Source organism: Ferrovibrio sp., from assembly GCF_002796975.1.
Classification (GTDB): domain Bacteria; phylum Pseudomonadota; class Alphaproteobacteria; order Ferrovibrionales; family Ferrovibrionaceae; genus Ferrovibrio.
In genome coordinates this window covers 1-56,209 of sequence record NZ_PEKV01000002.1, presented here as the reverse complement: position 1 = coordinate 56,209, position 56,209 = coordinate 1, and the positions used below count along the sequence as shown (strand labels likewise).

Below are 56,209 nucleotides of genomic sequence, written 5' to 3'. Positions count from 1 at the left end.
CCGTGTCACCATGCACCACCTCGACGCTTTCGAGCGGCACGCCGAGGCGGTCCGACACGATCTGCGCGAACGTGGTTTCATGGCCCTGGCCATGGCTGTGCGAACCTGTATGAACGAACACGCTGCCCGTCGCGTTGAAGCGGATTTGTGCCGACTCCCACAGGCCAACACCTGCGCCCAGTGAGCCGACCACCGCCGACGGTGCGATGCCACAGGCTTCGATATAGGCGCAGAGCCCGATGCCACGCAGTTTGCCCTTCTTGGCAGCCTCCGCCTTGCGCTGCTTGAAGCCGTTGTAATCGGCCATCTTCAACGCTTCATCCAGTGCCTTGGCATACTGGCCGCTGTCATATACGCAGGCGACCGGCGTCTGGTACGGGAAGGCGTTGTCCGGCACGAAGTTGCGCCGGCGCAGTTCCGCCGGATCCATCTTCAGTTCGCGCGCCGCCGCTTCGACGATGCGCTCCACCACATAGGTCGCTTCCGGACGGCCGGCGCCGCGATAGGCATCGACAGGCGTGGTGTTGGTGAACACCGCCTTCACCTCGGCATAGATCGCCGGCGTGGTGTACTGGCCTGCGAGCAGCAGCGCATAGAGATAGGTCGGCACGGCAGATGCGAAGGTAGACAGATACGCGCCCATATTTGCCTTGGTGTCGACACGGAAGCCGAGGAACTTGCCATCCTTGTCCATGGCCAGTTCGGCATGGGTGACATGGTCGCGGCCATGCGCGTCGGTCAGGAAAGCCTCGGTGCGGTCGGATGTCCACTTGACCGGCTTTTTCAGCTTGCGTGCAGCCCAAACGCAGACTGTCTCTTCGGCATAGTTGAAAATCTTGGAGCCGAAACCGCCGCCCACGTCGGGCGCGATCACGCGCACCTTGTGTTCGGGCAGGCCGAACACGAAGGCGCAGAGGATCAGCCGGATGACATGCGGATTCTGCGAAGTGGTGTAGACCGTGGTGTTGTCGGTGCCGGGTTCGTATTCGCCGATGGCGCTGCGCGGCTCCATCGGATTCGGCGACAACCGGTTGTTCACCAGATCGATTTTGGTGACATGTGCGGCCTTGGCGAAGGCGGCCTCGGTGGCAGCCTTGTCGCCGAAGTCCCAGTCGTAGCAGAGATTGCCAGGAGCATCGGCATGCACTTCTGGTGCGCCGGGTTTCAGCGCGTTGACCACATCGACCACCGGCGTCAGCACGTCGTAATCGACCTCAATGGCCTCGGCGGCATCGCGGGCTTCGCCCAGGCTGCGCCCGATCACCACTGCCACCTGGTCGCCGACATGGCGCACATGGTCGATGGCGATGATGTCGTGGCGTGGTGCCTTGTGCGGCTCGCCCTTCTTGTCCTTGACGGTCCAGCCGCAGATCAGGCCGCCGACTTTATCAGCGGCAACATCCTTGCCGGTATAGATCGCGACCACGCCCGGCATCTTGCGGGCAGCGTCGGTACTGATCGATTTGATTTTCGCGAAAGCGTGCGGTGAGCGGAGGAAGTAGGCGTACAGCTGGCCGGGGCGGTTGATATCGTCGGTGTAATGGCCCTGACCCGTAATGAAGCGGAAATCTTCCTTGCGACGGACTGGTTGGCCGATGCCCTGGTTTGTCATGACGCTTACCCCCGCATTGCCTGCGCCCCGGCCATCACGGCCTTGACGATGTTATGGTAGCCCGTGCAGCGGCAGAGGTTGCCCTCCAGCTCGTGACGAACGGTTTCCTCGTTCGGGTTTGGATGGCGCTGCGCGAGGTCGACGGCGCTCATGATCATGCCGGGCGTGCAGAAGCCGCATTGCAGGGCATGATGCTCACGGAAGGCTTCCTGCATCGGATGCAGCTTGCCGTCCTGGGCCAGGCCTTCGATCGTGGTGACTTTCGCACCCTGCGCCTGCGCGGCGAGGATGGTACAGGCTTTCACACTCTTGCCGTCGACATGGACGACGCAGGCGCCGCACTGGCTGGTATCGCAGCCGACATGCGTGCCGGTCAGCTGCAGATGTTCGCGCAGGAACTGCACCAGCAGGGTGCGGGGTTCGACGTCGCGCGTTTCCGGCTGGCCGTTGACGTTGATCGTCACGGAAATGGTCATGCTGATCCTCCCATGGGGCGCGGAGAAGTGTTGGGGCATTCGCGCGCCGCACCCGGTAACTTTGGGCGCAACGCGCAAGGGGCGTCAAGTTGCAAAACGGCGGAAGATCAACTGCGCAGGATCAGAACTGTCGCTGCGCATACGATCACGATCAGTCCGGTGATCCAGAGCCAGCTCGGTATCCCGCCGGTTACCGGCGTCTGTGGTTGCGCTGCAACAGATGTGTCTGCCTTCGACAGGGCATCGAGTGTCGCCGACGCAGCGATCGGTTCGGATGCGGCGAGATCTTTCGCCGCGTCGGCGGTTGCCGCGGCGTCAGCCGTACCGGCGCGGGGCCCACCGACGATCTGGTTGAACTTGACGAAGAAGTCCTCGGCCATTTTGGCGGCGACGCCGTCGATCAGCCGTGCGCCGATCTGGGCCAGCTTGCCGCCGACCTGGGCGTTGACCGCATAGGTGAGGCGGGTCGCACCTCCGTCGGCGTCAGCCATTTGCACCTTGGCGCTGCCCTTGCCGAAACCAGCCGCCACCCCGCCCTGGGCTTCGCCTGAGATGATGCAACTCCTGGGTGGATCGAGGTCGCTGAGGGTGACCTTGCCCTTGAAACGAGCTTTGACTGGTCCGACCTTGACCTGCACCGAGGCCTCGAAATCGGTATCCGAGGTCTTGGTGACGCTCTCGCAGCCGGTGATGCACTGGCGCAGGATCTCGGGGTCATTGATGGCATCCCAGACCGCCTGACGCGGGGCGGGAATGAGCTGTTCGCCGGTCAGTTCCATGACAAACCTCCAAAAATCATAAAGTAATCCCCAGAAGAGTCGCTTTGGGAAACGATTCACGGGCTGTTAAGATTACCTGCCTAGGTTCGGCAGAACTAGGTTCAGGTCCAGTGTAAGGATAGGGGTGTTATGGTCCCCGCGACGCGATCAGGCATAGATGTAAGTTTCTGGCTGCTCGAACAGGCAGCGACAGAGCGTATTGCCATGTCGCTGCCGAAACTGCGCTGGCTGCTCTATCTGGCCCAGGCGCATTATGCGATTGCGCGCGATGGCGCCAAGTTGATGCCTGCGACCTTCCTGGTCGGCGACGATGGCCCCATCGAGCCGACACTGGATCTGGTGTTCCAGGCCGGCATTGAAAACCCTTGGTCACCGTCATTGAGCGAAACCGCCGAGGCCTTCCTGGAAGGCTTTTGGAAACGCTTCGGCGCCCTGCCGGCGATTGCGCTGCACAAACTCGTGGTCGGGGACCCCGCATGGCGCAGGGCGCTGGAAAACGGTCCAGGTAGCGAGATCGCCGTCGACCACCATCGCGCTGCGGCCCCGAAGCCCGCCGCCATCGGCCTCGCTCCTGTTCACCCGGCTGCCAGCGGCGCCCGCCGTCGGCCTCCAGCTCCTCCCGCCGTGCTGCCACCTTTCGAGGAAGCCGTGCGACAGAAGATTGCTGAGCATGCCATTGATGCGGCGCATCCGCTGACACGCGCGGTACGCACGGCGCAGCCCGCACGTCCCAGCCAGCAACCCGGTCAACAGCAACAGCCGAAGACCGCATCGGTCCAGGAAGCCGCCGGCCACCTGCGGGCTGCTCCCCCTGACAGCCAGGAAGTCCGGTTCACTGCGGACGGTCGTTCCGTTACCCGGTGGCGTCCGAAGCGGCGCGTGGAAGGCCCTACCATTTAGTCGAAAGCCCCTCGTAACCCTCCGCAGCCCTTGTTAGAATCGTTTTGGCACCGCCCGTAAAAGGTGTTACGGTTAGACGTTTAGTGGGGCAATCGAAGGACTAAAAGAGTGGATCAAGGGGGCTTCGGCGACGCCGAGATCGTCAAGATTTCCGGCAAGGTCAAGTGGTTCAACGCAGTCAAAGGCTTTGGTTTCGTCAGTCCTGACGACAATTCCGGAGACATCTTTCTTCATCTCTCCTGCTTGCGACAGGCTGGTTACGAAAGCATCGAAGAAGGCTCGACCCTGATGCTGGAAGTGGCCAAGCGGCCCAAGGGCATGCAGGCCGTCCGCGTTCTGTCAGTCGATACCAGCACCGCGCAGCCTTCGAGTGGTGGCCCCGGTGGCGGAGGTTTCGGTGACCGTGGCCCACGTCCGCCGCGTCAACCGCGCTTCGGCGACCGCGGCGGTTTCGGTGATCGTGGCGGCTTCGGGGATCGCGGCGGTTATGGTGACCGCGGCAGTGATCGTGGCGGCTTCGGCGGCGGCGGTTTTGGCGGTGATCGCGGCGAAGCCCGCTTCCCCTCGGTGGTCGCCCAGGGCGATTTCTTCGAGGCCAAGGTCAAGTGGTTCAATGCCGTGAAAGGCTATGGCTTCGTGTCGCGTGGCGACGGCCAGCAGGACATCTTCGTCCATATGGAAGTGTTGCGTCGCGAAGGCATCAACGAACTGCAGCCGGGCCAGTCGGTTCGTGTGCGCATCGGTCAGGGCCCGAAGGGCCCCCAGGTGGCCGAAATCCGCAACGAATGATCGGTACCACACCAGATTTTTAGCTAAACGCCGACGGTTTGATCCGTCGGCGTTTTTATTTCCGGACCGGTTATTTCGGTGCGGGGTGCCGTGCCGCAGGCAGTTTCTCTTCGCGACGGCCCTGTTTTACTTCGTCCGCCGGGGGTGCTGTGGTTTTCTCCTCATCGGGGTAAGCATTGAGGATAAGCAGCATATCGACGTTTTCGCCGTCACGGGCCAGAGGGAAATAGACGCGCTCGGTGTCGATGAAATCGCGGCCAGGATGCGGCATGCCGAAGCGGTCATAGATTGCTTCGCGACTTTCCATCGCCATGATCATGTTGCCGCGGATACGCTCCAGATATTCGGGCAGTACGGCATCCTCAAGATATTTGCCGCTGATCTCGCGGCCCGCCGCAGTGCTTTGCAATGTGCCGATGAGGCGAAAGCGGAAACGGATTTTGCCGTCCGCGCGCTCGATATCCACAAGGTTGGTAAAAGAAAGCAAGGCGCGGATGGCCAGCGGATCGATATGCTGACGCCCGGGCAGTTTTCCGGGCGGGGCAACGCCAGCCAGATAGTCGCGCATATGCGCAAATTGCGCGCCCAGTTTGGCGTAATCTGGTCGTCGCATTTCTGCCTCCCCCATGACGCCACCAAGGTCAGCCTAGCATGCTTCGACAGCCTGCGCTGCCTCGTTGTTAACTCAATGTAACTCAACGGCATAGTCGGCCACCGGCAGAGCTTTGGGGATCAGACCCTGCTTAACAAGGTAGTCAGCGAAACGGCTGTAGCGCCGGCTATCGAGCGCTCGCGGCGATTGCGCAAAGCGCGGCACGGTAGCGCCCCAGGCACGGCGGTTCAGTTCGTCATCCAGGCTCTTGTTTTCCTTGATGAAAGCCTGCCAGCTTTTCTGCGGTTCGTTGTGCATGTAGGCCACAGCTTCTTCGAGGGCGTCGAGCAGGCGCTTGAGACGGTCGTCGTTCAGTTTATTCTTGTGCGCCACCAGCACCAGTTCATCGTACAGCGGGACGCCGTAATCCTCGGGATAGAAGGCGCGACCCGGCTTGCCGGCGATGTCCATCTGGTTCAGTTCGAAATTGCGGAAAGCACCGATGGTGGCATCGACCTGGCCCGAGAAGATCGAGGGTGAGAGCGAGAAATTGACGTTGATCAGCGTCACGTCAGCCAGCTTCAGCCCGTACTGCTCGAGCATGCTCTTGAGCAGGGCATCCTCGAAGCCACCGACGGAATAACCGATTTTCCTGCCCTTCAGATCGGCAACCGATTTGATGGGACCATCGCGCAGCACCACCAGCGAATTGAGCGGCGTGGCGACCAGCGTGCCGAAGCGGCGCAGCGGCAGACCCTGTGCCACCTGCACATGCAACTGCGGCTGATACGAGATCGCCACGTCCGCTTTGCCGGCGGCAACCAGCTTGGGCGGATCGTTCGGATCGGCGGGCGCAATCAGGTCGACCAGTAATTCGTGGCGGTCGAAGATGCCGGCATGCTTGGCGACGACCAGCGGCGCATGATCCGGATTGACGAACCAGTCGAGCAGCACGGTCAGCTTGTCGTGCGCCGAGGCAATCCCGGGCAGCAGGGCGACGACAAAAGCGGCAGCGGCGATGATGCGTTTCATGGCGGTCACTCCTTTACGGGACTCAACAAAGAGGGGTGGCTGTCCGCCTGCCAGCGCAGCCACCGGCGCGTCATGGCATCGACGCCGACATAGAGCGTGACGGCGCAGACGGCGAGCAGGATCAGGGCGGCAAACATCAGATCAGTCTGCACGCGTGCATTGGCCTGGAGCATGCGGAATCCGAGCCCGGCGCTGGCACCGACCCATTCGCCGATCACCGCGCCGATGGGGGCCACGGCCGCGGCGATCTTCAGGCCGCTGGCGAATGCCGGCAGCGCGGCCATCAGGCGGATATGCTGCAGGATACGCAGGCGATGCTGTGGCGCATCGGCGGTCATCACGCGTGCCAGATCAAGCCAGCCAGTCTCAGTGCGGCGCAGACCGTCATAAAGCGCGACGGCGACCGGGAAGAAGATCACCAGCACCGCCATCATCACCTTTGAGGCGATGCCGAAGCCGAGCCACAGCACCAGCAGCGGCGCCAGCGCGAAGACCGGCACCGCCTGGCTGGCAACCAGCAATGGCAGCAGCCAGCGGCGGGCGGTGGGCGAGAGCAGCAGGCAGATTGCAGCAGCCGCACCCAGGAGGCAGCCGAACAGCAGGCCGAGTAGCATTTCGATCACCGTCACGGTCGCTTCGCGCAGCAGCAGCCCGGCATTGTCGACGAAAGCGAGAGCTACGCGATACGGCGCAGGCAGGATGTAGGAGGGCAGGTCAAAGCCCCAGACAATACCCTGCCACAGCAGCAGCAGGCCGCAGGCGGTGAGGACGGGGCGCAGCAGGTTGGTCATGCATTCACCGCCTTCTGCAAAGCCGCCTGCACATTGCGCAGCACTGGTAGCACCGGCGGCGACAAAGGATCGCGTGGTGCGGCAGGCGGCAATACGGCTACCTGCTGCAGGACGGCAGGCGCACCGCTCAGGACGAAGATACGGTCGGCGAGGCGACAGGCTTCAGCCGGATCATGCGTCACCAGCAGCACCGCGCGATGGCTGAGCACCTCGCTGGCGAGCTCCTGCATTGCCGCGCGCGTGATCGCATCCAGCGCCGAGAAAGGCTCATCCATCAGCACCAGCGGACGGTCTTCCATCAGTGTGCGGGCGAGCGCTGCGCGTTGCCGCATGCCGCCCGAGAGAGACGCAGGCATAGCATTGGCGCGATCGGCAAGACCAAGCCGTGCCAGCAGGGCCTGCGTGCGGGCGATGTCTGGCACTTCGCCGCGCAGGCGCGCGCCGAGCAGGACGTTGTCGAACAGGGTAAGCCAGGGCAGCAGCAGATCCTGTTGCGCCATCCAGGCGACTTGTCCCGCGAGAGACGATGGTTGGCCAAGGAGCAACCCGGCGATCAGGCGCAACAGCGTGCTCTTGCCGCAGCCGCTGGCGCCGAGGATCGCCACGGTCTCGCCGGCCGTCAGATCGAGCGAAAAGGGTGCCAGTACGACACGGTCGCCATAGGCGAAACCGCTGCCTGCCAGCCGGAAGGCCGGCGCAGATGCGGATGGGGAAAAGGAGGTGGAGTCTGCTGACAAACCGCTGATCCCTACGCCGGTATCAACCGGATCAGGTTCGAGGGGTCGTCCGGCTCACCCGGACCTCTCAGCCGCCAATCGGCTCCCCCTCAGCTGGAAGCATTATAGGCGACTGGAACCGCTTGTTAAGCCCCGCAGGGCCGCTAGATTTCGCTTATGCACCGGCCTGCAGTGTTTATCGGCAACGAAATTTATCGGCATTCCAGCCTGGGCGGAAAACATCCGCTGTCGATCCCGCGCGTGTCCACGGTGATGGACATGGTGCAGGCGCTGGGCTGGTTGGAGCCCGGCCAGTATTGCGAAAGCCGGCCGGCGACACCGGCAACTCGCGCGTTTTCATCGCAAGGATTACATCGCTGCGGTGCAGGCGGCCGAGCGAACCCTGACGGTGACCCCTGAAGACTCTGAACGCTACAACCTCGGCCGCGGCGGCAACCCGGTTTACGGTACGATGTTCCGTCGTCCGGCGACCGGCGTCGGCGGCAGCCTGATCGCGGCACAACACCTGCTGCAGAACGGTGCCGGCATCGTCTACAGCCCTGGTGGCGGCACGCATCACGGCCGACCGGCGCAGGCCTCTGGCTTTTGCTATTTCAACGATCCTGTGCTGGCAATCCTCACCATGCTGGATGCCGGCCTGTCGCGCGTGGCCTATGTCGATCTCGATGTGCATCACGGCGATGGCGTGGCCGATGCCTTTGCCGCCGATCCACGCGTGCTGGTGGTCTCGGTACATGAAGCCGGGCGCTGGCCGCATTCCGGGCAACTCGATGAGGAGGGCGCCGGCAACCTGTTTAATCTCCCGGTCCCGCCCGGCATGACGGATGACGAAATGACCGCGCTGGTCGAAGAGGCAATCGGACCATTGGTTGAGAACTTCAAACCCGAAGCGCTGGTGATCCAGTGCGGCGCCGATGCGCTGGCTGACGATCCGCTGGGTAAGCAGGGGCTGTCGAACGGGGCCTTGTGGCATGCGGTCGCAGGCTTGAAACCGCTGTCGCCGCGGCTGTTGGTGCTTGGCGGGGGCGGCTATAATCCTTGGTCGGTGGCGCGCTGCTGGACCGGCATCTGGGCTGAACTGAACGGCTTGGAAAAGCCGGACCGGCTGCCACCGGTGGCGGAGAGCCTGCTGCGGGCCCTGAGCTGGAACCGCAGCGCGGGCCGCCAGCCGCCGGAGGACTGGTTCACCACCCTCGCCGATATGCCGCGCAATGGCACGGTGCGTGAGGAGGTGCGGGGGCTGGTGCGTCGGGTGAAAGAGAGGATGAGGGCGTGAAACTCAGTCGGGTATGGGCCGTTCTATGCGGCATGGTTCTACTAGCCGGTATTGTCGTTTCGCAGCCTGTCACGGCCCAGCCGCAGCCGACCCTGCCACAGAGCGATCTGGTGATCCAGACCGCCAAGGGGCCGCAGCGGTTCCGCGTCGAACTGGCGGATAATGACCAGTCGCGGGCGCGCGGTATGATGTTCCGCACCAGCATGGCGCCAGATACCGGCATGCTGTTCGATTTCAAGCAGGAGCAGATGGCATCCTTCTGGATGCGCAATACCTTGCTGCCGCTCGACATGCTGTTCATCAGGGCCGATGGCACCATCCTGAACATCCACCAGCGCGCCATCCCGCGTGACGAGACCGGCATCAATTCGGCCGGCCCGGTGCGGGCCGTGCTGGAGGTCAATGGCGGCACGGCTTCCCGATTGGGCATCAAGCCCGGCGACAAGGTCGAACACGCCATTTTCGGGAAGTCGTCCAGGAAGTAATTCTGGCGATAATGCTGATTTCCGGGCCCTCTGAGGGTCTGGCAAAGGCTGGCCGGGGCGGGGGGCTTCATGCTAAAAGGCGGCCACTTTCCGCTATTTAGGGCGGGGTGTAGCTCAGTCTGGTAGAGCGCTTGCTTTGGGAGCAAGAAGTCGCTGGTTCGAATCCAGTCACCCCGACCATAATGGCCCCAGAGAGACCGATCAGCAGACCCAGGATCAGGACGATGACCAAGGCCCGTATCTATCAGCCGACCAAGACCGCCATGCAGTCCGGCAGGGCACGGACCCAGCAATGGGTGCTGGAATACGACACCGCCGACAGCCGCTTCGTCGAGCCGCTGATGGGCTGGACCGGTGCCGCCGGCACTCTCGGCCAGCTGACGTTGAAGTTCGACAGCAAGGAAGAGGCGGTCGCCTATGCCGACAAGAAGGGCATCACCTACGAAATCGAGGAACCGCAGGCGCGCAAGCTGAATCGCCGTGCCTATGCCGATAACTTCTCTTACACCAGAATTCGCTAAACCGTTCCCGGCGAGGCGCCCGATGCGGCCGGCCTCGCCGGCCGTTTTTTTTGTTTGTGCAGGCTGTATTTCCAGGTCTGATTCCTTGGGTGCCCTTAGCTCAGTTGGATAGAGCAGCCGCCTTCTAAGCGGCAGGTCGCTGGTTCGAATCCAGCAGGGCACGCCACCTTCCAAAGATAATCCATGCCGAACGGTAAACTTGTACCTCGTTGATACAAGCTGATTAGCCTTGCGTCTTCGATAAACTTGCATACAAGATATGGAACAATGGAAGTGCCGCCATGAACGACGCTTCGAGGGAGGATCAGTGGCCAAGCCGCAATCATCGCGCAAAGCAGCCACCAAACAGGTGCGCGACACCAAGCAGGTACGCAGCCGCGCCGGCGTCAGGATGACGTCTTCCGCCGCTCGTGCGCGGTCGCCACTGCTCTCGCGCGTGACCTCCGCCGCTCTGGTTTACGAGCGTCTGCACGAAGACATTATCGCCCTTCGTATTCGACCCGGCGCCAGCCTGTCTGAGAATGAACTGGCCAGCAGCTTCGGTGTCAGTCGTACGCCGGTGCGCGAGGCGCTGTTGCGGCTGGCCGATGAAAGCCTGGTCGAGATCGTGCCGAAATCCGGCACCACGGTCAGTCGCATTCCCTACGCCCAGATCGGTGAGGCCATTGTCATTCGCAAGGCGCTGGAGGAAGTGACCGTGCGCGAGGCCAGCCGGCGCGCAACCAAAAGCCAGTTCACCGGCCTGTGGGCCCTGGTCGAACGTCAGCGCGAAGCGGCGAAGGCGGATGATCGCATCGGCTTCCATGCCGCCGACGAAGCTTTTCACGCCGCTATTGCCGAGGCTGCCGGTTATCCGGGCATCTGGCGTCTGGTCAACCAGGTGAAGGTACAGGTCGATCGCATGCGACATTTGACGCTGCCGGAGGGTGGCCGCATGATGCGCGTGACCAAGGAGCATGCTGCAGTGCTGGCTGCGATGGAAAAACGCGATGGCGACAAGGCTGTTGCTGCCATGCGCAATCACCTCGACGGACTGGAGCATAGCCTGCCGGAAATCCGCCGGCGCAACGCAGATTTATTTGTCGATGAAGCAGGAGTGTTCGTACTGTCCGGCACTGCCGGACGAAAACCAGAAGTGCGTAAGAACCCAAAAAACTAGGGAGAGAAAACATGAAAAAGTTGATGACGGGTCTGGCAGTGGTGGCGGCTTTTGCCGTTGCGGCTCCGGCAATGGCGCAGACCAAGCTGAAATGGGCGCATGTCTACGAGACGCCCGAACCCTATCACACCGAAGCTGTCTGGGCGGCCGGTGAGATCGCGAAGCGTACCAATAACAAGTATCAGATCGACGTCTTCCCGGCGTCGCAGCTCGGCAACGAGAATCAGATCAATGAAGGCCTGACGCTCGGCACCGTTGACATGATCTATACCGGCGTGGCTTTTGCCGGTTCGATCCACAAGCCGATTGCCATTACCAATGCGCCGTTCATCCTGCGTGATTACGACCATTGGAAGGCCTATCGCGACTCCAAGCTGTTCCGCGACATCGCCGCGGGCTACGAGCAGAAGACGAAGCACAAGGTGACGGCGCTGACCTATTACGGGCAGCGACATGTTACCGCCAACAAGGCGATCAACAAGCCTGAAGACATGAAGGGCATGAAGCTGCGTGTGCCGCCGGCACCGCTGTTCCTCATGTTCACCAAGTCGGTCGGCGCCAATGCCACGCCGATTGCCTTCGCTGAAGTGTATCTGGCACTGCAGCAGGGCACGGTGGATGGGCAGGAAAATCCGCTGCCGACCATCATGGCCAAGAAGTTCTATGAAGTGCAGAGCCACATCATGCTGACTGGCCATATCACCGAGTCTCTGCTCAGCATCGTCGGCAGCCATGTCTGGGCCAAGCTGAACGATTCCGAGAAGAAGATCTTCGAGGAAACGCTTCGTGCCGCAGCGGCACGAGCCAGCGACAAGATACGCACTTCGGAAATGAGCCTGGCCGACGAGTTCAAGAAACTCGGCAAGACCGTGGTGACGCCGGATCGCGAGGCCTTCCGCAAGGCTGCGATTCCGCTGCACAACGACGCTTCGGCCGGTGCCGGCTGGAGCAAGGCGGAGTACGATGCGCTGCAGGCGCTGAAGTAAGTCGGATTGCCGGCGGGCCATGCAGGTGGCCCGCCGGCACCTGACTAGCTGATGACGATTGGGGTGAAAGCCTGCCGCTTGGTGACGGCTTCCCAGTTCCAGTCGATGCCAAGTCCCGGCGTCATCGGCGCCACGGCCTTGCCGTCGGCGATTTCGAGCCGGTTATGCGTGATATCGTCGAGTTGCGGAATCCATTCGACCCAGGCAGCATTCGGTACTGCGGCACAGAGTGAAACGTGAAGTTCCATCAGGAAATGCGGACAGATCGGCGTATTGAAGGTCTCGGCCAGATGCGCGACCTTCAGCCAGGGCGTGATGCCGCCGATGCGCGCCACGTCGGCCTGCACGATACTGCAGGCGCGCTGCTGCAGATATTCCCGGAAAAGACTGGGATGGTAGATCGATTCTCCGACCGCAATGGGCAGCGTCGTGACGTTGCAAAGACGCACATGGCCGTCGATATCCTCGGCAGGCAACGGTTCCTCGAACCATGCAAGGTCGAGTGCCTCGAACTGGCGCGCACGACGGATCGCCTCGGCAGCCGTGAAAGCCTGGTTGGCATCCGTCATGATTTCGAAGGCGGGACCGACAGCCTCGCGCACGGCGCTCAGTCGCGCCATGTCCTCGGCCACATGCGGTCGCCCGACCTTGATCTTGGCGCCGCGGAAGCCGGCCTCGCGGGCTTTCAGCGTATCGTCGACCAGCGCGGCGGGCTCGATGTGCAGCCAGCCGCCCTCGGTGGTGTAGACCGGCACGGCGGCCTGCGCGCCGCCGGCTTCCTGCCAGAGCGGGCGTTTGGCGGCGAGGCAGTGGAGATCCCACAACGCCGTGTCGATGGCAGCGAGCGCCAGGCTGGTGATCGCGCCCACGGCCGTTGCATGCGTGGCGAAGAACAGATCCTTCCAGATCATCTCGATCAGCGCCGGATCGCGGCCGATCAGGCGCGGTGCCAGATGGTCGCGCAGCAACGCCACCACGGACGATCCACCCGTGCCTATGGTATAGGTATAGCCGGTACCGGTCAGGCCGTCGCTGGTGGTAATGCGCACCATCGGAGTTTCCTGGGTGACGAAGGACTGGATCGCGTCCGTTCGCTTCACCTTCGGCGGCAGATCAACCTGCGCCACTTCCACATGCGTTATCTTCGCCATTGAGGTTCCCTCCCGAGTCCGCACCTGGCCACAGAATGCCAAGGCTATCGATACAAGGAAATGAGGAAATGACAGAACAAACAACTGACGAAACACTGCACCTGATCGTCGCGGAAGATCCCGATGTGAAGATCGAGCATCATCCGGAGGACTGGATTTCCTTCGCCATTTTCTGGGTGTTGGCTGGCGTGGTGTTTCTGCAGTTCTTCACCCGCTACATCCTGAACGACTCATTGGCCTGGACCGAAGAGATTGCGCGCTACCTGCTGATCTGGGTTGCCTTCATCGGCGCTGCGATTTCCTTTCGACGCGGCACTCATATCAGCGTCGAGGCGCTGCATCACTTCATGCCGGAGAAAATCGTCCGGCCATTGCGTTTCGCCATCGATGTGATGACCGTGGGTTTCGTCGCGCTGCTGTTCTGGTTCTCGATCGCCATCACCGAGCGCATGCACATCCAGGTGATGACGGTAATCGATTGGCCGATGAGTATCGTCTACGCCGGCGTCGGATTGGGCTGCCTGCTCATGCTTTTTCGCGCCGTGCAGGCGTTTATCGCCAATGCCAGGCGTCGCTGGGCCGAAGATCCGGCCAAGCAGACCCTGATTATGGATTGAGGGCTTTTCGATGACTCTTCTTCTCACGGTTTTCTTCGCCTTGCTGCTTGGCGGGCTGCCGATCTTCATTGCACTGGCCGGCTCTTCTCTTGCCTATACCCATTTCTCAACCATGATTCCGGATTTTGTGGTGTTGCACCGCATTGCGGGAGGTGTCGATTCCTTCCCCCTGATCGCCGTACCGTTCTTCATCCTCGCCGGTAACCTGATGAACACGGCCGGCATCACCAACCGCATCTACGATTTCGCCACCGCCGCTGTGGGTTGGATGCATGGCGGTCTGGGGCATGTGAATGTGGTCGGCTCGGTGATCTTCGCCGGCATGTCAGGCACAGCCGTGGCGGACGCCGGTGGTCTTGGCACCATCGAGATCAAGGCAATGCGCGATCATGGCTATAACGATCAGTTCGCCGTTGGCATCACGGCCGCATCTTCCACGATCGGGCCGATCATTCCGCCCTCGCTGCCCATGGTGATCTTCGGCGTGATGGCGAATGTTTCGATCGGGCAGTTGTTCGCCGCCGGTTTCCTGCCCGGCCTGCTGATGGCCGCCTGCATGATGGTCTATGTCGCCTGGTATGCCTGGAAGCACAAAATCGGTGCCGATCAACGCTTCTACTGGGCCGTGCTGGGGCGCACCTTCATCGGCGCGATTCCCGCGCTGCTGACGCCAGCCATCATCATCGGTGGCATGGCTACCGGCGCCTTCACCCCGACGGAAGCGGCCATTGCCGCCTGCGCCTGGGCCCTGATTCTGGGGACGCTGCTGTACAAGTCCCTGAACTGGAAGCAGTTCTATCGGATTTCGATGGAAACCATCGAGACGACATCCAGCGTGCTGATCGTGGTTGGCGCCGCATCGCTCTTCGGTTGGGTCCTCACCACTACGCGCATCACCGATGAGTTGACCGAGGCGCTGCTCTCGCTCACCTCCGATCCGCTCATGCTGCTGCTGCTGATCAATGTCCTGCTGCTGATCGTTGGCTGTTTCATGGAGACCATCGCAGCGATTTCCATCCTTGTGCCGGTGCTGATGCCAGCCGTGCTGAAGGTCGGGATCGATCCCGTGCAGTTCGGCATCATCATGGTGCTCAACTTGATGATCGGCCTGCTGACGCCGCCCGTTGGTATGGTGTTGTTCGTGCTGTCGCGGGTGGCGAAGATGTCCTTCGACCGCACGGTGATGGCTGTGCTGCCATTCTTGATCCCGTTGCTCACGGTGCTCGTGCTGATCTCGATCTTCCCGCAGATCACGCTCTACCTGCCAACGCTCTGGTATCGATGAATGCGTACCTGTGGAATGTTTCTGTAATGTTCCGCAGCAGTGACCGCCAGCCGAACTCCTCCTCCTTGTCCGGCTGGCGGCATTGAAATCAATCAATTAGACGTTTTTACAAGTCTTTCGCCGCGCCCGGGCGCTTCCCCGCGGCAGGCGGTTGGCTATTGTAGGTATACATAAATTTGGAGGAACCCCAGCAATGACAACGGCAAAGGTCGCCCTGGTTACTGGCGCAGGCACGGGCATCGGCAAGGCATCGGCGATTGCGCTGGCCAAGGCCGGGTACAACGTGGTGCTGGCCGGCCGGCGCCTCGAAGCGCTCGATGCCACTGCGCGCGAGGCCGAGAAACACGGCGTGAAGGCGGTCGCTGTCGCCACCGATGTTGGCGATCACGCCCAGGTCAAGGCGCTGTTCGCCAAGACCAAGCAGGCTTTCGGGCGCCTCGACGTGCTGTTCAATAATGCGGGCATGGGTACCCCGGCGATGCCGCTGGAAGACCTCTCCTTCGAGCAGTGGAAGGCCGTGGTCGACGTGAACTTGACCGGTCCGTTCCTGTGCACGCAGGAGGCCTTCAGGATCATGAAGGACCAGGCGCCGCGCGGCGGCCGCATCATCAACAACGGCTCGATCTCGGCCTATGCGCCGCGGCCATTTTCATCGCCTTATACCTCGACCAAACATGCGATCAGCGGCCTGACCAAGGCCAGCTCACTGGACGGACGGGCCTATGACATCGCCGTCGGCCAGATCGATATCGGCAATGCCGCCACTGACATGACCGAGCGCATGAAGAACGGTGTGCCGCAGCCCGACGGCTCGATCCGGGTCGAACCGCGCATGGATGTCGAGCATGTCGCCAATGCGGTCGTCCATATGGCCAGCCTGCCGCTCGATGCCAATGTGCTGTTCATGACGGTGATGGCGACCAAGATGCCTTTCGTCGGTCGCGGCTGACGTCTGGATACCCGACTACGCCTTTTGAATAGCTAGGCGGCTTCCGGCCGAGCCTCTATGACAGGCGGCTCGGCGGCGGCGCGCCGCCTCGAGTCAGTGAAGGAGGGCAGGGTGAGCGATGCCATAACCCAGATGCGGGACCAGATTCGCAAACACCAGGAAGACAAGGCGCGGCTGGAAGGCGATCTGGCCACCCTGGCGAAAAAGCGGCCGGAACTCGACAAGCAGATCATGGCCGCCCAGGCCAAGCTTCGGGATGCCAAAGGGCCTGCGGTTCAGCAGATTCAAAACGAACTCCGGAATGCGAAGGAAGCTGTTCAGGGTGCTGCTGGTGGAATGCAGAGTTTGCGGGGAAAAATAGCGGAACTGACCGGAAAGATTGCAGAACTGGAGAAAAACATTAAAATCGTGGAAGATTTTATGCGGCCGAAGAAATAGGCTGCCGAAGGCATGAAAACAGGGGGCAGAGGGGCAGTATGAACCCCATGGAAGTAGAACGGATGCTGGCTCGCCACCGGGAGTGGCTGGCCAAGCGTCCCCGTGGTGCCCGCCTGAATCTCTCGCTGGCAGATTTGCAGGGTTATGATTTCAGCGGTGCCGATCTGCGTGCCGCCAAGATGTCCGGCGCCAATATGTCGCGTGCCGTGCTGGTTGAGACCAATCTGTCGGAAGCCGACCTGTTTGCCGCCAACCTGGAACGCGCCGACCTTTCCAAGGCCGACCTGACCAAGGCCGACCTGCGCGGCGCTTCGATGCGCGGTGCGACCCTGGCCGGCGCACGCCTGATGGGGGTCGATTTCCGCGGCGGCGCGCTGATGCAGGCCTCCGACAACGGCGTCGGTTTCGGCGGGCCGGACGGGCAGGGCAACAAGCCGAAGGCCAACACCTCGGGCGCCGATCTGGCCGAAGCCAATCTGCGCGGTTCGAACCTGACCGGTTCGAACATGAATGGGGTGAACCTGGCTGGTGCCAATCTTTCCCGCGCCAATCTGACGAAGGTTTCCCTGCGCAAGGCCAATCTGGCCGGGGCCGATTTCAAGGGTGCCTGCCTGCGCGGCGTCGATATGTCGCTGGCGCTGATCGACGGCGCTGATTTCCAGGGCGCTGACCTGAAGGGCGCGATTCTGGAAGACGTCGACATGGACTCCGCCAACTTCACGGGCGCCGAGTTGTTCGTCGACGTCGCCAGCTTCGGCGATACGGTCGCCAGTATCCTTCAGGAACATGAGAAGTGGATCAAGACGGACGGGCGCGAAGGCACACGTGCCGATCTCGCCGGTCTGAATATGGAACGCATTGATCTTTCCAATAAGGATCTCAGCGGCGCCAATCTGAAAGGCGCGAAGCTGGCCGGGGCCAAACTGCAGAATGCCACGCTGGTGATGACCGATCTTTCCGAAGCCGACCTGACCGGCGCGAATCTGATCGGTGCATTGGCCAACGGCGTCAATCTCGCTCGTGCGACCCTGCAGAAGGCGCTGCTGACGCGCGCTCAGCTTGGTCAGGTGCCATTACGCGGTCCGGACGGCAAGCCGATCGGTCGTTTCTGGTCGGCCAGTCTCGCTGCCGCCGATGCGAGCGATGCTGATTTCTCGGATGCGCTGCTGAAAGGTGCGAACCTGATCGACGCCAAACTCAATCGGGCCCGGCTGGTGAATGCCAACCTCACCGATGCGAAGATGGTGAATGCCGATTTGACTGGTGCCGATATGACCGGCGCCCAGGTTCCGTCGCAGGGCTGATGTTGCAGCAGGGCTGATCCGGCTTTGTCGGCCGGGCCAGCGTTTTCGCTCAGCTTTCCATATTGCGCGCGCGCTCAAGGCGCATGCGGCCGGCGTGGTCGATGGCCTCCTTGTAGGACTCAGGCGCCAGCGATGACAGCTTGTGGCTGAGATTGCGCGACATCTGCCATTCCTTGCGCGGGTCGTTCTTGCTGAGCAGCGCCTTCGAACTCAGGTTTGAAAGGATGCGCTCCCACAGCGTATCGGCACAAAGCGGCAGCCTGTTCTCGCCCAGCAGGCGATTGACCTTTTCCAGCAGCGGATCTGGTTTGGCCGGCATTTCCAGTTTGCCGGCGGACAGATCGGCCAGCGCAATCAGCGCTTCCGATAGGCCGGCACGCGGGCCCAGCAGATCCTGGATCAGGGTCGCGGAATCGATACAAGATGCCGCAATCTCATCAAGCAGGACAGCGGTGCCATGCATGGGGCGCTCGATCATGTCATTCAACGCGATATCCAGCCGTGCCGCAGTGCTTGACAGCGACTGCGTCACCTTCGTCGCCTGGAAGAAGAACATGAAACGCAGTTCGTCATCCTTCATGCGCTGTGATAGGCGCTCGTACAGACGCGCAAAATCATTGTTCTCGAAGGCCGGCAGATTCTTTTCAGCCAGCGCGTTGCGCGTATGCGACATCAGCTTGTCGAACAGCGCTTCCAGCTTCTTGCTGCGTTCAGCCTGGCCGGGCAGGCCCGGCTGGGTTTGCGCGCCAGCGATCGCATAAATGCCGGCGCGCATGAAGCTGCTCATGTCGTTCAGCTTGCGCTGATGCTGCGGCGAATGCAGCAATTCGATCGCAGTGGTATTCTGCTTGTCGAGGAATTCACGGAAGACGGTGCCCAGGCCTTTTGCGGACGGACGCTTGGCCAGGTCATAGATCGTCTCGCACACGGGGAACACGCCCTTGTAGGGACGCGTGGTCATTGTCTTGGGGCGAGCTGTGGCGACCTTGTTGAAGATTTCAGACTGGGTACCGAATCCGTCCGAACGCTCGCGCGACCGGAGTACCTTCACAGCCTGGAAATCCCCCATGTTCAGCAGGGCATTGGCCTGGGCAATGGCGTTCTTTTCCAGTTGCTCGTTGGCATGCTGGGTATTGCTGGATTGGCCCTCGAGCCGCTTGTCGAGCCGCCAGCGGCCATCAACCTGCACATAGATCTCGTAGGAATAAGCACGGGAGCCCGCGCCGAATATCGAACCGAAAACCATGACTTCCCACCCAACTCGCTTTGTATGTTTTGGTATGAATCGATCCTTGCCGTCAGAGACGGTTATTGCAAGGCGATTGTCACTCAGTCCTGCTTGTCGCGGCGCTGCTTCTCGGCGATAGCGCGCTGCTCAATAGTCTGTAATTGCTTGGCAAACCGCTCAAAAGCCTGGGACACCGAGAGTACGAACTGACGCTGCTGCGGTTCGGGCATTTCCAGCGCGGCCTCGGCGAATTTACGTGCCTGCTGGCGCGCAAGCCCGGCGGCATCGCGGAAGGCATCTACACGCACCTGTTCGAAGGTGGACAGGATGCAGTGCCGGGTGATGCTTTCTTCGACGGTCTTGAAAGAGGCTTCCTTGACCATGCCGTCCTTCAGCAGGTCGAAAACCAGCAGGGTCTCTTCGGAAATCCGGTTGATGATGCCATCGACCCGTTCGCGGTCGCGCGGGGTCGGGGCCAGGTCGGGGTCCGACGGCCGCTTATTGGAACGCTTGACGACGCTGGACCACATGACCCGGTGACGGCCCTTTCTGGCATCCGTCGGAATTACCTGCCCGCCGCCATAGTGCGACACAACCCCGAGGTGCGCCACGATTATTGCCGATAAATGGTTGCCCAAGGCTTAAGTCTTGGTAACTCCATTCCGGTTAGCGGAATGTTCCTCCGGAGCACATCTACGTGGACAAGAAAAAAGGCCCCGCAAGCGGGGCCTTTCTCCAGCCAGTGGCTAAGCCTGATCAGCCCTTCTTCGCCGGGGCTTTGGCGCGGCGCTGCTGTGTGCCTGCGATCATGAAGTTGTCGAAGGTATTCTCAGCAACACGGAACCAGGCAACCTGGTCGTTACGGAACGGCAGCCAGCTGTCATAGATCTTCTTGAACTTCGGATTCTTGGCAGCGGTTTCCGCATACAGTTCGTTGGCTTCCTTGAGGCAGGCTTCCATTACCGGGCGCGGGAAGGCGCGGAGCTGGGTGCCACCGGCGATCAGCTTCTTCAGAGCCGCCGGGTTGAGCGCGTCATACTTCGCGACCATCCAGACATTGGCTTCTGCGCAGGCCGCCTCGAGGACGTTCTGATACTCCTTCGGCAGCTTGTTCCACTGCTCGATGTTGACCATGACCGACAACTGCGGGCCGCCTTCCCACCAACCCGGATAGTAGTAGTACTTGGCGACCTTATTGAAGCCGAGCTTCTCGTCGTCATACGGACCGACCCACTCGGCCGCGTCGATGGTGCCCTTTTCCAGCGACGGATAGATGTCGCCACCGGCGATCTGCTGCGGCACCAGGCCCAGACGGGTCAGCACCTGGCCAGCGAAGCCACCGATACGCATCTTCAGACCCTTGATGTCCTCAACGGTCTTGATTTCCTTGCGGAACCAGCCGCCCATCTGCGCACCGGTATTGCCGGCCGGGATCGCATGGCAGTTATAGTCCTTGAAGAAGTCGTTCATCAGGGCGCGGCCGCCGCCATGATACATCCAGGCATTCTGCTGGCGGGCATTCAAGCCGAACGGGATCGAGGTGTCGAAGGCGAAAGTCGGATCCTTGCCGACATAGTAGTAGTTCGCGGTGTGGCCGCATTCGACCGTACCGGCCTGAACGGCATCCAGTACCTGCAGGCCGGGGACGATTTCACCGGAGGCGAAAACGCGGATCGAGAACTTGCCGCCCGTCGCGGCAGTCACGCGATTGGCGACGACTTCACCAGCACCGTAGATGGTGTCTAGGCTCTTGGGAAAGCTCGAAGCCATGCGCCATTTGATTTCGGGCATGCTCTGGGCCAGGGCAGGTGCCGGGAAACTGGCGGCAACACCGATGCTGCCGGCGCCGGCAAGGGCGGCGCCTTTGAGGAACTTACGTCTTTGCATTGTTTATCTTCTCCCTGTTTGACGGGCCGGACTCTACGGCCCGATTACCGACCGTCCTTACAGACTCGCGCTGCGTCAGACGATGGGGGGAGATTACGGGATCGGTTTAGTCAGAACAATGATTGATAGAAGAAAGCCCCGCAGAGCGGGGCTTTCTCTAATTCGTATACTGAAAGTCTTTAGGCTGTTGTATTAGCCCTTCTTGGCCTTCGCCTTGCTTTTGCGCTGGCTGGCGGCGGCCATGAAGTTGTCGAAGGTGCCTTCGGCAACGCGGAACCACAGCAGCTGGTCGTCGCGATACTTCACCCAGCTGTCGTAGATTTTCTTGAACTTCGGATTGTTCGCCGCGACTTCTGCGTAGACTTCATTCGCAGCATCGAAGCAGGCTTCCATCACCGCGCGCGGGAACGGACGCAGCTGCGTGCCGCTTGCCACCAGCTTCTTCAGGGCAACCGGATTCTGCGAGTCATACTTGCCGAGCATCCAGCTATTGCATTCAGCGCTGGCCGCTTCGATCGCAGCCTGGTACGGCTTCGGCAGGCTGGCCCACTGCTGATTGTTCACATACAGCGAAACCTGCGGACCGCCTTCCCACCAACCCGGATAGTAGTAGTACTTGGCGACCTTATTGAAGCCGAGCTTTTCATCGTCATACGGACCGACCCACTCGGCGGCGTCGATGGTGCCCTTTTCCAGCGCCGGATAGATGTCGCCACCAGCGAGCTGCTGCGGCACGACGCCCAGCTTGGTCAGGATCTGACCGGCGATGCCCGCGATGCGGAACTTCAGGCCCTTCAGATCTTCAACGGTCTTGATTTCCTTGCGGAACCAGCCACCCATCTGCGTGCCGGTGTTGCCGGCCGGGAAGTGGACGATGTTGTAGTCCTTCATGAACTCGCGCATCAGCTCGAGACCACCGCCATTGCGCATCCAGGAATTCTGCTGGCGCACGTTCAGGCCGAAGGGCAGGCAGGCGTCGAAGGCAAAGGTCGGATCCTTGCCGACATAGTAGTAGCTGACGCTGTAACCGCATTCGACGGTGCCGGCTTGCACGGCATCCAGCACCTGCAGACCCGGGACGATTTCGCCGGCGGCGAAAACACGGATCTGGAACTTGTTGTCGGTCAGTTCGGCAACGCGCTTGGCCAATTGCTCGCCACCGCCATGGATGGTGTCGAGGCTTTTCGGGAAGCTGGTGGGCATACGCCACTTGATTTCAGGCAGACTCTGCGCGATGGCGGGAGCCGCAAAGGTAGCAGCACCGACGCTGCCGGCACCGGCAAGCGCCGCGCCCTTCAGGAATTTACGACGAAGCATGGTTGGTCCTTCTCCCTAGCGTGTCTGTTGGCCGGTATTCCGGTCTGGGAATGAGGCAACAGGGACTGCATGTACACGGAGAATCCGTATACGGCTGGGGAAAATACCCCCCTAGGGAGGGCTAGGCAAGAAACCCGGGTCAGACAAAGGTGGGGACGGCGGGGGCCGGCTGGGGCACCGGGTCGGCCTCCTGGTCGAGGCGTCTCCAGCCCTCCTGGGTGAGCGCTTCGAGCGGCCGGAAGCGGCTTTTGTAGGCCATTTTCCGGCTCTCGGCGATCCAGTAGCCGAGATAGACATAAGGCATGCCCAGCTCGTAGGCATTCTGGATATGCCAGAGGATGATGAAGCTGCCGGGACTGCGGCTTTCGAAATCCGGGTCAAAATAGCTGTAAACCAGCGAGATTCCGTCATTCATCTCGTCGATCAGGCAGACCCCGAACAGGCGGCCGTCGGCATTGCGGAATTCGGTCAGGCCGCTGCGGACGGGACTGTCCTCAACCATGGCCCGATAGTCGGCGAATTCCATATCGGCCATGCCACCGCCGTCATGGCGGGCGGTCACATAGCGGCGGAAGACCTGATAGTGCTCGCGGGTCGCATAGGCAGGTAAGCGACGTGCCATGACGCCGCTGTTCCGGCGCAGCACGCGGCGCTGAGTTTGGTCGGGCTGGAAGTCGGCGGCCGGCACGCGCACCGGCACGCAGGCATTGCAGTTCTCGCAGGCGGGGCGATAGGCCAGATCCTGGCTGCGGCGAAAGCCGGCCTGGCTGAGTGCGTTATGCAGACCATCGGGATCGTCGCCGGCGAGCAGCGTGACAACCTTGCGCTCCAGCCGGCCTTGCAGATAGGGGCAGGGTGTAGGCGGCGTCGCAAAGAAGTGCCGCAAGGGTATCTGCAGGCGATGTTTCACGTCGCAGTCCGTCCGCGTGAGTGTCGTACTGAGATTAGCGTAATTGATCGACTTGGGGAGGGGGTAATCTGCGCTTTTCTCACGCGCGGCCAAGCCGGCGCACCACCATCGTGCCGCAGAGCTGATCGTGCAGACAGCGCCGGCGATTGCTGAACAGCGGCCAGAGCAGGATCAGGCCGCCGGTGAAGCTGGTTGTAACGTAAAACACCGCAGTATGCAGCAAAGCCTGGATATAGCCCGGTTTGCCGCCATTCCAGATTCGCACCTGCAACCCGAAGAGACGCATGCCCAGGGTTGCAGAGCCGGGTCCGCCGATGGTGAGGGTGTGATAGGCAACAGGAATGGCTGCCGCGAGCAGCACCAGCAACGGTGTCGCGAGGCCGAAAGTGATCACGGTGAAGAAGACCAACGCAACCTTGTACAACAGCAGCAGGCAGAGCAGGACGCAGAGGTCGACGACATAGGCAAGGCTGCGTCGCCACAACAACCCCTCGAACTGCGCCGGATCGGAAAACGGATCGACGACAGGAATGGCCGGGGGGGCAAGTTCGGATGACGGCTGCTGATCTGACACGATCAACGGCTCGGCATAACGCGAATCTGGCTGTTGCCATTCGGCCCGTTCAGACCCGGCGGCGGCGGCGGCGGCGGCGGCGGATTGCGCAGTGCACCGGGGGTGACCCGGCCAGGCGTGAAGCCGCCACGGCTGCCTGCGCCACCACGATTGCCACCACCGGCGTTGCTGTCAGGAGCAACCTTCGGCACATCGCTCAGCAACAGGATCGCGATGCGACGATTACGCGCATCGAGCGGATTGTCCTTGATCAGGGGATCCTGATCGGCGTTGCCGGTGACCTGCCGGATGCGCTCGGCCGGCACTCCGGCCTCGATCATGGCACGCCGTGCGGCATTCGCGCGATCAGCCGACAGTTCCCAGTTCGAATAGGCGCCCTGACCGCGGAACGGCTGGGCATCGGTATTGCCACTGATCGCCAGCTTGTTCGGTAGTTTGGACACCGCCTGCGCCACCTGCTGCATCAGTCGGCGCGTCTTGTCGCTCATTGCGGCGCTGCCCGAGGGGAACATGGACGATTGCTCCTCGTCGACCAGCTGGATGCGGAAGCCTTCCGGCGTATTGTCGAAGACGATCTGCTTGGACAACTCGGCCAGCTGGGGATTGTCCTGGATTGCCTGGCGGATCTGCGCTTCCAGTTCATGGAAGCTCTCCGCCTCAGCCTGCGCCACGCGTTCGCGCGCCGCCTGGGCGTCGATCTGCTGCAGATCGGTGATTTGTTCCGGACCGCCGCCGGTGCCGTCTTGATTCTGCTGACCGGCGCCGCGTTGCGCAGCTTCGGCCGGATCGGGGAAGCGGTCGCCCTGCGTGCCGGCAGCTGGAGGCGGCTGGCGAGCATCGGGATAGCGCTGGTCGTATTGCGGCTGGTCCGGCTGGTCACTTTTTTCCGACGACGGGCCGATCACGACGGTTGGCAGGCCGAAGCTGGAAATCTTGCCGCCGTCCTCCAGGATGGTGCGACCGCCCATCACGCCACCGGCACCCGACAGGCTGCGGCTGACCGAGGCAGGCGAGAAGTAGTCGGCGACACCTTTTTTCTGCTCGTCGGTGGTCACGTTCAGCAGCCACAGCAGCAGGAAGAAAGCCATCATCGCCGTCACGAAGTCGGCATAGGCCACCTTCCAGGCGCCACCATGTGCTGCATGGACGCCCTTCTTGATCTTCTTGACGATAATCGGGCGTTCGCCCTCGACACCGGCCATGTTTCAGAGCCCCGCGGTGATCACACCGACTGTACTTTGCTGGTGGCTTCTTCGACTTCGTAGAAGGTCGGACGCACATTCGACATCAGCGACTTGCGCGCAAACTCGACCGAGACGGCCGGCGCATAGCCTTGCAAGTGGGCCAGCAGACCGGCTTTCATGCACATCAGGTATTTGCTGTCGTGCTCCATGGTGGCCTTACAGGCAGCAGCGATCGGCGAGACGATACCATAGGACAGCAGAATGCCAAGGAAGGTGCCGACGAGGGCGCCGCCGATCAGTTTGCCCAGCACTTCTGGCGGTTCGCTGATCGCGCCCATGGTTTTGATAACGCCGAGCACCGCGGCCACGATGCCGAGTGCCGGGAAGCTTTCGCCGAAGGCGCTGAGCGCGGATTGCGCGAGGTGATCTTCCTGGTGATGGACCTCCAGTTCCATGTCCATCAGTGATTCCATCTCATGCGGGTTTTCGCTGCCAAGAGTCATCAGGCGCAGATAGTCGCAGAGGAAGTCCATAGTATGGTGATCGGCCATGAACTTGGGAAACTGAGTGAAGAGCTTGCTCTCTTCCGGTTTCTCAATGTGCTGTTCCAGTGCCAGCATGCCCTTGCTTTTGGCCAGCTTGAACGTGCTGTACAGCATCGACAGCAGTTCGAGGTAATCGTCCTTGCTGTATTTCGGGCCCTTGAAGGCGACCTTGAAGCCATTCAGCCCGGCCTTCAGCACCGGTTTCGGATTGCCGACGATGAAGGCGCCCACACCGGCGCCGCCGATGATGACCAGCTCGAACGGCTGAAACAGCACGGCGAGCTTGCCGCCCATGGCGACATAGCCGCCCAGCACGCAGCCCAGACCGACGATAGAGCCGATAATGATCAGCATTCAAAATCTCCATGCCCACGCCACAACAGCTCGCAGACGCGAATCCGGCCGGGCGCGCAACCAACCTTTTTTATCGTATGCGGGGGGTAAATAGAACCTTGAAAAGGGGTAATGGTTTACGCTGGAAAGGGTTGAATTGATCACTTTTCCGGCCCGCGACGGGCTATCGCGCCGTCAGACGCAGGCGCCCCAGCGCGCCGGTCTCGAAATCGGCCGGCCGCATCGACATCGGGATATACTCGACTGCTGCCCAGGGTATGGCGTAATCCCGGTAATGCGGCGAGAGAACATGGCCCGACTGGCCGGTGGAATGCATGAATTGCGACCGGTTCAGATCGGCGAGATCGTAGATCGCCCGCAGCGATGCGGCGTGCCGGTTGGCGAACGGATCCTTGTCGTTGGCGATATCGTTGCGGCCAACATTCACCGTAAAGGCGTCGCCGCCGGTAGGAACGCTGACTTCGAAGAAGCGCCGCAACACGGCGATGTTACTGAAAGGCCGGTGTGTGCCCCGTGCTGCATGGGCTTCGCCCCAGCGCCAGCGCGCCATATCTGATCCGTAGCGTGTCTTGAGATCGTCAAGGGCGCGATCCAGGGCCTCGGCCACCAGTTCTGCGCAGGATGTGGTCGCGCCGGTCGCCTGGTTGGCACACCAGCGGCTTTGGCCATTCTGGTTTGTCAGGATGTTCCTGATCAGGATTGGCCGGAAGCGCCACAGCGGCTGGAAGGCATCGCCCAGCTCGTCGGCGAGGATCAACCGGGTGAGTTCGCGATACCAGGCCTGGAAAATCAGGGGCTCGGCGCGATTGATCGACATGTTGCCGTCCCATGAGGCCAGCAGGGCGTGGCTGCCTGCCAGTTCGCTGTTACGCGGCAGGTTTTTCGGCGGCACCGCCAGCAGGAGCGGCAGAATCTCGCTCACCATCGGCGACATCGTGTCGCCCTGCAGCTGCTTGAAGCTCTCCACCGAGTGGACGTTGCGTTCCTTCAGCAGCTGCTCGATGCGGCGGGCGCGATAGGGCTCGGCCCAGTCAGCGGTGATGAAATAGGGATAATTGTCGGGCACGATCTTGTTGTTGGCCGTCACGATGATGCCGCGCGGCGGGTTGTAACTGCGCGGCAGTTGCTCGAACGGGATGAAGCCGTTCCAGTCATAGCGCGCATCCCAGCCCGGTGCGGGTGCAAGACCCTTTAGGTCGTTGTCGGCCCGGCGGATCGGGATCAGGCCGGGCGCGACGAAGCCGATATTGCCCTCGCGATCGGCGTAGACGATGTTCTGCTGCGGCGTCACGAAACGCTTCAGATTGTCGTTGAAACCGTTCCAGTCGGTGATGCTGTCGAGGCCGAGCAGGGCGTCGGCGGTGGTGTCTTCATCCAGAAGCGCCGTCCACGCAAAGGAGAGGACATAGCCGGCCTCCAGTTGCTGGCGCGCGCCATCATGCACATCGGAGATCACCGGGCCATGGCGTGTTTCGCGCACGGTGATGACGACATCTTCGCCGCTGCGCTGTTTGATGGTTTCCTGCCGCGTGACGAAAGCGGCCGAGCCATTCGGCGTGACGTATTGCGTCGGATCGGCCGGATCGATCTTCTCGATATAAAGATCCTGGGTATCCGGACCGGTGTTGGTGAATCCCCAGGCAACGCGGCCGTTATGGCCCAGTACCACGCCCGGCACGCCGGGCAGAGTGGCGCCGATAGCGGAGCCAGCCGGTGACGCCATATGTGCGAAATACCACAGCGCCGGCGTCGCGAGGCCAAGATGCGGATCGTTGGCCAGCAGCGGCTGGCCGGTGACCGTGTGTTTGCCGTTGATGACCCAGTTGTTGGAACCGACACCTTCCGGACGCTCGGGCGGCAGGATTTCGAGCAGGCGCTCGACATCGACGGCAGTTGCGACCTTGCGATAGAGTTCCGACATCTCTGCCAGTGCCACCGGACCGTCGCCGGGATAGGGCGGATAGAATTCTTCGATCTGTTGCTTGGTCAGGCGTTTCGACAGACCGAGCGTGGCAAGTTCGCGGCCCCAGTTGCCGCCCAGATCCCAGGCCATCATCTTCAGCCAGCCGAGCGAGTCTGCCGGTGTCCAAGGTTCGGGTGTGACGTCGAAGATCAGGAATTCCGGCGGCAGCGGACCGTTCCGGCTTGCAAGGAATGCATTCACGCCATCGGCATAAGCCTGCAGTGTTGTCTGTGTTTCCGGCTTGAGATGCGCGAAAGCGGTGACGGCCTTGCGCCGGATGCCGAGCGTGCGGATGAACTTGTCGGTGTTGAGCGTGGCAGTGCCAAAAAGCTCCGACAGTCGGCCGGCGGCGACGCGCCGCTGTACCTCCATCTGCCACAGGCGGTCCTGCACATGGGCATAGCCGAGGCCGAAAGCAGCATCGTTGCGGCTGGCGGCGCGGATATGTGCCACGGCATTGCGGTCGCGCAGGATTTCGACCGGGCCGGACAGCGTCTGCCCGACTTTCACTTCACCATTGAAGACCGGCAGCGAAAGATGGGCAACGACATAACTGCCGCCGGCGGCAAGGCCTAAAAGCACAAACAGAAGAACGATTAATCTGACAATCCAGCGCATGCGATCCCGACCAACCAGTACCGGCGATCAGGCTTAACAGATTTGACAGCGATTTGCAGGTTCGAATCACCCCACGACCGTAAGGACACGGCCATGAAATGCACTCAGACTACCAACAGGTCAGGCTTCGGCGACCGGCTTGCCGCCAGTGGGTACGCCCTGCAGGCTGCTGAATGCAGTTGCCGAAGCTGCGGCCACCTGCGGAGCGGGGGGCGCGGTATTCGGCGCAGGCACGCCGTTGGCGCGATCCTCGGCGCTGCCGATGATCCGAGGCTGCGGTGCAGCTGTGTCCTGCTGCCGGCTGGGGGGCTCGGGCAGGTTCTGCTGATACTCGCGCACAGCACGCGGGCTCGGATACTGCTGCTGCACTTCACCGGTTTCGCTGTTGCGAATTTCGACAATGGCGAGGCGCGCCGTGATGTCGAAGCGGATAAAGGGGCTGACGAAGACAGCGACGTTTGCAGATGGGGCGGAGACCTGAACCTCTTCCCTTGGCGCGTTTTCAGAACGCGCAACGACAGCCGCATCCTTGGTGGTTGCAGCTGCAGAAGCCAAATCATTTAATCGGGCAGTATTGCGGCCATTCGCGCCGCCACTGCCCGACGCGGCAACAGTGCCGAGGATGTCGAGCGGCATGATGGGTTTCTCCCACGCCAAATACAGCAACGTCATTCTTTATTTACCTTGTTTTTCCGATGCTTGCAAGCAGTAATTGTACCCGATAGGCCGCCAATCGCTATAAGAGCGTTAACGAGGCGATTGCCCGGGCGAGAAGCTTGGTGCAAACTGCCGCCGCTGCGGCAGTTAACCTTAACTGCTTATGATTCTTGGACTTTAGGGGGAAACGATGGCGAAAGTGGCGTTTATTGGCCTGGGCGTGATGGGCTATCCGATGGCCGGACACCTGGTGAAGGCCGGCCATGCGGTGACGGTCTGGAACCGTTCGGCCGAGAAGGCCGACAAGTGGGTCGCCCAGCACAAGGGCCAGAAAGGCGCCACCCCTAAGGCCGCCGCCGCCGGCGCCGAACTGGTCATGGCCTGCGTCGGCAATGACGATGACCTTCGTTCGGTGACTTACGGTGATACCGGTATCCTTGCCGGCCTGGCCAAGGGCGCGATCTTTGTCGATCACACCACGGCGTCGGCCGATGTGGCCCGCGAGATTGGCGAGAAGGCGAAGGCCAGTGGACAGGGCTTCATCGACGCGCCGGTCTCGGGCGGTCAGGCCGGTGCCGAGAACGGCCAGCTCACCATCATGTGCGGCGGTGACGCGGCGACCTACGAGAAGGTCAAGCCGGTGATTCAGGCCTATGCAAAGATGCAGAACCTGATGGGTCCGACCGGCAGCGGCCAACTCACCAAGATGATGAACCAGATCTGCATCGCCGGTCTGGTGCAGGGCCTGGCTGAAGCGCTGGCTTTCGGCCGCGCCTCGGGTTTGGACCTGACAAAGGCGGTGGAAGTGATCTCCAAGGGCGCCGCCGGCTCGTGGCAGATGGACAACCGCCACAAGACGATGATCGAGGGCAAGTTCGATTACGGCTTCGCCGTCGACTGGATGCGCAAGGATCTCGGCATCTGTCTGGCCGAAGCACGGCGCAACGGCGCCAGTCTGCCGGTGGCTGCGCTGGTTGACCAGTTCTACGCCGAAGTGCAGCAGATGGGCGGTAACCGCTGGGATACATCCAGCCTGATCGCCCGCCTCGAAGCGACCAAGACGGCGAAGAAATTCTGATTGTGACGAGAGCCGGGCAGCAGCTAGTGAAGGCTGCTCGCCCGGCTACTTCTTTTCTTCGGCGATCATACGCGCAATGTCGCGTGCAAAATACGTCAGCACGCCATCGCAGCCGGCGCGCTTGAACGACAGCAGGCTTTCCCAGGCCACTTTCGCGCGATCCAGCCAGCCGCGCTCCGCAGCGCCAGCCAGCATCGAATACTCGCCCGAGACCTGGTAGGCGTAGGTCGGCCGGCCGAAGGTGGATTTCACCCGCCAGCAGATGTCAAGATAAGGCATACCCGGCTTGACCATCACCATGTCGGCGCCTTCGGCGATATCGAGCGCCACTTCGCGCAGCGCTTCATCGCCATTGGCCGGATTCATCTGGTAGGTACGCTTGTCGCCGACGCCCAGATTGACCGACGAGCCGACGGCATCGCGGAACGGGCCGTAGAAGGCGGAGGCGTATTTCGCTGCATAAGCCATGATCTGTGCGTGTTTGAAGCCTTCACGCTCGAAGGCCTGGCGGATCGCGCCGATGCGGCCGTCCATCATGTCGGAGGGCGCGGTGATGTCGCAGCCGGCCTTCACCTGCACGACAGCCTGCTGTACCAGCATCGCAACTGTTTCGTCGTTCAGGATTTCGCCGTCCTTCAGCAGGCCGTCATGGCCATGGCTGGTATAGGGATCGAGCGCAACGTCGCATAGTATGCCGAGATTCTTCGTTGCGGCCTTCACGGCGCGAACAGTGCGACAGACCACGTTGTCGGGATTGAGCGCCTCGCGACCATCCTCGGTCTTCAGCTTCGGATCTGTGGCGGGGAACAGGGCAATGGCTGGAATGCCAAGCGCTTCGGCTTCCTTCGCGGCTCCCACCGCATTGTCGATGCTCAGACGCTCGACGCCCGGCATGGACGGGATCGGTGCGTTGCCGGCTGCATCATGCACGAAGATCGGCCAGATCAGGTCGTTGACGCTGAGGCTGTTCTCGGCGACGAGGCGGCGAGTCCAGTCGGTGCGGCGCAGGCGGCGAGGCCGCGCCAGGGGAAATTGCGGCAGGGGCGGTACAGCGGTGTCGGTCATTCAGAAAGCTTTATCAAACCGCTCCTGAAACGCAATCCAGACCCAGGGAGAAGTGCCCAGAATTCTGCCCAGCCGCATGGCCAGGCCGGAGGAAATCGGCCGCTCGCCGGCCAGAACCTGCCGCAGCAGCTTGTGTGGAATATGGGCTTCGCGGGTGAAATGCTCGGGATCGCTGCCGCGGGCGACGATGGCCCGTTCGAGCAGAATGCCAGGATGGATCGGCAGCATCGCATCACCTCGCGCATCGAACCGTGTTTTTCGATTCTCGCGCGACAGTGGTTAATGCCCCGTAACACCGTCGGAATACTTCTCCGCCTTACTTCTCGTGGGGCTTGCGGCCCGCGAGGCGGTCGAACTGCTTCACTAGATCGGCGATGTCGGCTTCGATCGGGCGCGGCGGCAGCATGGTGACAGCGTCATTGGCAGGCGGCGGGGCCGCTGGTTGCGCCGGCTCCTGCAGCGCCAGCTTTGCAGTGAGTTCGACATCCTCGCGGCAACGGACGGTGAACCAGAAGGTCGAGCCTTCGCCCGGCGCACTGATCACGCCGATCTCGCCGCCCATCAGATGCACCAGATGCTTGCAGATCGTCAGGCCGAGGCCGGTGCCGCCATAACGGCGCGTCATCGAGATGTCTGCCTGCGTGAAAGGCTCGAAGAGGGTGAGCTGCTGCTCGGCGGCGATTCCGATGCCGGTATCGCGGATGGCACAATGCAGCATGAAGTCGCCGTTCTGCAGCCCTGTGGCAGTGATTGTGACCGTCACGGTGCCTTTCTCGGTAAACTTGACGGCGTTACCGATCAGGTTGGTGAGAATCTGGCGCAGACGCAGTGGATCGCCGATCACATGTTCGGGCACGGTTTCCGCTACATCCAGGATCAGCTGGTTGCCGCTTTCGCGGGCACGCGGGGTGAGCAGGGCGACGATGCTGTCGATGGTCGGGCGCAGGTCGAAGTCGATCGCCTCGATCTGCAGCTTGCCGGCTTCCAGCTTGGAGACATCGAGAATATCGTCGATCAGGCCGAGAAGGTCGCGCGCCGACTGGTGCGCCACCTCGGAATAGCGTTTCAGCGCCGGCTCGATGTCGCTGCGGTTCAGCAGGCTGAGCATGCCCAGCACGCCATTCATGGGTGTGCGGATTTCATGGCTCATCATCGCCAGGAAGTTGGACTTGGTCTTGTTGGCGGTTTCGGCCGCATCCCTGGCCGTGGCCAGCGCCTGCGCGGTTTCCGCCAATTTAACCGACTGCTCTTCCAGCATCTGGCGCTGCAGTTCCAGTTCGTTCATCTGGCGCCGAATCTGGTCGACGTCCTCCAGGCTGCCGATCAACCGGGAGGCGCGGCCATTCGCCGTATAGCTCGGTTCGGCACGGGCCAGCACCCAGATATAAACGCCATCGCTGCGCCGGATACGGAATTCCGCCTCGTAGGTGCGCCGCTGCTTCAGCGCCGAGTTTACCCGATGACGAACCATGTCTCGGTCGTCGGGATGCATCAGCTCGGTGAAGGCATCGATGGTGGTGCGTGAGGATAACAGGGTGCTGTCGTTGCTGTCCTGCAGATAGTTCGCGACGATCAGAAGCTCGCCGGACAGCAGATCCCAGTCCCAGATGCCGAGCCGGCTGCTGCGGGCTGCCGCTTCGAACAGGTCGTTGCTGGCCTGCAGGGCGGCGCGTGCCGCCGCCATGGCGCGCTGCTGCACCATCACGCGCACCGCCAGAGCAATCAGCCCGGCAATCATGTAGGTGGCAACCAGGCAGGCCATGAAGGACAGCGTGGCAACCAGCGGCAACGTCGTGCTTGCACTGTTGGCCTGCCACAGCACAAATGATGCCAGAATGCCGCCGAGCAGCACAACGACCTGCCCGATCAGCAGGGGCAGCGGCGCGATCTGCGAAGAAGGGTGGAAGGTGCGCGCGGCACAGGCGGCGCCCAGCAGCAGCAGTACGATGGCCCCATCGGGCAGGGCGGCGGAATGGGTGGTCCAGGCGCCGGTTTGCGGCAACAGGTCGAGCGCGCCGATCGAGAGCGTGATCGACAGCGCCACCAGTGTCATGGCGATCGACCAGCCGAGCGGCACATTGCCGACCGTGGCGCGGCGCGAGGCCGGCACATACAGCCGCGCTGCCGTCAGCAGCGCACCGATGCAGAGCACCGGCCCCATGCTGCCGCTCCACAGCGTGGCGAATGTCGGTGCCGATGTGGTCTCGGCAGCCTGGGTCAGACTGCCATGCAGGATATAGTTGCCCAGCCCGGCGACGCTGAGGCAGGCCAGCGCCAGTGCCAGCAGGCGCGAGACCGGCGCTGCCGTGTCGCGCAGCAGCAGGGACAATCCGGCCAAGGCTGCCACAGCGGCCACATCGGCATGGAAAGGCGGTGCGCCGGGAAGCCAGGCGATGGTCATGATGCCGGTGAACAGCGGCGCGCCGGCCAGCAGCACGGTCAGGCCGATCAGAAGGCCGGCAAGTCCATAGGACAAGTTGCGCAAAGGCCAGCCGATGCCGGTTTCGGCATTTGGTTGTCGCTTGGAACTAAGGGACAGCATGGGCGGCGGCAATGGACCTGATCAAAGACGTAAGGCTAGCATGTCGGGAGCAGCGCGTGCGACTCTGTTCATGCCTAGTTCGTCTGGACTAGACCGGCCGTTGACGACTGGCCGGCAGGGAATTAAGACCCGGAATAAGGGAGAAAACATCATGCTGTTCGAGTTGTCCGATGATCAGCGGGCCATCCAGGAAACGGCCCGGCGTTTCGCGCTGGATCGGATGCAGCCCAATGCAGCAGCCTGGGACGAGAAGAAGCATTTTCCGGTCGACGAACTGCGCGAAGCAGCGGCGCTTGGCTTCGGCGGTATCTATGTCGCCGACGATGTCGGCGGTTCGGCGCTCAGCCGCCTCGATGCCGCCATCATCTTCGAAGAGCTGGCGGCCGGCTGCACATCGACGGCCGCCTATATCTCGATCCACAACATGGCGGCCTGGATGATCGACCGCTTCGGCGGCGACGAACAGCGCCAGCGCTTCCTGCCCGATCTCTGCAGCATGCAGAAATTTGCCTCCTACTGCCTGACAGAACCGAATGCCGGCTCAGATGCCGCCTCGTTGCAGACGCGCGCCGCTGACGCTGGCGACCATTACGTGCTGAATGGCAGCAAGGCCTTCATCTCGGGCGGTGGACGCTCGGATATCTATGTCTGCATGGTGCGCACCGGCGAGGCCGGGGCACGCGGCGTCACCTGTCTCGTCGTTGAAAACGGCACGCCGGGACTGAGTTTCGGGGCGCAGGAACGCAAACTCGGCTGGAACAGCCAGCCGACAGCGATGGTGAATTTCGACGACTGCAAGGTGCCGAAGGCTAACCGCATCGGGGAAGAGGGCGAGGGTTTCCGCATCGCCATGGCCGGACTGGATGGCGGGCGCATCAATATCGGCGCCTGCTCGCTGGGTGCTGCCAAGGCCTGCCTGACGGCAGCACGCGAATATGTCGCCGGCCGCAAGCAGTTCGGCAATGCGATCGGCAATTTCCAGGCGACCCAGTTCAAGCTGGCCGACATGGCGACCGACCTGGCCGCCGCCCGGCTGCTGATCCGGCAGGCAGCCTCCATGCTGGACGCCAAAAGTCCGGAAGCCACCATGTACTGCGCCATGGCCAAGCGTTTCGCCACCGATGCCGGCTTTGCCATCTGCAACGAGGCATTGCAGTTGCATGGCGGTTACGGCTATCTGAAAGACTATCCGGTCGAACGCTACCTGCGCGATGCGCGGGTGCATCAGATCCTGGAAGGCACCAATGAGATCATGCGTGTGATCATTGCACGCGCCCTGACGTCCGGTTCGTTTCACGACTGAGTTTTCGGAGTTTTATCTTGAGCAACGACATCCTGTTTTCGGTTCAGAACGGCATCGGCATTATCCAGCTCAATCGGCCGCAGGCATTGAATGCGCTGACGCACGACATGTGCATTCCGCTGGAGCAGACTCTGCGCAAGTGGGCGACGGATGCAGCCGTCAAAGCCGTGATCATCAAGGGCTCGGGCGAAAAAGCCTTTTGCGCCGGCGGCGATATCCGCAAACTTGCCGACCGTGGCCCTGAAGGCGTGCAGTACCGCAAATCATTCTGGTATGACGAATATCGCTGCAACACCCTGATCGGCGAATATCCGAAGCCCTTTATCGCCCTGATCGACGGCATCTTCATGGGTGGCGGTGTCGGCCTGTCGGTGCATGGCAGTCATCGCATCATCAGCGAGTTTGCGCATTTCGCCATGCCGGAAACCGGCATCGGCCTGTTCCCCGATGTGGGCGGCACATACTTCCTGCCTCGCTGCCCGGGCGAGCTTGGCGTCTATCTCGGCCTGACCGGCGCGCGTCTGAAAGGCGCCGACATTCTGACCGCCGGTGTCGCCACGCATTTCGTGCCGCGCACCAGCATGGCAACGCTGGAGCAGGCGCTGATCGATACGGCTCCCGGCGACAAGGCGAGCATTGATGCCGTGGTGGCAAAGTTCACGGCCGATCCCGGCCCGTCGCAACTGGCCGAGCGCAAGGCCGAGATCGACAGGCGTTTTGGCGGCGACAGCGTGGCGGCCGTGATGACGGCGCTGGAAACCGATCCGTCGCCGTTCTCCATCGAACAGGCCGGCATCATCCGCGCCAAGTCACCCACCTCGGTGAAGCTGACCTTCGCGCAGTTGCGGCGCGGCCGCAGCCTGTCCTTGCGCGATTGTATGAAACTGGAGTGGCGCATCTGTAATCATGTTGCGCTTGGTCATGATTTCTATGAAGGCGTGCGCGCTGTGATCATCGACAAGGATCACAAACCGAAATGGCAGCCGGCACGTCTTGAAGACGTGACCGACGCCGAGATCGAAAAATACTTCACGCCGGTCGCGGACGGCGAATTGCAGTTCGACTGAGCAGACACAGCACAAGCGGGAGAAACGACCATGGCGAATATCGGCTTTATCGGCGTCGGCAATATGGGCGGCCCGATGGCGCGCAATCTGCTCAAGGCCGGGCATACGGTGAAAGCCTTCGACCTGGCTCCTGAGGCGGTGCAGAAGGTGGTCGATGCGGGCGGTGTGAAGGCTGCCGCCGCTGCCGATGCCGCACGCGATGTGGATGTCGTAGTCACCATGCTGCCGGCCGGCAAACATGTCTCCAGCGTCTATATCGGCGACAGGGGCATTCTCTCCGTTGCTCGTCCGGGCACGGTCTTCATCGACAGTTCGACCATCGACGTGAAGACGGCACGCGACGTGATCGCCGCGGCCGAAGCCAAGGGTATGCTGATGCTGGATGCGCCGGTCTCGGGCGGTATTGCCGGTGCGGAGAATGCGGCGCTGACCTTCATGGTCGGCGGCAGCGAAGCGGCCTTTGCCAAGGCCAGGCCGATCCTGGAAGCGATGGGCAAGAAGATCGTGCATGCCGGCGGACCTGGAAACGGCCAGACCGCCAAGGTCTGCAACAACATGATCCTGGGTATCACCATGATCAGCATCTCTGAAGCCTTCATCATGGCCGAGAAACTGGGCCTGTCGGCCCAGGCGATGTTCGATATCGTCGGCAGTTCGTCCGGCTCCTGCTGGGCGTTGCTCAACCATTGCCCGGTGCCGGGGCCGGTGCCGACCTCGGCAGCCAACCGTGACTACAAGCCGGGCTTTGCAGCCGAACTGATGCTGAAGGATCTGAAGCTGTCGCAGGAGGCGGCGAGGGCGGCAAAGGTGCAGACCCCGCTGGGTGCGGAAGCCACCGCGCTTTACGCCGAGTATGTCCAAAGCGGTAACGGTCCGCTGGATTACTCCGGTATCATCCGCATGATCCGCGATCTGGGATGAGGCTTCCGTTTATTTGCGCTCGCTGGTCGCGCTGACGGTCATCGCCTTCGGTATGTTCGGGATGCTGTAGTTCGTGCCGGTCTGCCGAAGATCGTCGCTCCACATCGTTGTGCGCGACACCGTGACATGCGAATGGCGCGGCGTCGTCTGCAGATATCCGCTGAAGGCGACAAAAGGCAGGCTCGCGATGCAGGCAGCTCCGAGGATCAACAGCAATTCGCGCATGGCCCACCTCCGTCTGACAAATGCCGTACGCGGCATTCGTAAATCAAACGTAAATGGGTTGGTCCGGTTCCGGCCGCGAGGGGCCCGGAATCAGTGACTTCCCTGTGACAAAACCGGAAAACTCAGGGCGCGGAGGGAATAACCGCGGTCGCTTCGATTTCGATCTTGGCGCGGTCTTCCAGCAGGGAGGCGACCTGCACCAGCGTCATCGCCGGGTAATGCCGGCCCAGGATCTCGCGATAGACTTTGCCGAGATCCGCGTTGCGCGCCATATAGTCGCGTTTGTCGACGACATACCATGTCAATCGTACGATATGCTCGGGGCGGGCGCCGGCTTCTGCCAGTACACGAACGATATTTCGCAGCGCCTGACGCGTCTGATCGACCAGATCGTCGCTCTCGAAGGCCGCTTCGGCATTCCAGCCGATCTGGCCCGCGATGAAAACCTGGCGGCCTTCGACGGCGATGCCATTCGCGTAGCCTTTTGGCTTGGTCCATTCGGCGGGATTCAGAATCTGCATCGGATGCCTCAACGAGATTTATTTTATATATAAAATACTATTCCGGAATCGGCAAGGGCAGTCATATAAGCGGCAATTAAATTTCCTTCATCGATATGTTGGCGCAGCATGACATCCGAGCCTGTGCAAAATTCCGTTAAGCCTTGAGGATAATGACAATAAAATGTACAGACGATTCATGTCAGACGCGACAGGGAGCGATGACGGGGACTGGGAAGCGATCATCGAGTTTCGCCGCATCGGTACGGCGTTGCAGGTGGTAGCCATTGATCCCGAGACGGGCAGGGAAGTGTCTATGGTGGGCGATCCACGCCTGTCGCAACACGAACTTGGACGGATCGCGGCGCAGAAACTCCGCTACGTGCTGAACAAGCAGCGTGCGGCCCAGTCGGACGGATGATCGGGGGTGCCTTGGAGTATTTTCTTCAACAATTGATCAATGGCCTGACGCTGGGCGCGGTTTATGCGCTGATCGCCATCGGTTACACGATGGTCTACGGCATCATCGGCATGATCAATTTCGCCCATGGCGAAATTTACATGATCGGCGCCTTCATCGCCGTGATCACCTTCTCAATTCTCGGTATCGTCGGCGTGACCTGGGTGCCGCTGGCATTGCTGATCGTGCTGATCGTCTCGATGATCATCACCGGCCTCTATGGCTGGACGGTCGAGCGTATTGCCTACCGGCCCCTGCGGGGCTCTTTCCGCCTCGCACCGCTGATCTCCGCCATCGGTATGTCGATCTTCCTGCAGAACTACGTGCAGATCGCACAGGGCGCCAAGATCAAGCCGCTGCAGCCGATGATTCGCGGCGGCATCGAACTGATAAAAGGTGAGACCTTCTCCGTCACTATCTCGTATTTGCAGCTCATCATCATGGCGATGACGCTGGTACTGATGCTCGGTTTCTCCTACCTGATCTCAGCCACGCCGCTCGGCCGTGCGCAACGCGCCTGTGAGCAGGACCGCACGATGGCCTCGCTGCTCGGTGTCAATGCCGACCGCACTATCTCACTCACATTCGTGCTGGGCGCCGTGCTGGCTGCTGTCGCCGGCGTGATGGTATCGCTGTATTACGGCGTGGTGGACTTCTACATCGGCTTCCTTGCCGGTCTGAAGGCCTTCACGGCTGCTGTGCTTGGCGGCATCGGCAGCCTGCCGGGCGCCATGCTGGGCGGATTGCTGATCGGCCTCATCGAAGCTTTCTGGTCAGCCTATTTCAGCATCGAGTACAAGGACGTTGCCGTCTTCACCATTCTGGTCGTCGTGCTGATCTTCCGTCCGACCGGCCTGCTGGGCCGGCCTGAAGTGGAGAAGGTGTGATGACGGTGGCCGAACGTCTGAAAGACGCCATCATGGCCGCCGCCGTGGCGGCGCTGCTGGCCCTGCCGCTGATCGGCTTCGAAACCGTCGACACCGGCGGTCCGCTCGGCATCAAGACGCGCTTCGACTATATCGCCTATGCCGCAATTGTCGTCTTCCTCGGCCGGCTCGGCATGCGGATCGCCTTCGACTGGCGACGCAGCTACCGCGAGCGCATTGTGCAGGCAGAGCCAACCAATATCGATCGCAAGGAACTACTCACCGTGCTGGGGCAGAAGGCGGACAAGTGGCTGATGCCGGTGATGATCGGCTTCGCCATCGTGATGCCCTTCCTGCCATTCGCCAACCGTACCGTGATCGATCTCGGTACGGTGGTGCTGATCTATGTGATGCTCGGCTGGGGACTGAACATCGTAGTTGGTCTCGCCGGCCTGCTCGATCTTGGCTATGTCGCCTTTTATGCAGTGGGCGCCTACACCTTTGCCACCCTGTCGATGCATTTTGGTTTCGGCTTCTGGGAGACGCTGCCGTTGGCCGGCCTCCTCGCCGCCACCTTCGGCGTGGTTCTCGGCTTTCCGGTGCTGCGCTTGCGCGGTGACTATCTCGCGATCGTCACGCTCGGCTTCGGCGAGATCATTCGCGTCATCCTGCTCAACTGGCAACCGGTCACCGGCGGTCCGGCCGGCATCTCCGGTATACCGCGGCCGTCTTTCTTCGGTTTCCCGTTCTCGGCCGATCCGCCGGAAGGCGCGACCGCATTTCATCAGTTGTTCGGGCTGGAATACGCATCTATCCACCGCATCATCTTCCTGTATTACCTGATCCTTGCACTGGCACTGGTCACCAACCTTTTCACCATGCGCATCCGCAAGCTGCCGGTCGGCCGGGCCTGGGAGGCCCTGCGTGAAGACGAGATCGCCTGCACAGCCCTCGGCATCAACCCGACCAATACCAAACTGACCGCCTTTGCCATCGGCGCGATGTTCGGTGGCTTCGCCGGCAGCTTCTTTGCCACGCGGCAGGGCTTCATCAGCCCGGAGAGCTTCAGCTTCATCGAGTCCGCCGTGATCCTGGCGATTGTCGTGCTGGGCGGCATGGGCAGTCAGGCCGGCATCGTACTGGCCGCAGCCTTCCTCACGCTGTTGCCGGAAGTGGCGCGTGAATTCTCTCTGTTCCGCATGCTCGCCTTCGGTGCCGCCATGGTTCTGATCATGGTCTGGCGTCCGCAAGGCCTGCTGGCGCATCGCGAACCGACCATGCGGCTGCATCCTGCAGGGACAAAACCCGGTGGAGGCAAACCATGACGCAGCCTCTGCTCAAGGTCGAACACCTGACCATGCGCTTCGGCGGCCTGGTTGCAGTCAACGACGTTTCCTTCGACGCGAAAGCAAGCCAGATCACCGCCGTGATCGGGCCGAACGGCGCCGGAAAAACCACGGTGTTCAACTGCATCGCCGGCTTCTACAAGCCGACGGTCGGCAGACTGACGCTGACCAATAACGGCACACCGCATCTGCTGGAACGCATGTCGGGCAACGACATTGCCGGCAAGGCGCGTGTCGCGCGCACCTTCCAGAATATTCGCCTGTTCCCGAAGATGACGGTGCTGGAGAACCTGATCGTTGCGCAGCACAACAAGCTGATGCGCGCCTCCGGTTTCACGCTGCTCGGCCTGTTTGGCTGGCCGGGCTACAGCAAGGCGGAAGCCGAGGCGGTCGATCTTGCGCGTTACTGGCTGGAGCGCACCAACCTCACTGATGTCGCTGATGAAGTTGCCGGTAGCCTGCCGTATGGCGGCCAGCGGCGCCTTGAGATCGCGCGCGCCATGTGCACCGAGCCGGTGCTGCTGTGTCTCGATGAACCCGCGGCAGGCCTCAATCCGCGTGAGTCGGCCGATCTGAACACGCTGCTACGCTTCATCCGCGACGAACACAAATGCGGCGTGCTGCTGATTGAGCATGACATGAGCGTGGTGATGCAGATTTCCGATCATGTCATCGTGCTCGATTACGGCCGCAAGATCGCTGATGGCCCACCGGATGCCGTCCGCAACGATCCGAAGGTGATTGCCGCTTATCTCGGTGAGCCGGAAGATTCCGCCGTTGCCCAGGGGGGCGTGTGATGCTCTCGATCAGCGGTCTGCATACGTATTACGGCGCAGTGCATGCGCTGAAGGGCGTCGATGTCGAAGTGAAGCAGGGTGAGATCGTCGCATTGATCGGTGCCAACGGTGCTGGCAAGTCGACGTTGCTCATGAGCATTTGCGGCAATCCGAAGCCGCGGCAGGGCCATGTGAAGCTTGCCGGCGACGACATCACCGGCATCCCGACGCACCACCTGGTCCGTCGCGGTCTGGCGCATGCGCCGGAAGGTCGTCGCATTTTTCCGCGCATGACGGTGCTGGAAAACCTGCGCATGGGTGCGGTGGCCGCCGATCCTGCGCATTTTGATGCCGATCTTGAACGCGTCTACGGCCTGTTCCCACGCCTGAAGGAACGCAGCGAACAGCGCGGCGGCACGCTGTCGGGCGGCGAGCAGCAGATGCTGGCGATCGCACGCGCGCTAATGAGTCGGCCGAAGCTGCTGTTGCTGGATGAACCCTCGCTCGGCCTCGCGCCGCTGGTGGTAAAGCAGATCTTCTCGATCATCGAAGAGATCAACCGCACCGATGGAGTCACCGTGCTGCTGGTCGAGCAGAATGCCTATCATGCACTCAAGCTCGCCCATCGCGGCTATGTCCTGGTGAACGGGCGCATCACCATGAGCGGTTCCGGCAGTGAGCTGCTGGCCGATGAACAGATTCGCGCTGCCTATCTGGAAGGAGGGCACTGATGCTGCTGGCCATCCTGGGCGAGAGTATCTGGGTATTCCTCGGTCTGACCGTCATCCTGGTGGGCGGTTGTGCCTTCCTGATGGGGCAGGCGATTGCCGGAACCTGGCGGCCCTACTGGCAGATCCTGCCGTACAGCCTGATCATGGCTGCCGCGAACCGGTTCCTGGCTTTCGCGCTGTTCAAGGAAGCGTTGCTGGCACCGGTCCCGTACCTGATATCCATTCTGGTTGTCTGGGTGCTGGCCACATTCGGCTTCCGGCTGACCCGGGTCGACCAGATGATCCATCAGTATCCATGGCTCTACGAGCGATCCAGCCTGCTCGGCTGGCGGGAAAAACAGGGGACACCTTAGGTTGTTGCCGAGGTCGGTCCGACTGCATTAGACTTTATGCAATGCCTTAAAACAGGGAGAGGAAGTCATGCTTAAATTCACCACTGGTTTGGCTGTTGTCGCTGCGGTCGGCCTGTTCGCCGGCACCGCTTCGGCGCAGATCAAGGTTGCCCTCAACGGCCCGATCACCGGTCAGCTCGCCAGCTTCGGCGAACAGATGAAGCGTGGCGCCGAAATGGCCATTGCCGACATCAACGCCGCGGGCGGCGTCAACGGCCAGAAGCTGCAGCTCGTGATCGGCGACGATCAGTGCGATCCGAAGCAGGCCGTGGCGGTTGCCAACCGCGCCGTGCAGGAGAAGGTCGCCGTCGTGATCGGTCACTTCTGCTCGGGTTCGTCGATCCCGGCCTCGGACGTCTACAAGGAAGAGAACATCCTGCAGATCACCCCGGCCTCGACCAATCCCCGCTACTCCGAGCGCGGCTACAAGAACGTGTTCCGCGTCTGCGGTCGCGACGACCAGCAGGGCGTCGTTGCCGGCGACTACATCATGGACAAGTACAAGGGCAAGAAGGTCGCCATCCTGCATGACAAGACCCCCTATGGTCAGGGCCTTGCCGAAGAAACCAAGAAGCGCCTGAACGCCAAGGGCGTGAAGGAGACCATGTTCGAAGCCATCACCGCCGGTGAAAAGGATTATTCGGCGCTGGTCTCGAAGATGAAGCAGGCCGGCATCGAGCTGATCTATCTAGGTGGCTACCATCCGGAAGGCGGCCTGATCGTCCGCCAGGCCAAGGAGCAGGGCCTGAATGCCCCGCTGATGGGTGGCGACGCGCTGGTCGACAAGCAGTTCTGGGCGATTTCGGGCCCGGCCGGTGAAGGCTCGCTGATGACCTTCGATGCCGATCCGCGCAAGAACCCGGTTGCCAAGCCGCTGGTCGACAAGTTCAAGGCCCAGGGTTACGACCCGGAAGGCTACACGCTCTACACCTATGCCGCGATGCAGGCTTGGAGCCAGGCTGCGACCACGGCGAAGTCGGTGAAGACCGCGGATGTCGAGAAGGCGCTGCGCGCGGGCAAGTTCAAGACCGTGCTGAACGAGATCTCGTTCGACGCCAAGGGCGACACAACCACACCGGCCTATAAGGTCTACGTCTGGAAGAACGGTTCCTACGACTACGTGAACTGATCTCCGTATCCGGAGTGACTGGAAGCCCGGCCTGCCATCCTCGGATGGGGTCGGGCTTCTTTTTCGCACAAATGTTCGCTAATTGTACTTGAAGGCGAAGGGCGGCAATCCGCCATCCCGGAGCATTTCCCTTGTTGGTAGGGTTGGCACCTGCCACCGGATATTGTAGGGTCCGGCCGTCTTTCCCGAGGTGTCCAGCCGATGTCCAAGCCCACGGTCGCTCTCGCTGCCGATCATGCCGGTTTTGAGTTGAAAAACCTGCTGCGCGATGAGCTTAAGGCCGAGGGGTATGACGTACTCGACCTCGGCACCAATTCCTCCGACAGCGTCGACTATCCCGATTTCGGCCGCCAGCTTGGTCAGGCCGTCGCTGCCGGCAAGGCCACCTTCGGCGTCGCCGTGTGCGGCAGCGGCATCGGCATCTCGATCGCCGCCAACCGTGTGGCCGGCTGCCGTGCCGCCCTGGTGCACGATGCCACCAGCGCCCGGCTGTGCCGCGAGCATAACGATGCCAATGTGCTGGCGCTCGGCGCCCGCCTGATCGGCATCGAGACGGCGCGCGACTGCCTCAGGGCCTTTTTCGCCACCCCCTTCGCCGGCGGCCGCCACCAGCGCCGCGTCGACAAGCTCGACCAGCCGGCCTGACCGCCTACAGACGCTTCAGGAGTCCTTACGATGTCCAGCACCGCCGCCAAGCCCACCGTCACCCATGCCGGCTTTTTCGAGCGCACGCTCCAGCAGGCCGACCCGGAAATCTTTGACGCCGTCGTCAAGGAACTGGATCGCCAGCAGAGCCAGATCGAACTGATCGCCTCGGAAAACATCGTCAGCCGCGCTGTGCTGGAAGCGCAGGGCTCGGTGATGACCAACAAGTATGCCGAGGGCTTGCCGGGCAAGCGCTATTACAACGGCTGCGAATTCGTCGACGTGGCAGAGACGCTGGCGATCGAGCGCGCCAAGAAGATCTTCGGCTGCGGCTTCGCCAATGTGCAGCCCCATTCCGGTGCGCAGGCCAACCAGGCCGTCTTCATGGCGGTGCTGAAGCCGGGCGACACCTTCATGGGCCTCGACCTCGCCGCCGGCGGTCACCTGACACATGGTTCGCCGGCCAACCAGTCGGGCAAGTGGTTCAACGTCGTGCCTTATACCGTCCGGCAGGACGACCATCGCGTCGACATGGACCAGGTTGCCAAGCTGGCCGAGCAGCACAAGCCCAAGCTGATCGTCGCCGGCGGCTCGGCTTATCCGCGCTTCTGGGACTTTGCGAAGTTCCGCGCGATTGCCGACAGCATCGGCGCGATCTTCATGGTCGACATGGCGCATTTCGCTGGCCTGGTCGCCGGTGGCGCGCATCCCAGCCCGTTCCCGCATGCGCATGTCGCCACCACGACGACGCACAAGACCCTGCGCGGTCCGCGCGGCGGCATGGTGCTGACCAATGACGAGGCGCTGGCCAAAAAGCTCAACTCGGCCGTCTTCCCCGGTCTGCAGGGCGGCCCGCTGATGCATGTGATCGCCGGCAAGGCCGTGGCGTTCGGCGAGGCGCTGACGCCGGAATTCAAGTCCTATGCCCAGGCCGTGGTCGACAACGCCAAGGCGATGGCGGCAGCATTGCAGGAGCGCGGCTACGACCTCGTTTCGGGTGGCACCGACAACCACCTGATGCTGGTCGATCTGCGCTCCAAGGGCCTCAAGGGCAATGTCTGCGTCGAGAGCCTGGAGCGTGCGCGTATCACCGCCAACAAGAACGGTGTGCCTTTCGATCCGGAAAAACCGACGGTTACTTCGGGTGTTCGTCTGGGCAGCCCGGCCGGCACCACGCGCGGTTTCGGCGTTGCCGAATTCCGTCAGATCGGCGGTCTGATTGCCGACGTTCTGGATGGCATCGCCAAGAAGACCAACGACAATTCGGATGTCGAGCGGGCCGTGGCGGAGAAGGTGGTCGCACTGTGCAACCGCTTCCCGATCTATCCGCAGCTCTGAAGCCATAATCATAAGGCGGGGGAAAACCGACCATGCGTTGTCCGTTCTGCGGCAATGACGACACCCAGGTGAAGGACTCGCGGCCGACCGAGGATAATTCGGCGATCCGCCGCCGGCGCTTCTGTCCCAATTGCGGCGCGCGCTTCACGACATTTGAGCGCATCCAGCTGCGCGAACTGACCGTGATCAAGAAGAACGGCCTCAAGGCGCCGTTCGATCGCGACAAACTGGCGCGGTCGATCATGATCGCGACGCGCAAGCGGCCGATCGATCCTGAGCGTATCGAGCGTCTGATCAACGGCATCGTGCGTCGCCTCGAAAGTTCAGGCGAGAGCGAGATCAAGTCGGACTCGATCGGCGAGTTGGTGATGGACGGCCTTGCCGCCCTCGACAAGGTCGCCTATGTGCGCTTCGCCTCGGTCTATCGCAACTTCCGCGAAGCCAAGGATTTCGAAGACTTCATCGGCTCGCTGAGTGGCGCCAGCGAAGATGACTGACAAAGCTGCCGCCGCCCGGGACGAGCGCTACATGCGCATCGCCCTCGGGCTGGCGGCGCGTGGGCTGGGCAATACCTGGCCCAATCCGGCAGTCGGTTGTGTGATCGTGAAAGACGGCCGCATTGTCGGCCGCGGCTGGACGCAGGCGGGCGGTCGCCCGCATGCCGAGACCGTCGCCCTGCAGCAGGCGGGAGATGCCGCGCGCGGTGCAACAGCCTATGTCACGCTTGAACCCTGCGCCCATCACGGCAAGACGCCACCCTGTGCCGAAGCGCTGATCGGCGCGGGCATTGCCCGTTGTGTCGTCGCACTGGAAGATCCGGACTCCCGTGTGGCGGGCAGAGGGCTTGCGCTGCTGCGCGACGCAGGTATCGAGGTTGCCGAAGGCTGCCTGCGTAATGCCGCAGCTGAACTGAATACCGGCTTCCTGCTCAACCGTGAACGCAATCGCCCGCTGGTCACGCTCAAGCTCGCCGTCAGCCTGGATGGCCGTATCGGCACGCATTCGGGCGACAGCAAATGGATCACCAGCCCGGTCGCCCGCATGCGCGCCCATCTGCTGCGCGCCCAGCATGATGCGATCATGGTCGGCAGCAATACGGCGTTGCAGGACGATCCGGATCTGACCTGCCGCCTGCCGGGCCTGCCGAAGCGACCTGCCGTGCGCATCATCCTCGACGGCAGGCTGCGGCTCAGCCTGACGTCGAAAGTTGTGGCCACGGCGAAGCAGACGCCGACCTGGATCATCACCCGGGAGGATGTCGATCAGGCCCGTCGCCAGGCTTTCGAGGATTGCGGCGTCGAGATGATCGCCGTCGAACCGGACGAAGCCGGCTTTCCGGCTCTGGCGCCGGCCCTGGCCATTCTGGCCGAGCGGGGCCTGACGCGGATCCTGGTGGAGGGCGGCGGCAAACTGGCCGCCAGCCTGATCCGGGCCGATCTGGTCGACCGCATGATCTGGTTCCGTGCGCCCAGCGTGATCGGTGGTGACGGCCTGCCAGGAATTGCCGCCTTTGGCATCGATACCGTAGCGGAAGCACCGCGCTGGCAGCGGGTCAGGGCCGATATTCTTGGCGATGACCTGCTGGAAACCTTCATCCGCCCCCTCTAAAACTAGGCCCATGTTCACAGGCATCGTTACCGATATCGGCACAGTGGTCGCCCGCGAGACGCGCGGCGATACCCATTTCCGCATCCGCACGCGCTATGAAACCGCCAGCATCGACATTGGCGCCTCCATTGCCTGCGCCGGTGTCTGCCTCACCGTCGTGCAAAAGGCGGCCGACTGGTTCGCCGTCGATGTCTCCGCCGAAAGCCTGTCGCGTACCACGCTGGGCAACTGGCAGGAGGGCACCGCCATCAATCTCGAGCGCAGCCTGAAGGTCGGCGACGAACTCGGCGGCCATATCGTATCGGGTCATGTCGATGGCGTGGGCGAAGTGGTGAGCACGCAGAACGAAGGGGACTCGCTGCGCATCGATTTCCGCGCACCGGCCAATCTCGCAGGCTTCATCGCCGAGAAAGGTTCGATCACCATCGACGGCGCGTCGCTGACCGTGAATGGCGTCGATGGCGCCGTGTTCGGTGTCAACCTGATCCCGCATACCCGGCAGGTGACCACACTCGGCAAACTGACGGCCGGCGACAAGATCAATCTGGAAATCGACGTGCTGGCGCGCTACGTGGCGCGGCTGCAGCAGTGGAGCAAGCCGTCGTGAACAGCATGGACGATATCAAGCGCTATATCGCTTCGGCCGAGGATATCATCGAAGAGGCCCGCAAGGGCCGCATGGTGATCCTGGTTGACGAGGAAGACCGCGAGAACGAGGGCGACCTTTACATTCCCGCCGAGATGGCCGACGCAGCCGCGATCAATTTCATGGCGAAGTACGGCCGCGGTCTGATCTGCCTGACATTGACACGCCAGCGCATCGAACAGCTCGGCCTGCCGCTGATGGCGCAGAACAATGCCTCGCGTCATCAGACCGCATTCACGGTTTCCATTGAAGCCCGCGAAGGCGTCACCACCGGGATCTCGGCGGCCGACCGCGCCCAGACCGTGAAAGTGGCGATCGATCCTTCGAAGGGTCCGGCCGATATTGCCGTGCCCGGGCATATCTTCCCGCTGATGGCGCGCGACGGCGGCACGCTGGTTCGTGCGGGCCACACCGAAGCCGGTGTGGATATCGCGCGGCTCGCCGGTCTCAATCCGTCCGGCGTGATCTGCGAGATCATGAATGACGACGGCACCATGGCTCGCCTGCCGGACCTGATTGCTTTTGCGCAGCACCACAATCTCAAGATTGGCACGATTGCCGACCTGATTGCCTATCGCCGCCGGCACGACAACCTGATCCAGAAGGTGGTCGAGGGCGAGATCGACAGCGTCTGGGGCGGCAAGTTCCGCATGGTGGTGTTCCGCAATCGGGTGGAGTACGCCGAACATATCGCCCTGGTAAAAGGCGATGTGGCTGACGGCAAGCCGGTCATGGTGCGCATGCATGCCATGAATGTGCTGGAAGACGTGCTGGGCGATCATGGCGCGCGGTCTGGCGTGCTGCATGGCGCCATGCAGATGATCGGCGAAGCGGGGCGTGGCGTGGTGGTGCTGATCCGCGAACCGCGACCGACTGCGCTATCGGACAACGTCCGCCAGAAACTGGGCGAACCGGTTGAAAAAACAGCGCATCTCCGGGATTATGGCATCGGGGCACAGATCCTGATCGATCTGGGGGTTAAGGACATGGTCGTCCTGTCAAACGTCGAGCGCACCATCGTCGGCCTGGAGGGCTACGGCCTCTCGGTTGTCGAAACTCGACCGATCAAGGTTCGCAGGGAGAACTGAACCATGGTAGCGCGCAGGGGGAAGCCGGCAGCCAAGAAGGTTGCGGCGAAGAAAAAGGCGGGCAAGACCGCGACGTTCTCCAGCCTCGAAACCGAAATGGCGGGCGATCTCGCTATCGAGATCCGCAAGCCCCGCGTACTCATTGTCGAGGCGCGCTTCTACGAAGATATTGCCGATGCCCTGTTTGAAGGCGCCAAGGCGATCATCGAAGCCTCCGATTTCGACTATGACCGGATCGACGTGCCCGGCGCTCTCGAGCTGCCGGCCGCGATCCGCTTCGCGATGAACCGCAAAGGCGAGAAAGCCTATGACGGCTATGTTGCGCTCGGCTGCGTGATCCGCGGCGAGACCGCACATTTCGACGTGGTCGTGAATGAAAGCGCCCGCGGTCTGCAGCAGCTGGCGATCGAACATCAGCTCTGCATCGGCAACGGCATCATCACGGTGGAAAACGAAGCGCAGGCCTGGGACCGCGCCAAGAAGGACCGTCAGGACAAGGGCGGCCAGGCCGCGCTGGCAGCCGTGGCCATGATCGGCCTGAAGCAGCTGTTCTCGATATGAGCGAAGGAGGGCAGCGACGGGGAACACGCACCGATCGCCCGGCGGGACGCCGGTCGGTAGCGCGGCTGTTCGCCGTACAGGCCCTCTATGAAATCGAATTCGGCGGCGCCAACCCCGAAGCTGTGATCGCCGATTTCCGCACCCATCGTCAGTCGGAAGAGATCGAAGGCGTGCAGATGCGCGAAGCCGATGCCGACTGGTTTGCCGAAATCGTGCGCGGTGTCGCCCGGCAGCAGGCCGAAGTCGACCGCGTGATCAAGGATGCGATGCCGCGTGTCGATGCGCTGGATCGCATGGAAGCCATCCTGCGTTATGCCCTGCGCTGCGCTGCCTATGAAATCATTGCGCGCATCGACGTGCCGGCGACCACGGTGATCGATGAGTATCTCGGCATCATCCGCGCCTTCTTTGGCCCGCGCGAAATCAAGCTGGCGAATGGCGTGATCGACGCGGTGGCGCGCAAGCTGCGCCCCGGCGAATTTACGGCCTGAGGCTGTCATGCCCGGGCAAACGGGCCTCGGTGAGTTCGATCTGATCGCGCGCTACCTCGCGCCGCTCTCAGCATTGGCGCCTGGCGCTTTCAATCTGCGCGATGATGCTGCGGTCCTTCCGGTTCCGCCCGGCGAAGATCTGATCGTTACCACCGATGCGATGATCGAAGGCGTGCACTTCCTCGCCAGGGATGGCGCGGAACGTATTGCTCGCAAGCTGCTGCGGGTCAATCTGTCCGATCTGGCTGCAAAAGGCGCGAAGCCGGTCGGCTATCAGCTCATCCTTGGTCTGCCCGGCGAACCCGACGAAACATGGCTGGCGCAGTTCTGCGAAGGACTGCGACGCGATCAGGAGGCTTTCGGCTTTCCGCTCTATGGCGGCGACACGGTAAGGAGTCCCGGCGGTATCACGCTGGGCGTGACGGCTTTCGGCAGCCTGCCGGCCGGAAGCATGCTGCGTCGCTCGGGCGCGCAGGCCGGTGACGATCTCTATGTCACCGGCAGCATCGGCGATGCCGCACTCGGCCTGGAGACGAAACTGAACCATCGTCTGTTTTCGTCGGCCGCAATGCTGTTTTTCGATTCACGCCTTCACGTGCCGACGCCGCGGCTGGCGTTCGGGCAGGGGCTGCGCGGCCTGGCGCATGCCGCCCAGGATGTGTCGGATGGGCTGGTGCAGGATGCAGGGCATATCGCTGCGCAATCCAACCTGAAAGCCGTGATCGAGGCCGCCGCCGTACCGCTGTCGCTGGCTGCCCGCCAGGCTGTGCAGGATGATTCGGATCTGCTGGATGTCGTGCTGACCGGTGGCGACGACTACGAACTGCTTTTTGCGACTTCACCCGGCCGGGCGAGCCAGATCGCCGCGCTGTCCCGTTCAGTCGGTCTCGCTGCAACCCGTATCGGCAGGCTGGAAGCCGGGCAGGGGGTTGTGGTGCAGGACCAGAGCGGCAGTCCGTTGACGCTCCATCGCAGCGGTTTTCAGCATTTCGGCGGATCGTAAACCCGGAAATCGTTTAAACTGTCCGTCGCTGTGAGTCGCGGAGACCGAATTTGCGCAAGATCATTCTGATCATTGTGGCCCTGATCGTGCTGGCATCGCTCGCCGGCGGCGGCTTTGCGGTCTACATGTTTGTCTTCGCGCCGAAGAAACATGAAGAAGCCGCGAATATCGATCCCAGCGACCCACCGCCGGAAGCCCCGGCGAAACGGCCTGCCTTTATCCCGCTCGAACCGTTCAGCGTCTATATCGTGCCGGAAGGGCAGAAGCCGCGCGAGGTGATGGTGATCCTGCATCTCGAAGTGCCGCCGGACAATGTGCCGATGGTGAACGAAAAGATGCATGTGCTGCGGGATCGCTATATCCGCGAACTGCTGAAAGGCGATCCGATCCCGGTTCCGGCGCGCTTTTCCAGCAAGGACCTGTTCCTGCTGCGCGACCGGCTGCGTGGGCCGACCGATGAGATTCTTGGTAAGGGCGTGGTGACGCAGGTTCTGCTTCTGAATATTATTACCCAGCTGAAATAAGTAGAATCGATCCACCTCCCATGACCACATTGTCGCCGGCCGCCGCGAAGCGGAATGTTTTCATCCTGGCCGTCTGCATGGCGCTGGCGAATTCGGCCACCACGCTGCAGGTCACGTTGGGCGGCCTGGTCGGCTTCCTGCTGGTCGAGGACAAGGCGCTGGCCACGCTGCCGGTCACCTTCGTCGTGGCGGGTACCGCCTGTGCCACCATCCCGGCCTCGATGCTGATGCGCCGCATCGGTCGGCAGCTGGGCTTCATGTCCGGCTGCCTGTTTGGTGCAGCGGGATCGCTGCTCGCGGCGCTCGGCGTTTATCAGTCGCATTTCTGGCTGTTCTGCCTTGGCGCCTTCATTTTCGGCGCGTCGGCAGCCTTTACCCAGCTTTACCGTTTTGCTGCGGCCGATATCTCGCCGCAAGAGATGAAAAGCCGGGCGATTTCCTGGGTCATGGTCGGCGGACTGGTGGCCGCTTTCGTCGGGCCCGAGATCGCCAAGCATACCCGCGAGATCCTGTCACCCTATCTGTTCCTCGGCTCGTATCTGGCCGCCGCGGCGCTGGCGCTGGCCGTGATCCCGATCCTGGCGCTCACGCGCCTGCCGCGCCCCACCGTGGCCGAACTGCGGGAACCTGGCCGGCCACTCTCCGAGATCGTCCGGCAGCCGGCGTTTTTGGTCGCGGCCATGGCTGGCATGTTCGGCTATGGCGTGATGAACCTGCTGATGACTGCGACCCCGCTGGCCATGCAGATCTGCGAGCATCCGTTCGCCGCCGCCGCCACCGTGATCCAGTGGCATGTCTTCGGCATGTATTTTCCCAGCTTCTTCACCGGCCGCCTCATCACGCGCTTCGGCACGCTCCGTATTATACTTTTGGGGGTAGCCCTCAACGTCGTCTGCGTTGCCGTCGCCCTCAGCGGGGTGGAGGTGCTGAACTTCCAGGCGGCCCTGCTCCTGCTCGGAGTGGGCTGGAACTTCATGTATATCGGTGGCACGGCGCTGTTGACGGAAGTTTACAGGCCGGCCGAGCGCAACAAGACACAGGCGCTGAACGACTTTCTGGTCTTCGGGACCGTCGCCCTGGCATCGCTTGGTTCGGGCAAGCTGCTCTACCACTGGGGCTGGAACCTGGTTCCGATTTCCGCCCTGCCGTTCGTCCTGATGGTGGGGCTGGCGGCAGTCTGGCTGATGCTGCAACGGCGCCGGACTGCCATTCCGGCATAAGCTTCGGAAAAGCCAGCTATATTGCACCGCAAGCGCATCTCTGGCATAACCCTCGCAGTTTGCCCCGCGTCGAGTCTGGGGCCAAGAATGTCAGTAGTCGCGTAAGCCGGCACGGGCACGCATGCCCGGCGGTAAATATCCGAGGAACGAAGGGAAACGCTCATGACGGAGTTGTGGTTCGCCATCGCCTGTGGCGTGTTGGCACTGTTATACGGCATCTGGACCTCGCGGTCGGTGCTGGCTGAGTCTGCAGGCAATCAGCGCATGCAGGAAATCGCTGCGGCGATCCAGGAAGGCGCATCCGCCTATCTGAACCGTCAGTATCGCACGATTGGCATCGTCGGCATCGTCGTCGCGATCATCCTGGCCTTCACGCTGGGCCTCAAGGTCGCCATCGGCTTCATCGTCGGCGCCGTGCTGTCGGGCGCTGCCGGCTATATCGGCATGAACGTTTCGGTCCGCGCCAACGTCCGCACCGCCGAAGGCGCGCGCAAGGGCATGGAACATGCGTTGAGCATCGCCTTCAAGTCGGGCGCCGTCACCGGCATGCTGGTGGTCGGTCTCGCGCTGCTCGGCGTCACGATCTACTACGTCATCCTGCTCAAGATCGGCGCCGGTGCGCGCGAAACCGTTGATGCGCTCGTCGCGCTCGGCTTCGGCTCCTCGCTGATCTCGATCTTTGCCCGCCTCGGCGGCGGCATCTTCACCAAGGGTGCCGACGTCGGCGCCGACCTCGTCGGCAAGGTCGAGGCCGGTATCCCGGAAGATGATCCGCGCAATCCGGCGGTGATCGCCGACAACGTCGGTGACAATGTTGGCGACTGCGCCGGCATGGCGGCCGACCTGTTCGAGACCTATGCGGTGACCATCGTCGCCACCATGGTGCTGGCATCGATCTATTTCGCTACCGATGCTGTGCTGATGGCCAAGGTCATGGTCTATCCGCTGGTGATTGCAGGCGCCTGCATCATCACCTCGGTGATCGGCACCTACTTCGTCCGCCTTGGCAGCAGCCAGAACATCATGGGCGCGCTGTACAAGGGCCTGATCGTCACCGGCGTGCTGTCGGCGATCGCGCTGTGGCCGATCACCGACCACATGCTCGGCATGAACACGACGATGACCGCTGGCGCCGTCACCTTCACGGGCATGAACCTGTTCTGGTGTGGCATCATCGGTCTGCTGGTGACGGCTGCCATCGTCTGGGCCACCGAATACTACACCGGCACCGACTACCGTCCGGTGAAGAGCGTGGCCCAGGCCTCGACCACCGGTCATGGCACGAACGTGATCCAGGGTCTGGCCGTCTCGATGGAAGCGACGGCTCTGCCGGCACTGTTCATCGTCATCGGCATCATCTCGACCTACATGCTGGCCGGCCTGTTCGGCATCGCGATCGCGGTGACCACGATGCTGGCGCTGGCAGGCATGGTCGTTGCGCTCGATGCCTATGGCCCGGTGACTGACAATGCCGGCGGCATCGCCGAAATGTCGGACCTGCCGAAGGACGTGCGCAAGACCACCGACGCGCTCGATGCAGTGGGTAACACCACCAAGGCCGTGACCAAGGGCTATGCCATCGGTTCGGCCGGCTTCGGCTCACTGGTGCTGTTTGCCTGCTACACCGAGGATCTGAAGTACTTCTTCAAGGACGTCACGATCGACTTCTCCCTGAGCAACCCGTATGTCGTGGTCGGCCTGCTGATCGGCGGTCTGCTGCCGTATCTGTTCGGCGCCATGGGCATGACGGCGGTCGGCCGCGCGGCCGGTTCGGTCGTCGTGGAAGTGCGGCGTCAGTTCAAGGAAATCCCCGGCATCATGGAAGGCACGGCGAAGCCCGATTACTCCAAGGCTGTCGACCTGCTGACCAAGGCGGCGATCAAGGAAATGATCATCCCCAGCCTGCTGCCGGTGCTCAGCCCGATCGTGCTGTACTTCATCATCAAGGTCATCGCGGGCCAGGCTGCTGCCTTCGCCGCGGTGGGCGCGATGCTGCTCGGCGTGATCGTGACCGGCATCTTCGTCGCCATCTCGATGACGGCGGGCGGCGGTGCCTGGGACAACGCCAAGAAGTACATCGAAGAGGGTCATCATGGTGGCAAGGGCTCGGACGCCCATAAGGCGGCCGTGACCGGCGACACCGTTGGCGACCCATACAAGGACACGGCCGGTCCGGCCGTGAACCCGCTGATCAAGATCACCAACATCGTGGCCCTGCTGCTGCTCGCCATCCTGGCGCACGGCTAAGCGTTACGACCTTACGAATAAGGGCGAGGGCCGGGGTAACACCCGGCCCTTTTCTTTTGGGATGTTCAGGCGGCGACGGTAGCGGCACCGATCGCCAGCAGCACACCGACTTCGGCGATCTGCTGTGCCGTACCCAGCACATCGCCGGTGTGACCGCGAATCTGCCACTGCGCCAGCGCAGCCACTGCCAGCGCCAGGGCCGCGGCGGCGGCACAGGCGACGATGAAGGCGAAGCCGGGCAGAGCGGCAAAGGCGATCAGAGCGGCGATAATTGCAGCGGCCACGGCCGCGCCGAAAGGAACCGTACCGCTGCCGGCCGCAAGGCCATCATTTCGCGCGGGCGGCAGCAGATACCACACGGCAGCCATGGCCGCGCGCGACAACACGCCGGCAGCGACCAGCGCGATGATCACAGCCGAATTCTGCCCTGTGACTTCGTCAAGTTCGTCGCTGATCGACAGCAGGTTGCTGGCAATGTCCTGCAGGGCGGTGAAGCGCAGCGACAGGATCAGCACCAGAGCCACGACGCCATAGGTGCCGATGCGGCTGTCACGCATGATCTCCAGCTTGCGCTCGCGGGTCCGGCCGCCGCCGAAACCATCGGCCGTATCCGCAAGGCCGTCCTCATGCAGGGCACCGGTCAGCAGCACCTGGGTCCCCATTGCCAGCAGGGCGGCGCTTGCCATGCCCAGCCCCAGATGGCTCGCCAGCATGAAGATGCCGCCGCCGGCTGCGCCGACCAGCAGGCCGACGACGGGAAAGATCCAGGCCGCGCGTGCGACAGCGCCATCTTCCGGACCGGCTGGCTTGCCGGCCGGCAGGGGCAGGCGAGTGAGCAGCATCAGGGCAAGGCGAAGGTCGCCGAGCCAGCGGTTGTGGCGTGAAGTCTGGTGGCTGGAACTGTCAGTCATGGCTGTATTGCGGCAGGGGCTGGCGTAGCTTATAGCACGCAGGCGCCCTGAACGCGACGCGCGAGCGAAACAGGCGGGCGTGATGAGGGCATGACCGATATGTTCCCGGATAAGACTGCGATCGTCAGGGCAGTGCAGTCGCTGCCTGCCAGCGATTCGGAAGCCGTGGCGGCAGCGACGCGCCATGATGCAGATCTGACCAAACCGGCCGGCGCGCTGGCGCGGCTGGAGGATTGTATCCGCCACCTGGCAGGCTGGCAGCGACGTCCCATTCCGCGGCTTGATGCAGTTACGATCCTGATCTTCGCCGGTAACCACGGCGTCACTACACGCGGTGTGTCGGCCTATCCAGCTGAAGTCACCGTGCAGATGGTGGCGAATTTCGAACGTGGCGGTGCCGCGATCAACCA

Annotated in this window: 60 protein-coding genes, 2 tRNA genes and 1 riboswitch (1 of these 63 cut by a window edge); of the genes, 38 read left to right on the top strand and 24 right to left on the bottom strand. The window is 62.1% G+C overall.

The window, feature by feature from the left end:
- From CTR53_RS00930 to CTR53_RS00920, 3 genes are all read right to left on the bottom strand, one after another.
- On the bottom strand, positions 1-1,612 hold the 5' portion of the coding sequence (locus CTR53_RS00930) for a xanthine dehydrogenase family protein molybdopterin-binding subunit (RefSeq protein ID WP_290808465.1). 761 nt of this gene lie to the left of the window's left edge; 1,612 of the gene's 2,373 nt are visible here — the first part of the coding sequence; it begins with the start codon at positions 1,610-1,612; its stop codon lies off the left edge, out of view.
- A gap of 5 nt (positions 1,613-1,617) precedes the next feature.
- Entirely contained in the window at positions 1,618-2,088 is a 471-nt protein-coding gene (locus CTR53_RS00925) for a (2Fe-2S)-binding protein (RefSeq protein WP_290808462.1), read from the bottom strand.
- A 107-nt stretch (positions 2,089-2,195) separates the two neighbouring features.
- Positions 2,196-2,867: a carbon monoxide dehydrogenase subunit G gene (locus tag CTR53_RS00920; protein WP_290808459.1), complete on the bottom strand. Its 672-nt coding sequence runs from the start codon at positions 2,865-2,867 to the stop codon at positions 2,196-2,198.
- Positions 2,868-3,071: 204 nt separating this feature from the next.
- On the opposite strand from CTR53_RS00920, the gene CTR53_RS00915 reads away from it, so the two are divergent.
- Together CTR53_RS00915 and CTR53_RS00910 are read left to right on the top strand one after the other, a co-directional pair.
- Positions 3,072-3,767 carry a hypothetical protein gene (locus CTR53_RS00915; RefSeq protein ID WP_290808456.1) on the top strand — a complete coding sequence of 232 codons (696 nt, stop codon included), beginning with the start codon at positions 3,072-3,074 and terminating at the stop codon, positions 3,765-3,767.
- 108 nt (positions 3,768-3,875) lie between these two features.
- Entirely contained in the window at positions 3,876-4,556 is a 681-nt protein-coding gene (locus tag CTR53_RS00910; RefSeq protein WP_290808453.1) for a cold-shock protein, read from the top strand.
- 70 nt (positions 4,557-4,626) lie between these two features.
- On the opposite strand, the gene CTR53_RS00905 is transcribed toward CTR53_RS00910, so the two are convergent.
- The 4 genes from CTR53_RS00905 to CTR53_RS00890 form a co-directional block, all read right to left on the bottom strand.
- Positions 4,627-5,169: a PAS domain-containing protein gene (locus tag CTR53_RS00905; protein ID WP_290808450.1), complete on the bottom strand. Its 543-nt coding sequence runs from the start codon at positions 5,167-5,169 to the stop codon at positions 4,627-4,629.
- A 72-nt stretch (positions 5,170-5,241) separates the two neighbouring features.
- Entirely contained in the window at positions 5,242-6,180 is a 939-nt protein-coding gene (locus CTR53_RS00900) for an ABC transporter substrate-binding protein (RefSeq protein WP_290808448.1), read from the bottom strand.
- A 5-nt stretch (positions 6,181-6,185) separates the two neighbouring features.
- Positions 6,186-6,971, bottom strand: coding sequence for an ABC transporter permease (locus CTR53_RS00895; RefSeq protein WP_290808445.1), 786 nt, complete (start codon positions 6,969-6,971; stop codon positions 6,186-6,188).
- Complete coding sequence (locus CTR53_RS00890) at positions 6,968-7,708, bottom strand: ABC transporter ATP-binding protein (protein WP_290808443.1); 741 nt, start codon at positions 7,706-7,708, stop codon at positions 6,968-6,970. Before CTR53_RS00890 ends, CTR53_RS00895 begins: the two co-directional genes overlap by 4 nt.
- Positions 7,700-7,807: riboswitch (TPP riboswitch) on the bottom strand. It overlaps the preceding gene by 9 nt.
- 262 nt (positions 7,808-8,069) lie before the next feature.
- Between CTR53_RS00890 and CTR53_RS00885 the strand changes: the two genes are divergently transcribed.
- From CTR53_RS00885 to CTR53_RS00855, 7 genes are all read left to right on the top strand, one after another.
- Complete coding sequence (locus CTR53_RS00885; RefSeq protein WP_290808440.1) at positions 8,070-8,984, top strand: acetoin utilization protein AcuC; 915 nt, start codon at positions 8,070-8,072, stop codon at positions 8,982-8,984.
- Positions 8,981-9,469 (top strand): DUF192 domain-containing protein, encoded by a 489-nt coding sequence (locus CTR53_RS00880; RefSeq protein ID WP_290808437.1) that lies wholly within the window; start codon positions 8,981-8,983, stop codon positions 9,467-9,469. The genes CTR53_RS00885 and CTR53_RS00880 overlap by 4 nt, the downstream gene beginning before the upstream one ends.
- Before the next feature lie 103 nt (positions 9,470-9,572).
- Positions 9,573-9,649 (top strand) — tRNA-Pro (locus tag CTR53_RS00875).
- A 44-nt stretch (positions 9,650-9,693) separates the two neighbouring features.
- Positions 9,694-9,990 carry an ETC complex I subunit gene (locus CTR53_RS00870; protein ID WP_290808434.1) on the top strand — a complete coding sequence of 99 codons (297 nt, stop codon included), beginning with the start codon at positions 9,694-9,696 and terminating at the stop codon, positions 9,988-9,990.
- 89 nt (positions 9,991-10,079) lie between these two features.
- Positions 10,080-10,156: transfer RNA gene (locus tag CTR53_RS00865), tRNA-Arg, on the top strand.
- Positions 10,157-10,297: 141 nt separating this feature from the next.
- Positions 10,298-11,149, top strand: coding sequence for a GntR family transcriptional regulator (locus CTR53_RS00860; RefSeq protein WP_290808431.1), 852 nt, complete (start codon positions 10,298-10,300; stop codon positions 11,147-11,149).
- A gap of 11 nt (positions 11,150-11,160) precedes the next feature.
- Entirely contained in the window at positions 11,161-12,135 is a 975-nt protein-coding gene (locus CTR53_RS00855) for a sialic acid TRAP transporter substrate-binding protein SiaP (protein ID WP_290808428.1), read from the top strand.
- A 44-nt stretch (positions 12,136-12,179) separates the two neighbouring features.
- On the opposite strand, the gene CTR53_RS00850 is transcribed toward CTR53_RS00855, so the two are convergent.
- Positions 12,180-13,286, bottom strand: coding sequence for a mandelate racemase/muconate lactonizing enzyme family protein (locus tag CTR53_RS00850; protein WP_290808425.1), 1,107 nt, complete (start codon positions 13,284-13,286; stop codon positions 12,180-12,182).
- 68 nt (positions 13,287-13,354) lie between these two features.
- Here CTR53_RS00850 and CTR53_RS00845 point away from each other — a divergent pair, with 68 nt between their 5' ends.
- From CTR53_RS00845 to CTR53_RS00825, 5 genes are all read left to right on the top strand, one after another.
- Positions 13,355-13,903 carry a TRAP transporter small permease gene (locus CTR53_RS00845; protein ID WP_290808422.1) on the top strand — a complete coding sequence of 183 codons (549 nt, stop codon included), beginning with the start codon at positions 13,355-13,357 and terminating at the stop codon, positions 13,901-13,903.
- A gap of 10 nt (positions 13,904-13,913) precedes the next feature.
- Positions 13,914-15,188 (top strand): TRAP transporter large permease, encoded by a 1,275-nt coding sequence (locus tag CTR53_RS00840; RefSeq protein WP_290808419.1) that lies wholly within the window; start codon positions 13,914-13,916, stop codon positions 15,186-15,188.
- A 193-nt stretch (positions 15,189-15,381) separates the two neighbouring features.
- On the top strand, positions 15,382-16,137 hold the full coding sequence (locus tag CTR53_RS00835) for an SDR family oxidoreductase (RefSeq protein WP_290808415.1): 756 nt from the start codon (positions 15,382-15,384) through the stop codon (positions 16,135-16,137).
- A gap of 111 nt (positions 16,138-16,248) precedes the next feature.
- On the top strand, positions 16,249-16,575 hold the full coding sequence (locus CTR53_RS00830) for a hypothetical protein (RefSeq protein ID WP_290808412.1): 327 nt from the start codon (positions 16,249-16,251) through the stop codon (positions 16,573-16,575).
- Positions 16,576-16,637: 62 nt separating this feature from the next.
- The gene (locus CTR53_RS00825; protein ID WP_290808409.1) at positions 16,638-17,879 is read left to right on the top strand and encodes a pentapeptide repeat-containing protein; all 1,242 of its coding nucleotides are present in this window, start codon (positions 16,638-16,640) and stop codon (positions 17,877-17,879) included.
- 49 nt (positions 17,880-17,928) lie between these two features.
- Here CTR53_RS00825 and CTR53_RS00820 read toward each other — a convergent pair whose 3' ends face one another.
- The 10 genes from CTR53_RS00820 to CTR53_RS00775 form a co-directional block, all read right to left on the bottom strand.
- A complete protein-coding gene (locus CTR53_RS00820) occupies positions 17,929-19,125 on the bottom strand; it encodes a hypothetical protein (protein WP_290808406.1) in 1,197 nt (398 codons plus the stop codon).
- An 83-nt stretch (positions 19,126-19,208) separates the two neighbouring features.
- Positions 19,209-19,745, bottom strand: a complete 537-nt coding sequence (locus CTR53_RS00815; RefSeq protein ID WP_290808403.1) for a hypothetical protein — start codon at positions 19,743-19,745, stop codon at positions 19,209-19,211.
- Between the two features lie 118 nt (positions 19,746-19,863).
- Positions 19,864-20,994 carry a TRAP transporter substrate-binding protein gene (locus tag CTR53_RS00810; RefSeq protein ID WP_290808400.1) on the bottom strand — a complete coding sequence of 377 codons (1,131 nt, stop codon included), beginning with the start codon at positions 20,992-20,994 and terminating at the stop codon, positions 19,864-19,866.
- A gap of 192 nt (positions 20,995-21,186) precedes the next feature.
- Positions 21,187-22,311 (bottom strand): TRAP transporter substrate-binding protein, encoded by a 1,125-nt coding sequence (locus CTR53_RS00805; RefSeq protein ID WP_290808397.1) that lies wholly within the window; start codon positions 22,309-22,311, stop codon positions 21,187-21,189.
- Positions 22,312-22,450: 139 nt separating this feature from the next.
- Positions 22,451-23,221 (bottom strand): arginyltransferase, encoded by a 771-nt coding sequence (locus CTR53_RS00800; protein ID WP_290808394.1) that lies wholly within the window; start codon positions 23,219-23,221, stop codon positions 22,451-22,453.
- Positions 23,222-23,300: 79 nt separating this feature from the next.
- On the bottom strand, positions 23,301-23,795 hold the full coding sequence (locus tag CTR53_RS00795; RefSeq protein WP_290808391.1) for an RDD family protein: 495 nt from the start codon (positions 23,793-23,795) through the stop codon (positions 23,301-23,303).
- A gap of 2 nt (positions 23,796-23,797) precedes the next feature.
- A complete protein-coding gene (locus CTR53_RS00790) occupies positions 23,798-24,997 on the bottom strand; it encodes a flagellar motor protein MotB (protein ID WP_290808388.1) in 1,200 nt (399 codons plus the stop codon).
- Positions 24,998-25,017: 20 nt separating this feature from the next.
- Positions 25,018-25,878 (bottom strand): flagellar motor stator protein MotA, encoded by an 861-nt coding sequence (gene motA, locus CTR53_RS00785; protein WP_290808385.1) that lies wholly within the window; start codon positions 25,876-25,878, stop codon positions 25,018-25,020.
- 163 nt (positions 25,879-26,041) lie between these two features.
- The gene (locus CTR53_RS00780) at positions 26,042-28,459 is read right to left on the bottom strand and encodes a penicillin acylase family protein (protein ID WP_290808382.1); all 2,418 of its coding nucleotides are present in this window, start codon (positions 28,457-28,459) and stop codon (positions 26,042-26,044) included.
- 120 nt (positions 28,460-28,579) lie between these two features.
- A complete protein-coding gene (locus CTR53_RS00775) occupies positions 28,580-29,131 on the bottom strand; it encodes a hypothetical protein (RefSeq protein ID WP_290808380.1) in 552 nt (183 codons plus the stop codon).
- Between the two features lie 175 nt (positions 29,132-29,306).
- On the opposite strand from CTR53_RS00775, the gene CTR53_RS00770 reads away from it, so the two are divergent.
- A complete protein-coding gene (locus CTR53_RS00770) occupies positions 29,307-30,194 on the top strand; it encodes an NAD(P)-dependent oxidoreductase (protein ID WP_290808377.1) in 888 nt (295 codons plus the stop codon).
- Between the two features lie 45 nt (positions 30,195-30,239).
- Here CTR53_RS00770 and hemB read toward each other — a convergent pair whose 3' ends face one another.
- The 3 genes from hemB to CTR53_RS00755 all read right to left on the bottom strand — a co-directional run bounded on the left by hemB (position 30,240) and on the right by CTR53_RS00755 (position 33,801).
- Entirely contained in the window at positions 30,240-31,259 is a 1,020-nt protein-coding gene (gene hemB / locus CTR53_RS00765; RefSeq protein ID WP_290808374.1) for a porphobilinogen synthase, read from the bottom strand.
- Positions 31,260-31,487: a hypothetical protein gene (locus tag CTR53_RS00760; RefSeq protein ID WP_290808371.1), complete on the bottom strand. Its 228-nt coding sequence runs from the start codon at positions 31,485-31,487 to the stop codon at positions 31,260-31,262.
- An 88-nt stretch (positions 31,488-31,575) separates the two neighbouring features.
- Positions 31,576-33,801: a PAS domain-containing hybrid sensor histidine kinase/response regulator gene (locus CTR53_RS00755; protein ID WP_290808368.1), complete on the bottom strand. Its 2,226-nt coding sequence runs from the start codon at positions 33,799-33,801 to the stop codon at positions 31,576-31,578.
- 151 nt (positions 33,802-33,952) lie between these two features.
- On the opposite strand from CTR53_RS00755, the gene CTR53_RS00750 reads away from it, so the two are divergent.
- From CTR53_RS00750 to mmsB, 3 genes are read left to right on the top strand one after another with little or no spacing between them, the layout of a single operon-like run.
- Positions 33,953-35,104, top strand: coding sequence for an isobutyryl-CoA dehydrogenase (locus CTR53_RS00750; protein WP_290808364.1), 1,152 nt, complete (start codon positions 33,953-33,955; stop codon positions 35,102-35,104).
- 17 nt (positions 35,105-35,121) lie between these two features.
- A complete protein-coding gene (locus CTR53_RS00745; RefSeq protein WP_290808361.1) occupies positions 35,122-36,171 on the top strand; it encodes an enoyl-CoA hydratase/isomerase family protein in 1,050 nt (349 codons plus the stop codon).
- A 30-nt stretch (positions 36,172-36,201) separates the two neighbouring features.
- Positions 36,202-37,092: a 3-hydroxyisobutyrate dehydrogenase gene (mmsB, locus tag CTR53_RS00740; protein ID WP_290808358.1), complete on the top strand. Its 891-nt coding sequence runs from the start codon at positions 36,202-36,204 to the stop codon at positions 37,090-37,092.
- Positions 37,093-37,101: 9 nt separating this feature from the next.
- Here mmsB and CTR53_RS00735 read toward each other — a convergent pair whose 3' ends face one another.
- Together CTR53_RS00735 and CTR53_RS00730 are read right to left on the bottom strand one after the other, a co-directional pair.
- Complete coding sequence (locus CTR53_RS00735; RefSeq protein WP_290808355.1) at positions 37,102-37,317, bottom strand: hypothetical protein; 216 nt, start codon at positions 37,315-37,317, stop codon at positions 37,102-37,104.
- A 122-nt stretch (positions 37,318-37,439) separates the two neighbouring features.
- Positions 37,440-37,838, bottom strand: coding sequence for a RidA family protein (locus tag CTR53_RS00730; protein ID WP_290808352.1), 399 nt, complete (start codon positions 37,836-37,838; stop codon positions 37,440-37,442).
- Between the two features lie 178 nt (positions 37,839-38,016).
- Between CTR53_RS00730 and CTR53_RS00725 the strand changes: the two genes are divergently transcribed.
- The 19 genes from CTR53_RS00725 (at position 38,017) to CTR53_RS00635 (ending at position 54,888) form a co-directional block, all read left to right on the top strand.
- A complete protein-coding gene (locus tag CTR53_RS00725) occupies positions 38,017-38,238 on the top strand; it encodes a hypothetical protein (RefSeq protein WP_290808349.1) in 222 nt (73 codons plus the stop codon).
- A gap of 11 nt (positions 38,239-38,249) precedes the next feature.
- Positions 38,250-39,164, top strand: coding sequence for a branched-chain amino acid ABC transporter permease LivH (locus tag CTR53_RS00720; protein WP_290808346.1), 915 nt, complete (start codon positions 38,250-38,252; stop codon positions 39,162-39,164).
- Positions 39,164-40,468: a high-affinity branched-chain amino acid ABC transporter permease LivM gene (gene livM / locus CTR53_RS00715; protein ID WP_290808343.1), complete on the top strand. Its 1,305-nt coding sequence runs from the start codon at positions 39,164-39,166 to the stop codon at positions 40,466-40,468. The genes CTR53_RS00720 and livM overlap by 1 nt, the downstream gene beginning before the upstream one ends.
- The gene (locus CTR53_RS00710) at positions 40,465-41,286 is read left to right on the top strand and encodes an ABC transporter ATP-binding protein (RefSeq protein ID WP_290808340.1); all 822 of its coding nucleotides are present in this window, start codon (positions 40,465-40,467) and stop codon (positions 41,284-41,286) included. Before livM ends, CTR53_RS00710 begins: the two co-directional genes overlap by 4 nt.
- The gene (locus CTR53_RS00705; RefSeq protein WP_290808337.1) at positions 41,286-41,996 is read left to right on the top strand and encodes an ABC transporter ATP-binding protein; all 711 of its coding nucleotides are present in this window, start codon (positions 41,286-41,288) and stop codon (positions 41,994-41,996) included. Before CTR53_RS00710 ends, CTR53_RS00705 begins: the two co-directional genes overlap by 1 nt.
- Positions 41,996-42,349, top strand: a complete 354-nt coding sequence (locus CTR53_RS00700) for a DUF6867 family protein (RefSeq protein ID WP_290808334.1) — start codon at positions 41,996-41,998, stop codon at positions 42,347-42,349. Before CTR53_RS00705 ends, CTR53_RS00700 begins: the two co-directional genes overlap by 1 nt.
- Before the next feature lie 67 nt (positions 42,350-42,416).
- Positions 42,417-43,517: a branched-chain amino acid ABC transporter substrate-binding protein gene (locus tag CTR53_RS00695; protein ID WP_290808329.1), complete on the top strand. Its 1,101-nt coding sequence runs from the start codon at positions 42,417-42,419 to the stop codon at positions 43,515-43,517.
- 201 nt (positions 43,518-43,718) lie between these two features.
- Positions 43,719-44,162, top strand: coding sequence for a ribose 5-phosphate isomerase B (rpiB, locus tag CTR53_RS00690; RefSeq protein WP_290808326.1), 444 nt, complete (start codon positions 43,719-43,721; stop codon positions 44,160-44,162).
- Between the two features lie 30 nt (positions 44,163-44,192).
- Positions 44,193-45,500, top strand: a complete 1,308-nt coding sequence (glyA, locus tag CTR53_RS00685; RefSeq protein ID WP_290808323.1) for a serine hydroxymethyltransferase — start codon at positions 44,193-44,195, stop codon at positions 45,498-45,500.
- Positions 45,501-45,532: 32 nt separating this feature from the next.
- The gene (nrdR, locus tag CTR53_RS00680) at positions 45,533-45,997 is read left to right on the top strand and encodes a transcriptional regulator NrdR (protein WP_144069762.1); all 465 of its coding nucleotides are present in this window, start codon (positions 45,533-45,535) and stop codon (positions 45,995-45,997) included.
- Positions 45,990-47,108, top strand: a complete 1,119-nt coding sequence (gene ribD, locus CTR53_RS00675; RefSeq protein WP_290808317.1) for a bifunctional diaminohydroxyphosphoribosylaminopyrimidine deaminase/5-amino-6-(5-phosphoribosylamino)uracil reductase RibD — start codon at positions 45,990-45,992, stop codon at positions 47,106-47,108. Before nrdR ends, ribD begins: the two co-directional genes overlap by 8 nt.
- Before the next feature lie 10 nt (positions 47,109-47,118).
- Positions 47,119-47,715, top strand: a complete 597-nt coding sequence (locus CTR53_RS00670; RefSeq protein WP_290808310.1) for a riboflavin synthase — start codon at positions 47,119-47,121, stop codon at positions 47,713-47,715.
- A gap of 5 nt (positions 47,716-47,720) precedes the next feature.
- A complete protein-coding gene (gene ribB, locus CTR53_RS00665; RefSeq protein WP_290808816.1) occupies positions 47,721-48,842 on the top strand; it encodes a 3,4-dihydroxy-2-butanone-4-phosphate synthase in 1,122 nt (373 codons plus the stop codon).
- Between the two features lie 3 nt (positions 48,843-48,845).
- Positions 48,846-49,403, top strand: coding sequence for a 6,7-dimethyl-8-ribityllumazine synthase (locus CTR53_RS00660; protein WP_367158927.1), 558 nt, complete (start codon positions 48,846-48,848; stop codon positions 49,401-49,403).
- Positions 49,400-49,894, top strand: coding sequence for a transcription antitermination factor NusB (gene nusB / locus CTR53_RS00655; RefSeq protein WP_290808307.1), 495 nt, complete (start codon positions 49,400-49,402; stop codon positions 49,892-49,894). The genes CTR53_RS00660 and nusB overlap by 4 nt, the downstream gene beginning before the upstream one ends.
- A gap of 7 nt (positions 49,895-49,901) precedes the next feature.
- Entirely contained in the window at positions 49,902-50,897 is a 996-nt protein-coding gene (thiL, locus tag CTR53_RS00650; protein WP_290808304.1) for a thiamine-phosphate kinase, read from the top strand.
- A gap of 50 nt (positions 50,898-50,947) precedes the next feature.
- Positions 50,948-51,421 carry a hypothetical protein gene (locus CTR53_RS00645; protein WP_290808301.1) on the top strand — a complete coding sequence of 158 codons (474 nt, stop codon included), beginning with the start codon at positions 50,948-50,950 and terminating at the stop codon, positions 51,419-51,421.
- A 20-nt stretch (positions 51,422-51,441) separates the two neighbouring features.
- Positions 51,442-52,641, top strand: coding sequence for an MFS transporter (locus CTR53_RS00640; RefSeq protein ID WP_290808299.1), 1,200 nt, complete (start codon positions 51,442-51,444; stop codon positions 52,639-52,641).
- 162 nt (positions 52,642-52,803) lie between these two features.
- Positions 52,804-54,888, top strand: coding sequence for a sodium-translocating pyrophosphatase (locus tag CTR53_RS00635; RefSeq protein WP_290808296.1), 2,085 nt, complete (start codon positions 52,804-52,806; stop codon positions 54,886-54,888).
- Positions 54,889-54,953: 65 nt separating this feature from the next.
- Here CTR53_RS00635 and cobS read toward each other — a convergent pair whose 3' ends face one another.
- The gene (gene cobS / locus CTR53_RS00630) at positions 54,954-55,799 is read right to left on the bottom strand and encodes an adenosylcobinamide-GDP ribazoletransferase (protein WP_290808293.1); all 846 of its coding nucleotides are present in this window, start codon (positions 55,797-55,799) and stop codon (positions 54,954-54,956) included.
- A 90-nt stretch (positions 55,800-55,889) separates the two neighbouring features.
- Here cobS and CTR53_RS00625 point away from each other — a divergent pair.
- Positions 55,890-56,209 (top strand): nicotinate-nucleotide--dimethylbenzimidazole phosphoribosyltransferase (locus CTR53_RS00625; RefSeq protein WP_290808290.1); only part of this gene is annotated, 320 nt, incomplete at its 3' end.

Coding starts and splice junctions, on each gene's coding strand:
- CTR53_RS00925 (WP_290808462.1), bottom strand. CDS start 2,088: ATGACCATTTCCGTGACGATCAACGTCAACGGCCAGCCGGAAACGCGC.
- CTR53_RS00920 (WP_290808459.1), bottom strand. CDS start 2,867: ATGGAACTGACCGGCGAACAGCTCATTCCCGCCCCGCGTCAGGCGGTC.
- CTR53_RS00915 (WP_290808456.1), top strand. CDS start 3,072: ATGTCGCTGCCGAAACTGCGCTGGCTGCTCTATCTGGCCCAGGCGCAT.
- CTR53_RS00905 (WP_290808450.1), bottom strand. CDS start 5,169: ATGCGACGACCAGATTACGCCAAACTGGGCGCGCAATTTGCGCATATG.
- CTR53_RS00900 (WP_290808448.1), bottom strand. CDS start 6,180: ATGAAACGCATCATCGCCGCTGCCGCTTTTGTCGTCGCCCTGCTGCCC.
- CTR53_RS00895 (WP_290808445.1), bottom strand. CDS start 6,971: ATGACCAACCTGCTGCGCCCCGTCCTCACCGCCTGCGGCCTGCTGCTG.
- CTR53_RS00870 (WP_290808434.1), top strand. CDS start 9,694: ATGACCAAGGCCCGTATCTATCAGCCGACCAAGACCGCCATGCAGTCC.
- CTR53_RS00855 (WP_290808428.1), top strand. CDS start 11,161: ATGAAAAAGTTGATGACGGGTCTGGCAGTGGTGGCGGCTTTTGCCGTT.
- CTR53_RS00850 (WP_290808425.1), bottom strand. CDS start 13,286: ATGGCGAAGATAACGCATGTGGAAGTGGCGCAGGTTGATCTGCCGCCG.
- CTR53_RS00845 (WP_290808422.1), top strand. CDS start 13,355: ATGACAGAACAAACAACTGACGAAACACTGCACCTGATCGTCGCGGAA.
- CTR53_RS00840 (WP_290808419.1), top strand. CDS start 13,914: ATGACTCTTCTTCTCACGGTTTTCTTCGCCTTGCTGCTTGGCGGGCTG.
- CTR53_RS00835 (WP_290808415.1), top strand. CDS start 15,382: ATGACAACGGCAAAGGTCGCCCTGGTTACTGGCGCAGGCACGGGCATC.
- CTR53_RS00825 (WP_290808409.1), top strand. CDS start 16,638: ATGCTGGCTCGCCACCGGGAGTGGCTGGCCAAGCGTCCCCGTGGTGCC.
- CTR53_RS00820 (WP_290808406.1), bottom strand. CDS start 19,125: ATGGTTTTCGGTTCGATATTCGGCGCGGGCTCCCGTGCTTATTCCTAC.
- CTR53_RS00810 (WP_290808400.1), bottom strand. CDS start 20,994: ATGCAAAGACGTAAGTTCCTCAAAGGCGCCGCCCTTGCCGGCGCCGGC.
- CTR53_RS00805 (WP_290808397.1), bottom strand. CDS start 22,311: ATGCTTCGTCGTAAATTCCTGAAGGGCGCGGCGCTTGCCGGTGCCGGC.
- CTR53_RS00790 (WP_290808388.1), bottom strand. CDS start 24,997: ATGGCCGGTGTCGAGGGCGAACGCCCGATTATCGTCAAGAAGATCAAG.
- motA (WP_290808385.1), bottom strand. CDS start 25,878: ATGCTGATCATTATCGGCTCTATCGTCGGTCTGGGCTGCGTGCTGGGC.
- CTR53_RS00780 (WP_290808382.1), bottom strand. CDS start 28,459: ATGCGCTGGATTGTCAGATTAATCGTTCTTCTGTTTGTGCTTTTAGGC.
- CTR53_RS00775 (WP_290808380.1), bottom strand. CDS start 29,131: ATGACGTTGCTGTATTTGGCGTGGGAGAAACCCATCATGCCGCTCGAC.
- CTR53_RS00770 (WP_290808377.1), top strand. CDS start 29,307: ATGGCGAAAGTGGCGTTTATTGGCCTGGGCGTGATGGGCTATCCGATG.
- hemB (WP_290808374.1), bottom strand. CDS start 31,259: ATGACCGACACCGCTGTACCGCCCCTGCCGCAATTTCCCCTGGCGCGG.
- CTR53_RS00760 (WP_290808371.1), bottom strand. CDS start 31,487: ATGCTGCCGATCCATCCTGGCATTCTGCTCGAACGGGCCATCGTCGCC.
- CTR53_RS00755 (WP_290808368.1), bottom strand. CDS start 33,801: ATGCTGTCCCTTAGTTCCAAGCGACAACCAAATGCCGAAACCGGCATC.
- CTR53_RS00750 (WP_290808364.1), top strand. CDS start 33,953: ATGCTGTTCGAGTTGTCCGATGATCAGCGGGCCATCCAGGAAACGGCC.
- mmsB (WP_290808358.1), top strand. CDS start 36,202: ATGGCGAATATCGGCTTTATCGGCGTCGGCAATATGGGCGGCCCGATG.
- CTR53_RS00735 (WP_290808355.1), bottom strand. CDS start 37,317: ATGCGCGAATTGCTGTTGATCCTCGGAGCTGCCTGCATCGCGAGCCTG.
- CTR53_RS00730 (WP_290808352.1), bottom strand. CDS start 37,838: ATGCAGATTCTGAATCCCGCCGAATGGACCAAGCCAAAAGGCTACGCG.
- CTR53_RS00725 (WP_290808349.1), top strand. CDS start 38,017: ATGTCAGACGCGACAGGGAGCGATGACGGGGACTGGGAAGCGATCATC.
- livM (WP_290808343.1), top strand. CDS start 39,164: ATGACGGTGGCCGAACGTCTGAAAGACGCCATCATGGCCGCCGCCGTG.
- CTR53_RS00710 (WP_290808340.1), top strand. CDS start 40,465: ATGACGCAGCCTCTGCTCAAGGTCGAACACCTGACCATGCGCTTCGGC.
- CTR53_RS00705 (WP_290808337.1), top strand. CDS start 41,286: ATGCTCTCGATCAGCGGTCTGCATACGTATTACGGCGCAGTGCATGCG.
- CTR53_RS00700 (WP_290808334.1), top strand. CDS start 41,996: ATGCTGCTGGCCATCCTGGGCGAGAGTATCTGGGTATTCCTCGGTCTG.
- CTR53_RS00695 (WP_290808329.1), top strand. CDS start 42,417: ATGCTTAAATTCACCACTGGTTTGGCTGTTGTCGCTGCGGTCGGCCTG.
- rpiB (WP_290808326.1), top strand. CDS start 43,719: ATGTCCAAGCCCACGGTCGCTCTCGCTGCCGATCATGCCGGTTTTGAG.
- glyA (WP_290808323.1), top strand. CDS start 44,193: ATGTCCAGCACCGCCGCCAAGCCCACCGTCACCCATGCCGGCTTTTTC.
- nrdR (WP_144069762.1), top strand. CDS start 45,533: ATGCGTTGTCCGTTCTGCGGCAATGACGACACCCAGGTGAAGGACTCG.
- ribD (WP_290808317.1), top strand. CDS start 45,990: ATGACTGACAAAGCTGCCGCCGCCCGGGACGAGCGCTACATGCGCATC.
- CTR53_RS00670 (WP_290808310.1), top strand. CDS start 47,119: ATGTTCACAGGCATCGTTACCGATATCGGCACAGTGGTCGCCCGCGAG.
- ribB (WP_290808816.1), top strand. CDS start 47,721: ATGGACGATATCAAGCGCTATATCGCTTCGGCCGAGGATATCATCGAA.
- CTR53_RS00660 (WP_367158927.1), top strand. CDS start 48,846: ATGGTAGCGCGCAGGGGGAAGCCGGCAGCCAAGAAGGTTGCGGCGAAG.
- nusB (WP_290808307.1), top strand. CDS start 49,400: ATGAGCGAAGGAGGGCAGCGACGGGGAACACGCACCGATCGCCCGGCG.
- thiL (WP_290808304.1), top strand. CDS start 49,902: ATGCCCGGGCAAACGGGCCTCGGTGAGTTCGATCTGATCGCGCGCTAC.
- CTR53_RS00640 (WP_290808299.1), top strand. CDS start 51,442: ATGACCACATTGTCGCCGGCCGCCGCGAAGCGGAATGTTTTCATCCTG.
- CTR53_RS00635 (WP_290808296.1), top strand. CDS start 52,804: ATGACGGAGTTGTGGTTCGCCATCGCCTGTGGCGTGTTGGCACTGTTA.
- cobS (WP_290808293.1), bottom strand. CDS start 55,799: ATGACTGACAGTTCCAGCCACCAGACTTCACGCCACAACCGCTGGCTC.